Below are 57,671 nucleotides of genomic sequence, written 5' to 3'. Positions count from 1 at the left end.
GGAACTCGTTGACGTGCACCCGATCTTCGGCGGCTCGCAATCCGACTTCGTCGGTCGATCCGTAAGCCCGCCCGCCACTGATCCCGGCTCCGGCGATCCAACCGCAGTATCCCCACGGGTTATGATCGCGGCCCTTGCCCTGTTCGCTCATCGGCATCCGTCCGAATTCGCCGCACCACACGACCAGCGTCTCATCGAGCAAACCGGATCGCTTCAGATCGTTCAACAGCGCCGTGACCGGCTTGTCGGTCTTTGCACAGTATTCGCTGTGGTTCTTGTCGACGTCTTGATGGGCGTCCCAACCATTGGTGTCCCCCGAATAGACTTGAACCATGCGGACACCGCGTTCGATCATCCGCCGGGCCAACAAACAACGCTCGCCGAAATCGCGTGTGGTCTTGTCATCGATCCCGTACATCGAAAGCGTCGCGGCAGACTCCTGCGAAAAATCCACCGCTTCGGGCGCCGCCGACTGCATGCGAAACGCCAGTTCATAGGCATCGATTCTGGCCGCCAAGTCGTCATCGTCTTCACGACCGACCAGGTGGTTTTGGTTCAGTCGCTGAACGAAATCCAACGTTTCGCGTTGCCGAACGTCCGAGATTCCACGGGGCGGGGCCAGGTTCAGGATCGGCGTTTTTCCCGGCCGCATCGTCGTTCCCTGGTAGGTCGCCGGCAAGTAGCCGTTGCCCCAAGCCGAAGGTCCACCCTTGAGTCCACCGCCGGGATCGGGCAACACGACGAAGGCCGGCATGTCGGCGTTTTCGCTGCCCAGTCCATAGGCCAGCCAACTGCCAAAGCTGGGGTGCCCCATCAGAATGCTGCCGGTGTTCATTTGGTACACCGACTGTGGATGGTTCACGCTGTCACCGTGCAACGAGCGGATCACGCACAAGTCATCGGCGACGGTGGAAAGGTGCGGCAGAAAGTCGGAGATCGGCAATCCCGATTGGCCCCGTGGGCGGAATCGGCGGACCGGGCCGAGTAGCGGATTGTCAGCGACCTTTCGACGCGTCATCACCGATCCGAAACTTTCCGGCAGCGGTTTCCCGGCGTACTTGATCAGTTCGGGTTTCGGGTCAAACAAATCGACTTGGCTGGGACCGCCGTGCATGAACAGCCAGATCATCCGCTTGGCACGCGGTTGAAAGTGGGGCTGGCGAATCGCAGCGGATTGTCCCGACCCGGCCGCGTTCCCGGCCAGCGAGTCCCCAGCAAGCAGTGATGCCAGCGCGATCATCCCGGCACCGCCGCCGGCAGATCGCAGGAAGTCACGACGACGCGATCGATTGGATGGAGATTGGTTCATGGGGGGTATCTTAGCCGATGCCACCGGCGGTTGCTAATTTGTGTTCCCCCGTCGGTGTCCAGGCTCTAGCCGCCTGTTTTAACAAGTACGATGGCCCTTCCGGGCCGTCGACCGTGGGGGCTCTGCGGCGACGCTCCTCCAATGGACGTCGTACGGGCGCTTCACTGACCACCTCTCCCGGACTCGCTGCGAAGCAGCGAACGAGGAATCGCCTAAAGGCTAGACACCAACCAACCACACGCTCGTGCCGGTTCGGCTACACTAATGGGTCCCACCTCCTACCGATGCGTGTCCCCGTGCGCCCCAATCCCCACCCTCCTTTCGTTTCGCGGCTGTCGATCACACTGGCATTTGTCACGGCGTTGACTTTGCCCTCGGCAGGTGCCAATGACGACGTCGACTATCTGACGCAGATCAAACCGCTGTTGGCAGAAAAGTGTTACTCCTGTCACGGCGTGCTGAAACAAGAAGCCGACCTGCGGCTGGAAACACGCACGCTGATGATTCAGGGCGATGTCATCATTCCCGGTGATCCGGACGCCAGCGAGTTGTTGACTCGAATCACCGCGGATGCGGGCGAACGGATGCCGCCGGCCGAAGACGGCGCCCCACTGCAACCGGACCAGATCGAATTGCTGCGACGTTGGATCCGTCAAGGAGCCGAGGCGCCCGACGAAACGCCGCCACCGGCACCGACCCAGCACTGGGCGTTCCAGCCGATCACCATGCCGCTGCTGCCTGTGGTGCCCGGCCAACCGGATCATCCCGTCGACGCGTTCTTGGCGGCCAAACGCATTGATGGCAACGTTCACCCCGTCGGCCCGGCCGAGCGATCGATCATCATTCGACGTCTGTACCTGGATTTGATCGGATTGCCGCCGACGGCAGACCAGTTGCGTGACGACCGTCCCTGGGAACAAATCGTCGACGACCTCTTGGCCCGCTCCGAACATGGCGAACGTTGGGCACGGCACTGGATGGACGTTTGGCGTTACAGCGATTGGTACGGATTAGGACAACAACTTCGCTACAGCCAAAAACATCTCTGGCGCTGGCGCGATTGGATCATCCGGTCGCTGAACGACGACAAGGGCTACGACCGGATGATCTTGGAGATGTTGGCCGGTGATGAATTGGCTCCCTCCGATCCCGATGCGATCGCCGGAACGGGGTATCTGGCACGAAACTACTACCTGTTCAATCGAACGACCTGGTTGGACAGCACGATCGAACACACCGGCAAAGCGTTTCTGGGGCTGACGCTCAATTGCGCCAAGTGCCACGACCACAAGTACGACCCGATCTCGCAGCTGGATTACTACCGTTTTCGAGCGATCTTTGAACCACATCAGGTTCGATTGGATCCGATCCCCGGCGTGACGGATTTCGAACAAGACGGGCTGCCACGAGTGTTTGACGATTCGGTGGACCGACCGACGTTCGTGCACCTGCGAGGCGACCCGTCAAACCCCGACAAAGACAATCCGGTCAGCCCCGGCGTGCCCGAGATCCTGGCCGAGTTTGCAGACCCGGTCCGGCCGGTGCCGTTGCCGCCGTCCGCATTCGCCCCCGGCACGCGTTCTTACGTGCAGCAGCAAGCGATTCGCAATGCCGAATCAGCCGTCGCGAAAGCCGAACAGGAATTGGCCGCGGCAAAAACGCGCCTGGCCGAATCGCCGTCGAGCGAACCGACGGCCCCTTCCGCCGACGCAGCTTCGTTTGAGCTGACCGAGACCTTCGACGCCCCTTCGGACAAGCGTTGGCAATTGACCGGCGACGGCTGGCAGTACCGCGACGGCGCGCTGCATCAAACGCGTTCCACCCGCGAGCCACAGATGGCGCGTTTGACCGAAACGTTGCCACGCGATTTTCAAGTCGACTGTTTCTACACCACGACGGGCGGATCGACGTACAAATCGGTGACATTCCGATTCGACCAATCCGAAGATGCGGCGTACGCCAATTACGTCTACACCAGTGCCCATGCTCCCGGGCCCAAGGTCCAGGTTGCTTTCACACGCGAAGGCAACAACACGTACCCTGCCCAAGGCCGAAAGGCGATGCCGATCAATGTCTCACAGCGGTACCACCTGCGGTTCGCAGTCCGTGACACATTGGTCAACGTGTGGTTGGACGACCAGTTTGTGGTCGCCTACCGGCTTCCCGATCGGCGCGAGGGCTTCTTCAGCTTGAGCGGATTCGATGCGACGGTCGCCTTTGACGAGATCTCGATCAAGTCATTGCCGCCGGAGGTCGAACTGGCCGACGCAGGCGCCCCGTCCGCGCCCGCGGTCGATCCGCAACGCGCGGTGATCGTCGCCGAAACCAGATTGGCCTCGGCAACCGCCGCGCTGCAATCGGTCAAGGCAACCATCGCAGCCGACAACGCCCGATACGTCCGCTCCGGATCGACTGCGGAAATTCGCGAACTGGCCGGCGCCGCGGCGAGAAAACAGCTGCTGGCGAAAATCGCCGATGCTCAATACCGAGCGGTCGCCGACGCCGCTGATGAAAAGAAGTTGAAAGCGGCAAACGATCAAAAGTCCGCCGCCGAGAAACGCCTTTCAGAACTGGAGAAAGCGTCGCCGGATGAGCCGCCCAGCTATGCATCACTGCGCGGATCGAAAAAGGCACTCGAAACACCCGAACACAAGGGGCCCGATTACCCGGCGGTGTACCCGTCGACCAGTACCGGGCGACGGCTCACGCTGGCGAAATGGGTTGCGTCCGATCAGAATCCGTTGACGGCCCGCGTCGCCGTCAACCAGGTTTGGATGCGGCACTTCGGTACCCCGCTGGTCGAGTCGGTGTTTGATTTCGGGTTGCGTGCCGAGAAACCGCTGCACGCGGACTTGCTGGATTTTCTGGCCACCGAGTTCATCCAGTCCGGCTGGAGTTTCAAGCACCTGCACCGCATCATCGTGACCTCCGATGCGTACCAGTTGTCGTCCTCGACAGCCAAGGCCGAGGAACAAACGCGAACCAGCGACCCGACGAACCGATACTACTGGCGTGCCAATTCGAAGCGAATGGAATCACAACTCGTCCGCGACAGCCTGCTCTCGCTGGGTGGAAAGCTGGACCCGAAAATGGCTGGCCCCTCGGTCGATCCGGGCCCGGGCGCGACGCGCCGCAGTGTCTATTTAAAACACTCTCGCGACCAGCAAGACAAGTTCCTGTCGATGTTCGACGATGCGGACATCTTGCAGTGTTACCGGCGCAACGAAAGCATCGTTCCCCAACAGGCGCTCGCGCTTTCCAACAGCAAGCTGGCGATCGAGATGGCGTTTGAGATCGCATCACAAATCACGACCGGACTTGAAGACGATTCGCCGACGAACTTCATCAACGAACTGTTCTTTCGCCTGCTCTGTCGTGAACCGACCGAAGCCGAGCGGGCCGAATGCCACGCTTTTTGGGATGCCATGGCGAACCTCCCCGAGTTCCAAACACAGGACGCCGCAGCGCGGGCAACCGCCATCCGCGCGCGTCTGACCCAGGCCATTGTCAACCACAATGACTTCGTCACCATCCGATAAATCTGTGGCGTGCGAATCCTGCTTGCGATAGAGTGACCTGTCGGCAGGACGACGACACCACGACCGATCCCTTCCTTCACCTCAATCGACCATGCATCGTTTTTTACTGCTTCTCGCGTTCGGCCTGGCCACCCCGATCACCGCCCACGCCGAACTATCGGTCCCCCGTTTCTTCAGTGACCACATGGTGCTGCAACGCGAACGATCGGCGCCGATCTGGGGCACGGCAACGCCCGGCGCCGACATCGCAGTCGAATTGAACGGTACATCGGCGTCGACCAAAGCGGATGCCGATGGGAAATGGCGTGTCGGGATCGAGACGGGACAAGCGAACGCGTCAGGCGCGACACTGACCATCCGCAGCGGTGGTGAAACGATCTCGATCGACGATGTGCTGATTGGTGAAGTCTGGTTTGCGTCGGGACAATCCAACATGGCGTTCACGATGCGCGGTGCGGCCAGCTACGACGCCGCAGTCGCCCGGTCGGACGTGCCCGCGATCCGAATGTTCAATGCCGCGTCGACGACGGCGGTCGATCCCCAAGACGACATCGCCGGACAATGGAGCGTCTGTTCGCCCGAAACACTGTCCAGTTACTCCGCCGTCGCGTTCTTTTTTGCTCGAAAGCTGCATCAGGAACTCGGCGTACCGGTCGGCGTGATCAAGTCGGCTTGGGGCGGAAAACCCGTCGAAACCTTCACCAGCCGCGAAGCACTCGCCACATTACCGGGAACCCAAAAGCTGGTCGATGCCGCGATCGAAGCGGACAAGGCGTATGATCCCGCAAAAGCCAAGCTGGCATATCGGGCACGGCTGGACCAGTGGGAAGCCGCGATGGCCGATTGGCGAAAGAAGCCGGCAGACGAACGTGGCCGTGCGCCGCGAAAACCCGCCTCGCCCAAACGCCCCTTGAACACCGAAGGCAAACCCGGCGTGCTGTACAACGCCATGATTCACCCCTTCGTCGGTTATGCGATGCGCGGGGCGATTTGGTACCAGGGCGAAGCGAACGCGAAACCGGGACACGTTCCGTACGACCAGACGCTGCCGTTGATGATTCGCGATTGGCGTCAACGTTGGAACGACGATTTTTCATTCTACTTCGTCCAACTGGCAAACTTTCGCGCCCCGTCGACGCAACCCGGAACCCCGGATCCCTGGGCTTTGCTTCAAGATCGAATGCGATTGATCCTGGACACCACGCCAAAAACCGGAATGGCGATCATCAATGACGTCGGCGCCGCCAATGACATCCACCCCAAAAACAAGAAGGATCCCGGCGAGCGTTTGGCCCGCTGGGCACTGGCCAAGGATTACGGACGCGACATCGTCTATTCGGGACCGCTGTATCGCAGCAGCAAGGTCGAAGTCGACGCGATCCGCGTGACCTTTGATCAGGCCGGTGATGGGCTGGCGTCACGCGACGGCGAACCGCTGCAACGATTCGAGATCGCAGGAAAGGACCGGCAATGGCACTGGGCCGACGCCAAGACCGATGGCAAACAGAGCGTCCTGGTCGGCAGCACTGAAGTGCCCGATCCGGTCGCGGTGCGTTACGCCTGGGCGTCCAATCCCGAGGGCGCCAATCTGGTCAACAGCGAAGGATTGCCCGCGTCGGTGTTTCGTACTGACACCTGGGATGATGTCGAGGCGAATCCGCAAGTCCTTTCGAGGAGGAAGTGATGAATCGCACCGTCAATCGTCGAGCGATGCTGTCGGGCGGACTGGGCTTTGGCAGTCTGGCACTTGGCGCAATGCTCAGCCGTGACGGCTTCGCCGCCACACCGGGTGACACCGTGGGCAGCACAACCTGGTCGCCGCCGAACGGATTGCCGCACTTCGCCCCCAAAGCCAAAAGCGTGATCTGGTTGTTCATGCGCGGCGGTGTCAGCCACATGGAGAGCTTTGATCCCAAGCCGGCGCTGACGAAGTACGCGGGCAAAACGATCAACGAAACCCCGTTCGCGGATGTCCAAGACCCCGAAAAACTGAAACGCGTTCGGGTCGTCGTCGTCAACGATGCCAACGGACAACAACGCAACAAGATCTATCCCCTGCAAGTCGGCTATCGAAAACATGGCCAAAGCGGGATCGAATTCAGCGACTGGTTTCCACACCTGGGATCCTGTGCCGATGACTTGGCCGTGATCCGATCGATGTGGACGACCGACGACAATCACGGCGCTCAAGTCCAATTTCACTCCGGTCGCCACATGTTGGACCCGCGGGTGCCGACGATCGGTGCCTGGGTCAACTATGGTCTGGGAACGCTGAACGAAAACCTGCCGCAATTCATCGGTATGGGGCCGCGTTTTTTTGACAAACGCGACGGGCACTACTTGGGGCCGGCCTACGATAGCGTCGCGTTGAAGGTCGATCCCGAAAACCCGCTCGATTACGCAAGCCCCGAAGGTGATGTTTCGGGCGTTCAACAACGTCTGGGATTCGATCTGGTCCGTCGCTTGAACCATTTGGCGGCCGAGCAATACCCACATGACCCGGAATTGGAAGCGCGGATCAAGTCCTACGAACTGGCTTATCGCATGCAAACGGCCGTGCCGGACGTGATTCGATTCGATACCGAAACTGCAGCGACCAAAAAACTGTATGGATTTGACCAAAAGGAGACACGCCCATTCGGCGAGCAATTGCTGGCGGCGCGCCGATTTGCCGAGCAGGGCGTGCGTTTCATCCAAATCATGCATGGCGACGGCGCCGCGGGGGCTTGGGATCAACATTCGAAACTAAAGGCGAATCATTCCAAGCTGGCAATGCAGGTCGACCGGCCCGTCGCGGGGTTGATCCAGGATTTGAAACAACGCGGCATGTTGGACGAAACGCTGGTCGTGTTCGCGACCGAATTCGGACGCACGCCGGGGTCACAGAATTCCGACGGACGCGATCATCATCCCTTCGGCTTCAGTGTCTTGATGGCCGGCGGCGGCATCAAGGGCGGCATCGTGCATGGCGCCACCGACGAAATCGGATTCCATGCCGTCGAACATCCGCACTATGTGACCGATGTTCATGCGACTCTGTTGCACCAATTGGGGCTGCATTCGCACCGTTTGAATGTCCCGGGACATCAACGCCTGGAGCAAGATTACGGGCATGTGATCAAGGAAATTTTGGTTTAGCGGGCCACCGCCACGTTGACGTAGCTACGCTCGCCAGGGCGTGGAAACACTGGAATCCACCTTCTGGCGAAGGTAGCTACGTTCGACCGACAGTTCACGCTGGCTAACGTGCCATCGCCTGTGGCTGGGGCTGGCCCTCAATCTTACCGATCGCTCGTTGCCCCTTGCCGGGGCGTCCTTGATCGCCCAGGTCTTCGCGAGCCTGATCGGCGATCTGCATCAATCGCTGCACCACATCGGGATGCCGGACGGCAACGTTACGTTGACAAGACACGTCATCATACAGATGAAACAACAGCGTCTGCGGCGGGTCAGACTTGGCAAGATGCGGATGCCCGCCGGAAGTGTCGATGGGCAGGAACAACTTCCACGGGCCGGAGCGAACCGCTTGCAATTGGTCCCGATGATAGTAGTAAAACGCTTCGTACGGTGACGTCGCATCGGGGCGACTGTAGATCAGCGGCGCTATATCATGTCCATCGATCGTTCGGTCGTCCGGAACCTCACCGCCGGCCAGTTTGGTCAGCGTCGGCAACAGATCCATCGTCGTGACGAGTTCATCGCAGACCGTTCCCGCCCGCACGTGCCCCGGTTGCCACATCAGCGTAGGAACTCGAAACGCCCCTTCGCTGGTCGTGTAGCCGCGTCCGTGCAGCGGCCGATTCGAACCACGCGACAGGTCATTCAAATCGCGATTGATCGGAGCCCCATTGTCGCTGGTCCAAATCACGAGCGTCTTGCTGGCCAAGCCCAATTTCATCAATTGTTCCATCAGTTGTCCGATCGACCAGTCAAGCTCTTCGATCGAATCGCCCCAAGGCCCATTTTCGCTTTTGCCGCGAAAGGCGTCGCTGGAGAACGGCGCCCGGGTGCTGCCGGGCATCGCTTGGGGAAAATACAGAAAGAACGGTTCATCGCGATGTTCGTCAATCCACCGCATCGCCTGCTCGGTGTAGCGTTTGGTCAGTCCGTTTCGATCGCAGGGGGCTTCGACAACGACCTCGTTTTCCATCAACGGCAGCGGCGGCCAGTCGTTTCCGTCCAGTCGGTCGCCCAGACGCCTGCCGACCGCTTGCGTCATGTCGTCGCTGTAGGGCACACCGAAAAAGTAGTCGAATCCCTGGCGTGTCGGCAGGAATTCAGTTTGGTCGCCCAGGTGCCACTTGCCGATGATCGCCGTCGCGTAGCCTTGGGCTTTCAGCGATTCGGCGATCGTAATTTCATCGGGGCTCAATCCATAAGGTGAAATCGGACGCAGCACGTGCCCGTCGCGTGGGTTTTGATGCATGCCGACGCGCTGGGAGTAGCATCCGGTGATCAGGCTGGCGCGCGACGGCGTGCAGACACCGGCGGTGACACAAAAGTGTGTGAACTTTCGCCCCTGGGTTGCCATACGATTCAGATGCGGCGTGCGGTGCAGCGTGGACCCGAAGGGCTGGATGTCGCCGTAGCCCAAATTATCACAAAAGACGACGATGAAGTTCGGCTGTTCGGGCAGGTCGTCGGCGGTCAACGGCTGGGAGTAAACCGACAGGGCCGCAAGGGCGAAGACGGCAAAAGCAACGCGGCAGTTCAAGAGTTTTCTCCTGGACGGGGTTCGGGGGTGGTCATCGAACAGCGTCTCGCCGACGACCGTTGACAGCCTGTTGAATCAATTGGGTTTCGCTTGCCGAGCCGACCGCTAGGCATCAAATGCCAATTCCTCATCAAACGCCTGCTGGCCGAGTTCTTGTTGATAGCGAAACAATCTCTCTCCGGCGATCCGCAGCCGGCGGCTGACCTCACGTCCCAGGTTCATCATTACCATGGCATATTGTTCCATGTCGACTTGGCACAATTTCATCAGTGCGGTGTAGGGAACGCGGATCACGCTGCAATCGGTTTCCGCTTTGACGGCGGCGAAGCGGCGTTGCAGATCGATCAGCGACATCTCGCCAAAGCAGTCACCGGGCCCAATCCGCGCCAGCACGATCGGTTTACCCTGCCAGATTCGTTGGACAACGGCGGTTCCGGATTTGATCACGTACAGGCAGTCCCCGGCGTCGCCTTCGCGGAAAAAGAATTCCCCCGCGGGAACGTCCAACTCTTCCGATTGGCCGAGGATCAATCGCAGCGTCTCCCGGCGGAGGCCACCGCAAACCGGAGTTTTTTGGATGAGTTCTGTCTGATCGATTAACATGCCAAAGACCTTGTCTGCCGAAGTCTTGGTGCCGACATCTGCCGTGCCGAGATTTGAGAACAACGATTTGAGAACAACGAACGGCCCCGAACGTCGCGTCCGGCCCCCCAAGATGTCGCATGGGCGGGACGCTGTCAAAGTTTTTCCGCACGTTGTCCGGTCACGTCGACGTCCAGAGGCGCGTTCGGGATGGACGAGCTACAATAGGGCGAAGCCGGTACGCCACCGACCAATGAATTCCCCTCAAAGTTGCGTCGGGCCGTCCACATTCCCCTTCCCCCCTTCACAAACGACGTCGCATGTTTTGCAAACTTTCGCCCACCCTCTCACTGGTGGTCGCGTTGGCATTGACCACCCCCGGGAATCTCGCTGGTGCGGACAATTGGGCTCATTGGCGCGGTCCGACAGGCAACGGCGCGGCGACCAGCGGCAATCCGCCGACGCACTGGTCGGACACGGAGAACGTCAAATGGAAGGTGCCGATTCCCGGACGTGGATCCGGATCGCCCGTGATCTGGGACGACCGCGTGTTCGTGGTCACCGCCGTCACGGTTGGTGCGGGGACGCCGCCAGCGCCGCCGGCCCCCCAGAATCGCAATCAGTTTCAACGCGGTTCGGCGCCCGGAATCCCCAACCTGGACTTTCAAGTCCTTTGCTTCGACCGGCAAACCGGCCAGCAACTTTGGAAACAGACGGCCGTCACGGCAATCCCGCACCAAGAAACCCATGCGACCAACGGATTCGCCTCGGCGTCCCCCTGCACCGATAGCAGCCACGTCTACGCACACTTCGGATCCCGGGGCCTGTATTGCTACACGATGGACGGGGAACTGAAATGGAAACGCGACGATTTCGGAAAGATGATCACGCGGAGCGGGTTCGGCGAAGGCAGTTCGCCGACGCTGCACGGGGATATGATCCTGGTGCCGTGGGATCATGAGGGTGATTCGGCGCTCTATGCACTCGCCAAATCGACCGGCGAGACGATTTGGAAGACCGAACGTGACGAACCGTCCTGCTGGGCCACGCCGCTGGTGATCGACGTCGATGGCCAAAAACAAGTCGTCATGAATGGCCAAACCTGCGCGCGTAGTTATGATCTGAAATCAGGTGAAGAGCTTTGGCGTTGCGGCGGCCAGACGACGCGTCCGGTCGCTTCGGCGGTCGCCGGCGATGGGTTGGTGTTCGTCGGCAGCGGCTACCAGGGTTCGTTCCTGGGCGCGTTCCGGCCCGACGGCCGAGGCGACATCGAAGGCACCGATCGCGTCGTGTGGACGACCAACCGCGACACGCCGGATATCGCGTCACCGCTGCTGAGCGGCGGCCGCCTGTATTTTCACAAGGGTAAATCGGCCAACCTGACCTGCCTGGATGCGGCAACGGGAAAACCGTATTACCAAGCGGTCCGGTTGCCTGGAATCAGCCGAACCTATGCGTCACCGATGGCCGCCGGCGGGCACGTTTATTTGACCGGCCGCAGCGGTACCACGGTCGTGATCAAAGACGATCCGACGCTGCAGATCGTGGCGTCCAATTCGCTCGGCGAAACGGTCGATGCGACTCCCGCTCCGTCCGGCGATGAATTGTTCATCCGCGGAGAAAACCACTTGTTTTGCATCGCCAATTGAACGGAAGCCCGGTGAGCCCCGAACGCGAAAATCTTTGCCAAGTCGATCGCAACCGAAGATGAATCCAGACGAAAACACTCCCTTCATTCCCCCATCGTTCGTCATGGGGATCGATCTCGGTGGCACCTCCGTCAAGCTGGGGTTGCTGTACGGAGACGAAGTGGTCGCGCGCGACCAGATTTCCACCGCTCATTGCGAAGAACCGTCGGACGCTTTTCGCCAGGCGCGTGAGTTTGCGATCGACGCGTTGCGGCAGAACGATGCGACGTTTGACGATTTGGAGTCGGTCGGGCTGGCCATGGCCGGGGTGATCGACGAAGCGACGGCAACGTTGATGGAAACGGCCAACTTGCATTCTTGGCACGGTATCGGTTTCCATCAGGAATTGGCGCGCGTGTTTGAAAAACCGGTGGCCGTGATCAACGATGCCAACGCCGCGGCACTCGGTGAATCCAGCTTCGGCCAGCACCGGACGGATTCTTTGTCATTTTTGACGCTGGGAACAGGGATCGGCGGTGGCATCATCGTTTCCGGGCGGCCGATCAACGGCAGCCACGGCTGTGGCGGCGAAATCGGACACGTCACCATCGATCATGGTCCCGACGCGCGGCGATGTGGGTGCGGACGCGACGGACACCTGGAAGCCTATGCCGGCGCCGCGGGCATCGTCCAAACCGCAGTCGAGCTGCTCGAACAATCCGACCAACCGTCGTCGCTTCGCGAGGCGCGCCGCAGTGCGAGCCGCAGTGCGAGCCGCAGTGCGAGCCGTAGTGCCGCAGTCCTGACGCCGGAATGCATCTCGGATGCGGCCGAAGCCGGCGACGCGATCGCGATCGAAACCGTTCGCCGGACCGGCGTGCATTTGGGTCGGGCGATCGCCATGCTGGCCCACATCGCCGACCCCTCGGTCGTGTTGCTCGGCGGCGCGGTCAACTTTGGCGGCAACCGATCACGTACCGGTAGGCGATTTCTCAAAACGATCCATGACGAAATGGCACGTTTGTCACTGGTCCAAACCGGATCGACCGTAAAAATCGACTTTGCCTCCCTGGGCAACGACGCCGGGATGCTCGGCGCGGCCCAACATGCAAGACAACTGGCACGGCAACGAACACTGAACTGCATCAAAGTACGACAGCATGAGAAGAGATAGACGCAGATTGAAAGCGTATTCACACGCGGCCCCCGCATCATCGATTCCCTATCGAGTCTTCCCCGAAGCGAGCAACGCCAGCGAAGCGGCGGCGCTCGAAATCGCCACGCTCGTTCGCAGCCGTGCCGCCGAGGGACGCACGTGCGTGCTCGGGCTGGCGACCGGATCGAGCGTCGTGAACGTCTACTCCGCGATGGTCCGGATGCACCGCGAACAAGGCCTCTCGTTTGCCAACGTGGCCGTCTTTGTACTCGACGAGTTCCTGCCGATGGGGCCGGAATCGCTGCAGAGCCATGTGCGATTCATGAACGAACACCTGTTCGATCACATCGACCTGCCACGCGACCAGATCCATATCCCCGACGGCCTGACGCCCCAGGATGATCTGTCAGAGTATTGCCTGAAGTTCGAAAACGAGATCGCCGAATTGGGCGGCATCGACATGTTGATCCTGGGCATCGGACGCACCGGTCATATCGGTTTCAACGAACCCGGTTCGGGCACGGATTCGCGCACCCGGCCGATCACACTCGATGCGATGACGCGGATCGATGCGGCCAGCAACTTCTTTGGCGTCGAAAACGTGCCGCGACGTGCGATCACGATGGGCGTCGGGACCATCTTGGATGCGCGACGGATCATCTTGCTGGCCTTCGGCGAAGGCAAAGCGTCGATCGTCGCCCGATCGGTCGAAGGCGAAGTCGCACCTGCCGTTCCGGCAACGTTTCTTCAACAACACGACGACGTCGAGTTCTTTCTGGATTCGGCCGCCGCGGCGAATCTGACCGAAATCCGGTCGCCGTGGTTGGTCGGCGAAGTCTGCTGGGACGACGTGATGGTCCGCCGCGCCGTGATCGCGCTTTCACAATCGGTCCAAAAGCCCGTGCTGATGTTGACCGACGCCGATTACAACGCCAACGGATTACAGGGACTGCTGGCCGAATACGGAACGGCCTACGAAATCAACCTGAGCGTCTTTCGTCATTTGCAAAACACGATCACGGGCTGGCCGGCCGGCAAACCGGATCGCCCCGAGACGGTGTTCCCCAAACGCATCATCCTGTTTTCGCCGCACCCGGACGACGACGTGATCTCGATGGGAGGCACGCTGACGCGGTTGGCCGGCCAGGGCCATGAAATCCACGTCGCCTACCAGACCTCCGGTAATCTGGCCGTTTTCGACGGAGATGCGCTGCGGTTCGCGGAATTCGCCGCCGACTTCTGCCGCGAATTCGACGTGTTCAACGACGACATTCAACGGCTGACCGACATGATGATTCACGCCATCCGCGACAAGGCGTCCGGAAGCATCGACATCAACGAAGTCCAGCGACTGAAAGGACTGATCCGACGCGGCGAAGCGACCGCAGGGGCGCGCGTTTGTGGCGTTCGAGACGAACACCTGCATTACCTCGATCTGCCGTTTTACGAAACCGGAACGGTGCGTAAAAAGCCGATCGGCCAGCGAGACATTGAAATCACCGTTGACCTGTTGCGACACGTGCAGCCGCACCAGATTTATGCCGCCGGTGACCTGAGCGATCCGCACGGTACCCACCGCACCTGCCTGGACGTCATCTTTGCCGCCTGCGAAGAATGCCGCCACGATGACTGGTTCGCCTCAACCGCCGTCTGGCTCTACCGCGGTGCCTGGCAGGAATGGGCGCCGCACGAAATCGAAATGGCCGTGCCGCTCAGCCCCCAAGAGGTCGACCGCAAACGCGATGCGATCTTCAAACATGAATCGCAAAAAGACCGCGCCCTGTTCCCGGGGTCCGACGCGCGCGAGTTCTGGCAACGTGCCGAAGCGCGTAACGCGCAAACGGCACAGATCTATGACCGACTGGGATTGGCCCAGTACCAAGCCATCGAAGGCTTCGTCCGTTGGAAAGGGTTTGATGGGGGGGAGTAGAGAGGTGGGAGCTGGGAGTTGGGAGTTGGGAGTAAGATGGGGCATTGATCTCAATCGTTTTGCCCCCATCGTTTTGCCCCCATCGTTTTGCCCCCATCGTTTTGCCAGTTCACCCATGCATCGCCGCCGGCGGCAATCCTCCACTGGCATCATTCTGCCCCGAATCGTTCTGCCTTCCTTCCCCCGACACAGCCTCAAGCAAACAATCGCCCGCACTGGATCTCGACCCGACAGCCAGCATCAACGTCGAAAACCATCGATTCGCCGGCCCCGAACGATTGTTCTCCATGCTTCATCACAACTCGCACCGTTTGGTCGTCCGGGTCGACAATCAAATAGCGTGTGACGTCGCGTTCCAGGTAGATGGCTCGCTTCGCGGTCAAGTCGCGCTGCCGCGTTGCTGCGGAAAGCACTTCCACTACGACGGCGGGTGGCCGCTCCAGATGCCGGTCGGGCTGAATGCCACAAACGACCATTAAATCCGGTCGAACCACTGTATCATCGCTCACGATCCAATCGAGATTGGTGTAAACGCGGCAGTCGCACTCGTTCTCGATTAGCTGATTAAGCATTTGTCGCGACAGTTCGGCGACAATGCGCTCGTGCGGCCCTAACGGGGACGGACTCATCGACACCGGCACACCGTCGATCAACTCCCAATCGCCTTCCCAGCGACGGTAGTCGTCGATCGTGTAGTGCGGAACGTAACGGGGGGCTGTGCTCATCAAATCGGTTCCAGGGAATGACTCGATTGTAACTCGAAACTGTGGCGGTACTACCGCGGACGGAAACGGCCAGTTGTTTGATTTGCTTGGCCCAGTGGGGTACCGAAATGCCATTTTCGCTCGCCCAAAGTGAATAGACTAAGAGGGCAACCACCGTGTATCACTCCCCGGGACCGTTTTGATGTTAGAAGAAAGCCGCGCCTATTTTCGCCATGCCGCCAATGTCTTGGGACTTTCCGACCGGGTGCGTGACATCCTGCTTTGCCCGCTGCGGATCGTCAAAGTCGGCCTGGTCACCGAGAGTGACGAAGGCAAGCTGATCAAACACACCGGCTACCGTGTCCAACACAGTCGGGTCCGCGGGCCGATGAAGGGCGGGCTGCGCTACCATCCGTCGGTCGATGAAGACGAAGCGACGGCGCTGGCGAATCTGATGACCTGGAAAACGGCGGTGGTGGGTGTTCCGTATGGCGGCGCCAAAGGCGGCATCAATTGTGACCCGAGCGACTTGAGTGAGCGCGAGCTGAATGAGATCACGCGGACCTTCGTCGGCCAAATCAAGGAGGTTATCGGTCCGACCATCGACATCCCCGCCCCGGACGTCAACACGAACGCCAAGATCATGGGCTGGATCATGGACGAGTATTCGAAGTACGCCGGATTCTCGCCCGGAGTCGTGACCGGCAAACCGTTGCATTTGTTCGGATCCGAAGGCCGCGAAGAGGCGACCGGCCGCGGCGTGACGATCGTGCTGGAGGAAGTGCTCCGCTGGCAAGACAATTCGATCTCGGAGGTGACCGTCGCGCTGCAAGGCTTCGGGAACGTCGGCAGTCACGCGGCCCGGACGATGGCCGAACTGGGCGCCAAGATTGTCGCGGTCGGGGATCACGCCGGCGGGGTCGGTAACAAAGAAGGGCTGGACGTCGACCAGTTGGCCGCATGGACCGCCCAACACGGCAGCGTCGCTGGGTTTCCCGGCGGCGACGCCTTCAAGAGCGACGACGTGCTGACCTGGGAGGCGGACGTGTTGGTCCCCGCCGCACTCGGTGACGTGCTGACCAAAGACAACGCCGAAGACGTGCGGGCAAAGATCATTATCGAAGCGGCCAATTCACCGACCACGCCGGAAGCCGACGAGATCTTTCGCCGACGTGGCATCCTGGTTGTCCCCGATATCTTGGCCAACGCCGGCGGGGTGACGGTCAGCTATTTCGAATGGGCGCAAAACATTCAACAGTTCCAATGGGAACTGGGGCGGATCCGCCACGAGCTGTCCACCCACATGCGGAAGGCCTGCGAATCGGTCGCCGAAGTAGCAAAGCAACGCGACGTCGACCTGCGCACCGCCGCGTTCGTCTTGGCCATCCAACGCGTCGGTGAAGCAGCGCTCTCACGACGCCCCTACGCCGAAGCGAGAGACTTGCCACGTTAGCTGCCCGACAGTTTCTTATCTCCCATTTTCTTGTCGGTGTCTCCTGCCTTAGCCTCCATTTTCCTGCCCCCCTTCTTCTGTCCCCCAAGCTCTACCAACGGACCTGGAACCCGGAACGGATTGCCGTCCGCTTTCATCTCACGTCGCTGATCACCCCGGCCGCACAAAGCGAGCGTCAATTGGACGTCAGCCTTCGCACGCGCGACGCTCGCACACTTAGCGTGGGCTCGTCAACTCCGGGGAAATCAAAACCGATCACCCCGACGTCTGTATCGGAGGCATTGACCACGTCACTGTGCAATTTGCTATTGATCCAGACGCGGCAACGCCCATCGACCACGCGGATGCGATAACGATGCCACTGCCCGGAATCAAACGGGACCGCAGTGCCTTCCAAATTGGATTGCGTCGGCGGAACATTGGCGACCGTCCCGACGACGCGGTTGCCTTGCACGCGGGCGTGATAGCTGACCCGCATGCGTTGCGTGTTCGGCGACTTTGCCTCAAATTCCCATTCAAAGTCCTTGTACTTGGCGATCGTTGCCAAGTAGGACGACGAATGACCGCTGAACGTCAACGTTCCATCGTCGGAAACAACGCCTCCCTTTTGTGCCCCGTAGGTCCAGCGATGGAGATCGTCGAGCGATTGCCAAGCCGAACCGTCACGCAACGCGATCAATTGTTCCTTCAAATTCGCTTTGACCGAAGCGTATGCCGGATCGTCAGCGAGGTTCTTCCACTCGCGTGGATCGGATTCAAAATCGTAGAGTTCTTCGTCGCCACTGGAGCAAAGAGTGTAACGGTACTGTTTGCTGCGGACCGAAAAATGCGGGAACCACGTGCCGCCGTGTCGTTCGTGCTGGCTGTGGTCCTTGCCCGGCAATGCCGTGATCGCGACATCGGGACCGTTCCAATCACCTTCGGGAGACATCAACAGGGGAACCAGGCTGTGCCCTTCCAAATTGTAACCGCCTGAGGCCGCGTTGGGCTGTGGCGGCAGTCCGCACAACTGGTTTAAGGTCGGATACAGGTCGATCCAGGAAACCGGCCGATCACAGGTCACTCCCTTGGGCATTCCGTCGACACCGGCGATGATCAACGGAACGCGTGTCGCGCCGTCCCACAAACTCTGCTTGTACAGAAACTCCTTCTCACCCATGTGGAAACCGTGATCACTGGTGAAGATCACGATCGTGTTGTCCCGCTGGGGGCTCGCGTCAATTGCGTCCAGGATCTTGCCGACTTGATCATCGACGAAGGAGACACATGCCAGATAGGCTTGCAACCACTGCCGGTACAATTGGCGGTCTTTGTGGCGGACCAACATGTTGTAGCGACGAAAGCCGTACAGTGATCGATCCGCCAGGGCCGTTGCGCAATCGTCCAGGTCTCCGTCGATCGTTTCAGGCAATTCGATCGAATCGAGCGGAAAGCGATCGAAGTATTCCTGGGGCGCGTACAGCGGCGTGTGGGTCCGCACCAATCCGGTGAAGATGGCGAACGGCCGGTCATGATCTTTGGTGATCATGTCGGCCGACCACTCGGCGCACAATTCATCCGCCAACTTGTCCCGGTCATCATTACCGTTGTATCGAAACGGTTTTCCGCCTAATCGCCAGCCCTTGTATCCGGGGATGCCGGCTTGCGGGTCGGGTTTCCAATCGGGCACCATCGATAGCGGACCGAAGTGGTGTTCCCACTTGTAATCCATATCACCATCGGTGTCATACAGGTACATCATTGCCGGGTGCGGAAGATGACTTTGCTTTGACTTTCCGTCCCACGGCCAGGGGCCGACATCGGGACCGGGGCCTCGGCGATCGAAAGCCCCGTCGGACTGACCGCCGTGATAGATCTTGCCGGTTCCGAAGACCGAGTACCCGTGGTTTTGCAAGTGTCGATTGACTGAGACACATTGATTGAGCACACCATTTTTTCTCCAGTCCTCAAACCAGTACAGTGCGCTGGTTTGCGGATACAGCCCCAGCAGCATGCTGGCCCGTGACGGTGCGCAGATCGGATCGTTGCAGTGGGCGTTGGTGAACGTGACACCGCGCCGGGCGATCCGGTCGATGTTCGGCGTCTCGATCCGCGGCTTTCCGTCCGGAGACAGCGGCAAGTCGTTCAAGTCATCGACGATGATCATCACAACGTTGGGACGCCTGTCTTCGCCCGTTGCAACCGTGGTCATCAACGACGAAACCGAAGCGAATAAGAGGAGACAATGGATGACAAGTGGGAGAGGTCGTCGCAGCTTGAATGGCATGCTATTTCAAGAAAAATCGAGATGCTCGGGGTGCATTGCTGCGTTTCATTCTAGCCCCGACGACCGCCGGTGAGTGCCCCGAAACCAAAACCGCGAAACAGGCACTCTCCGGATGGATGGCACGGGAGCAGGTCTCACGCAACGGCGCAAAGGATGGGCAGGAAAGAAGAAAGACTCGAAGCCGCGCGTGCAAATGGCTTTTGGGTCAAGACTCGATTCAACCTGACCTCTTTGCGGCTTGGCCGCCTTGCGTTTTCGCGTGGCTTTCCTCCGGTCCGGGCCAGACGTCGATCGGATCGTTTGCAAACGAAATCGAGCCCAGAAAAATCAATGCCAGGGACATGAATCGGGCTGGACGGTGTAGCATATCCAAACCTTGAACTTAAAAGTGATTCTGGCGGCAATCGCAAGCCGACATCATGGCGTGACCTGCAGTTTACACGGCCCGGAGCCCCACCGTTTCAATGTTGATTTCGAAATACGCTGCCATCCTGATCGCCGTCGCGATGGTTCCTTTTGGTTTGCACGCCGCCGCGCAGGTCCCGGGATATCCCGAGGGGGTCCGCGAAACGACCTATCGATCCGATGGCGATGATTCGATGCAGCCGACGTTGATTTGGACTCCCCGGTCCGATCAGCCGGTCCCTCTGCTGGTCGCATTGCACACTTGGTCCAGTGACTACCGTCAAGCTGGCGGTGAAGCTCAGTATGCGAAATGGTGCCAGCAAGCCGGCTGGGCCTTCATCCATCCCAATTTTCGCGGCATCAATAAAACGCCGCCGGCGATGGGGTCGGACCTTGTCGTCGCCGATATCCGCAGCGCTGTCAAATTCGCTCAATCCGAGACATCGATCGACGCCAGCCGAATCTATTGTGTCGGTGTTTCTGGTGGCGGCCACGCATCGATGCTGATGGCGGCACGTGAGCCGGAGCTGTGGGCGGGGGTGTCGGCCTGGTGCGGCATCTCGGATATCGCGGCTTGGCACAGCCAATGCAAGGGTACACCGTTTGATCGCTACGCCACGATGATCGAATCCGTGCTCGGTAGCGCACCGGATGTTTCCGAGGAGTCTCGCGATGCCGCCTGGCATCGATCTCCGTTGAACTGGATCGGCAAAGCGAAACGTCTTCCTCCGCTGGACTTGAACCACGGCATCCATGATGGACGCGAGGGCAGCGTGCCTTTCACGCATTCGATGCACGCCTTCAATGCCGCCGTTCTAGCCGAGGCCAGGATCACCGTTGACGCGATCGACGCGATGTATCAAACACGCTCCGTGCCCGAATCGCTCCGCCCGATCAACGAGGCGATGCCGGATCCGTTGTACGGCGACCATGCTCCGATTTTCCGGCGAACTGCTGGAACAACGCGACTGACGATCTTTGATGGCGGACACGAAATCGTTCATCAGGCCGCACTGAATTGGCTAGCCGCGCAGCAAAAGGGCCGCTCCGTCAATTGGAATCCTGTCCAGTCGAATTCGATCACCGTGATTCCCGCCGACCAGCAGAGCGGAAAGTGACGCGATGCCGAAATTGGATGACCGTCTGAAAGCGGTGGCGGTGCAGATTCGCAGCTCAGTGCACGCCGACATCGGATCCGACCACGGGCATCTGATCAAAGCGTTGCTCACCGCGGGACGGATCCAGCGGGGCATCGCGATCGAAGTGAATCAACGTCCCTTTGAGAATTCGCGGTCGACGCTGACCGGATTAAACGCCGACGTTCGCCTGGCCGACGGACTGGCCGGTTTGAATCCGGGTGAAGCGGACAGCTTGAGCATCTGCGGCATGGGCGGGGAACTGATCGCACGAATCCTGCAATCGTATCCCGACCGGGTTCCGCCGGACCTGGTCTTGCAACCCAATCGATGTCCCGAGGCGGTCCGACGGTGGGCCCTGGGTAGCGGGTATCATCTGGTCGACGAGCAATTGGTGATCGGACGCCTCCGCTACCAGATCCTGCGGTTTCAACGCAACCATGCCTGCCCCGACCCGGCCTACGCATCGGTCGACCGCGACGCAGCACTGCTGTTTGGGCCGCTGTTGATCCGGCGCTGGGAGCCTCAATTCCGTGACGTGCTTCTTGATGAATATCGTTATTTAAACGATTTTGATCGTAGGACCAACGAATCTCAGCACCGACTCGATGCGTTGGCGAACCTGCTGCAATCAGAACCGCCACACAGCAACGGCCTCGACGGTTAGGTCAGAGATCCTGCTCCGCAGCGTCGAAATGCTCGACGACGATTGCGGTTGGCACACGACTTGCGGCGTTTCAGTCTGCCGATCAGCGTGTTGATCATCGCTATGCCGATTCAGGATACGAAAGTCCCACTCCCGGACATTTCGTTGCGTCAGTGGCTTGCGAAGATTCATTGCCCGAACGAGAGGAACGTGCCATGAAAAAGACCATCGAAGTGAAAACGGACGCGCATCTGCAGCGTGACGTGTTGGACGAACTGGAATGGGAACCGAGTGTCGATGCCGCACAGATCGGTGTGACCGCACGGGACTCAGTGGTGACGTTGACCGGTCACGTCCCGGTGTACTCGTTGAAACATACCGCCGAAGAAGTCGCCAAACGGGTCCACGGCGTGCGGGCGGTTGCCAACGAAATCGAAGTGCGGCCGTCGGACACGCAGGTTCGCGATGACGCGGAGATCGCCGCCGCGGCGGTTCATGCCCTGCAGTGGGACAGCGAAGTGCCCGAATCGGGGCTCCGACTGTCCGTCGAAGACGGCTGGATCAAGGTCTCCGGGGCGGTCGAGCATCGCTACCAAAAAGCAGCCGTCGATCGTGTCCTGCGACACCTCCGTGGCGTTCAGCGGATCACCAATGATGTTGGTGTCGCCCCGCCTCAAGCGACCAGCGGGATCAAAGAAACTATCGAATCGGCCTTCCGCCGCAGCGCCATGCTGAACGCCCGAGCCTTGACGGTGGAAGTCGAAGATTCGACCGTGACCATCACCGGCGACGTCCACTCCCTGAGCGAACTTGCGGAAGTCGAGCGGACGGCGTGGTCCGCCGGTGGTGTCCACACGGTGCAGAATTGCGTCACCATCACGCCCTGGGGAGCGGGACCTGCGGAAGAGTGGGGATACTGATCGACAGGCGATTTACAACGGTCAATCGTCGCTACCTTCGCCAGAAGGTGAATGCCGGGGGTTCCACGCTCTGACGAGCGTTGCCACGTCAAAGTGACGCGGTCCAGTTAGGCGGCCGGCTGCCAGCGTTCCAGCGCCGCATCGATCGCCTGGCCAACCTCTCGCATCGGAAAACCGGTCGCCACCAGTTTTGAGTTGTCCAGCACGCAACTGGACCGCGGGACACCCGTCGTCGCCTCCATGAACTCGGCTTCGTCACGAAAGAAACAAAATCGCCGATCGGTGATTCGTCGCTGGCGGATCAGATCGACGACGTCGCGGGTCGAGACGCTGCCAGAGTTGACGATGTTGTAGATTCCGAAGGGGACGCGATCGAGCCAGCAATGCAAACACGCGTCGACGAATTCATCGATATCGGCAAGCGAGTTGGTCACGTCGAGCAAGCGATCGTACCGCATCAACTTTGACAGGTAGTTGCGTGGGCCGTCGCGGTGGCTGAACGGGATTCGCAACCGCCACACGAACACGTCCTCCGCACCGGCCAGACGTTCCTCACCGAGTGCCTTGCTGCCAGAATAAAAACTGCACGGCGGCCCGCGAAAGCAAAAGTTGGGCGGATCGGTTTCGCAAAAACCGGATTCGTCAGCGCGCACGCCGTTGTAAATGCATCCCGACGAGACGTGCCCCCACGGGAGCCCTCGGATCTGGCAGGCCTCGCGGACGATTCCCGGAAGGACGGCGTTTCCGAGCAAACATTCCGCCTTGTGCTGTTCGCAGGCTTCCACATTCGGCTTGCCCGTGTAGCCGGCGGCATTGATCAAAAACGACGGTCGGGTGTCATCAATCAATGCGACCAGCTGATCGCGCCGCGTGTAGTCGCACTGTCGCCGCGACACCACGCGGTAAGCCATGCCCCGCTGCGTCAATCCTTTGGCAAACACCGATCCCACGTACCCGCTGCCACCGAGCAAGAGAATCATGGGCGCGCACCCGGGTTCGCGTCGACGCCCACCCCAACCTGGCGATAGAGATCCAGCATCTTGTCCAAACACCTGGGTAACGTGTAGGAATCCAAAATGGTTTGCCGAGCCGCTCGGCGCAGCGGATCAAATGCGGACGGATCCTCCAGCACTTCCAGCACACGTTCCACCCAGCGGTCGATCGCGAAAAAGTCGACCAACAGTCCGTTCTTCCCCTCCTCGATCAACTCTTGGACCGGTGCCGTCTCGCTACCGATCGCCAGCGCCCCACAACTCATCGCGTTGAGCAACGACCAGCTCAATGTAAACGGCACCGTCAGGTACAAATGAACATCCGAGAGGGAAAACACCTGCACCAGATCGGACGGACGAACACGCCCGAGGAAATGAATGCGTGACAGGTCGATCGCATGCCGGTCGAGAAACCATTGTTTGAATGTCTTGCCGCCGGTGAATCTGGCGTCTCCCCCGTAGGCGATGCGGTCCTCGCCGACGACCAGCACGGTCACATCCGATCGCGTCTGGCACACTCGGTCGGCGATTCGCATCATGATGTCGAACCCACGCATCGACTCCATACCGCGACTGACGTAGGTCAACACGTGATGGTCCGGCGGAATCTCGACCCCGCCGATCCGCCGTGACGGATTTTCCACAGGTTTCCAGAAATCTGTATCGATCCCGTCAAAGATCGTTCGCACCTTGGGCTGAAACTCCGCCGGCAATTGAGCCTTTTGAAACGCGGTGGGCGCATATCCGGCGTCACAGTTTTCCAGGTCCAGCAACAGCATCGCATTTCGCGTGCGCGCCCTCAGCAGCGTGCGTGTGTCGCAGGGCGGAAGATCCACTCGAAAGTCGATGTCACTGTTGTGCGTGCGATAGAAGAATTCAAAGTAGTTGATGATCGGCACGTCATACAGCTCACGCAGGTACAGTGTGGACACCATTCCGCTGTGCCCGACAATCAGATCGGGTTTAACATCGGGGCGGCGGCGCAGCGCGTCATACAGGGCCGTCGAATCCCAGACCTGATTCTCGAAGGTCCGACTGCAATAATTCGTCTCCGCACGAGCCCCGCTCTGCGGCTCGTACAGCACCCGGCCGATGCCTTCGATTTCGCCTCCGTGCCGCGATGCGAACGTGCATTGCCAGCCGTGCCGCTGCACCAAATGGTTCGCGATTTGACCGAATTGGGCGGGAAAGTTCTGATGGACGAATAGAACGTGCATGGTCGATTCGAGCGTATTGATTCATTCCCCGCGGCTTGGCACTACAACATAACCAGATCCACGGCGGCAAGCGAACCACGATCCTCTCGACGCCCTGCCGGCGAACTTTCTGCCACATCCGCGGCCCCATCAATCCGATCCGCCTGGACATCGCCTCGCCGGCGCCGAACAATACACGTCTCTTCTTTTCCCCGATCACTTTGTTGCCGACGTCTTCCACGTCCGCCCTCGCCGATGCTCCGATTCTCCAGCACTGCATTGACGCAACTGCCGACGGACGCGTTGGTGGTGGACATCCATTGCATCGCCGGGGAACCGACCGAGGCGATGCGTCGGTGTGCGGCGGCATTCGCGGATCTGATGCCGGCCTACCAGCATTTTTTCGATTCCGGCGACATTCGTCCGGGCGAGGTCTTGGTCGTGCCGCCGACGACCGAGCGTCCCACGGCCCTGTTCCTGGCCCCCTCGCGGGTCCATCCCCAGAGCGAGCTGCGGACCCGAGACTTCAAGACGCTCTCCAAGGCCATTCTGGACGAAACGCTGCGGCGCGGATTTCATTCGTTGGCCTTTTTGCCGTTTGAAGTCGGCCGCGGCATGGATGCGATCGAGATCCGCCGCGAGTTGCTTTACTCGTTCGCGCGGTCCCCCGAACTGGAACTCATCTACCTGCCCCAAAACAACGACAGCGACCCGACCGGCCGCGTGTCGATCTTTACCGATGGCGGTGCGGAAAAGGAAGGCGGAAAGGGGGGCTACGGCGTCGTGCTGCGATTCGGCGACCACCACAAAGAACTCAGCGGCGGGTTTCAGCAAACGACTGTCGATCGGATGGAATTGATGGCCGCTGTCGTCGGGCTCGAAGCACTCAAGCGCCCCTGTCGCGTTCGGCTGCATAGCGATTCACGCTACCTGGTCGACACCGTCAACACCGGACTGTTGTTCCGCCGCGCCTCGGCGAAATGGAAAGGAAAACGATCACGTGCCGTCGATCTGTGGGAACGGTTTCTCAAACAATACCTCAAGCACGACATCGAGGTGATTTGGATCAAGGGACATTCGGGGATCAAAGACAACGACCGCTGTGATCAGCTGGCCGGTGAAGCGCGACAATCGACCTCACTGGCGATCGACGACGGATTTCGATCGCAACAGGCGCGATCACAACAGGCCCGATCGCAGCAACCCCGGTCCCAACAAGCCCAACGGAAAACCGAACCCGTCGTGGCCACCGCCCGCGTCGCCCCGCCTCCGACGAACGCTGTTGCGACGTCGGTCGGTAAGCCCAAAAAGTCTGGCGATCCCTGCCGAGCCTGCGGGCACCCGTTGGAAAAACGCATCCCAAAGAAACACAAAGCGAACGCGGCGTACCACTTCGCCTGGTATCTGTTCTGCACCAACTGCAAGCGTTTTTACCACGTCGAAGAGGCGAAGATCGCGGCCGGCGAAGGCCACAAAACGCTATGATTCCCTCGCGGCGCGCCTGCCAGCCCATGCCAGCGGGAAGCGTCACGGCCTGTTGAGTTAGTCGACAAACCGTACCTCGCGCATTAATGCCAGCCCGAAGCGTGAGCGAGGGGCCCGCATTGCCCCTCGCTCACGCGTCGGGCTGGCATAGGTACCCTGATCAGGCTAAATCAACAGCTCGGTCAGCGAGCGGCCCCGCGGTCACACGCTCGGCGCCCCATTCACAGCCGCAACAACGGATGGTCCCGCTGTTGAAGCGGAAACGTCACCGCGGCGCCGTGCTGGCGGTGTGATTCGAACACGCCGCAGATCATTTCGACGGTCCATGCGGCTTCGGCGGCATTGCACAGGGGCTCCCGATCTTCTCGGATCGCTTGAATCAGATCCGACGCTGCGACGTCATGATGCTGAACGCGGTGGATCAATGCCGGGTTCGGTTCCGGGACATCGACGCCACCGCTGGTGATCGGCAACCAGCGCGAGGGCGAATCATGACGCTCGAAGGGATTGCCCGGGACCAGGTACGCCAGGGGAGTGCGATCGGCGTAGATGGCGATCGTCCCCTTGCTGCCGATGATCTGCAACCCAAACCCATGATTGGCGGTCCCGTCGTTGGCAATGGAATCGAAATAAACGGTCACCCCATGATCAAACAGAAACCGGGCGTGCAGTTCATTGCCCGCCAGCGGCCCCAGGCCCTCGGCGCCCTCGCGGACATCCTGCTTCGTCACCCGGCGACCGTCTTGCAGCAAAACCGCAGAGCACGATTGCGGTTTTCCGGCCAGGGCGGTGATCATGTTCAGCACGTGTGATCCGAGCACCCACAGGTCTTCGCCACCGCCGCGACGGTCACCTTTGCCCCTGCCGCGGATCTCCAACACACGACCGATCTGTTCCTGCCGGATCAAGTCGGCGATCACGTCCAGCACCGGGTGGTATCGATTGCGATGCGCGACGGCCACTTTCGCACCGTGTTTGGCACAGGCGGCCAAGATCTCGTCGGCTTCGCGTGGCGTTCGGACAAAGGGCTTTTCCACGTAGATGCCTTTCGCCCCTGCTTCGATCGACGCCAGGATCATGTCACGGTGCTGGTCGACGTGACGTGGACAGACGGCAACGATCGACGGTGACACCTTGGCCAACATCTCTCGGTAGTCGGCGTAGCCGGCGTGATCGTCCAGGGCGAGTTTTTTCAGCGCTTTGGCTCGCCCGCTCGCATTCGCATCGGCCACCGCAAGAATCGGGGTTTCCGGAATGCGTTTCCAAACGGTGTCCAGGCCGTGCCCGTAGTCGCCGCGACCGGTGTGTCCGATGACCGCGACCGGGAATGACACAGGCGAATCCTGGGCGGTTGCTGACTGCGCTGACGCGGCGGCCAACAGCGAGGCGGAGGTGACGGCAAACTGACGACGATCCATAACTGTACTCCTGAGGTAAAGAACAGCTGGATTGTAGCTCAGCCCGTCTTCAATATTTGCTGCCGCGATACGACATCTGCTCGGTTTTCTGAGCAGCGCGACGGGTGACGGCGGGAAGATCTTCTTTGTGCGACAGCACAATCAGCCGGTCGCCGGCGCCGACGACGTCTTCCATTTTCGGGTTGCGGATCACTTCGCCTTCGGCGCGATTGATCGCGACGACGACGTTCCCGCCATCGCCGGTCAGTTCGATGTCTTTGATGGTGCAACCGACCAACACCGACTGGGCGCCGATCGGGATCTCCATCATCCCCAACCCGAAGGCTTCCAGGTCCTGGTTCATCCGCGAAAACGCTTTGGCATCGCTGACGAGCGTCTCGACCGTCGGGCACGAGATCAGCTGTGCGATTTTGGAGGCCCCGATCATCGTCGGCAGGACGACCCGATCGGCACCGCTGCGGATCAACTTGCGTTCGGTCGCTTCGGATTCCCCACGCGCGATGATTTGGATCGTTTCGTTCAGCTCGCGCGCGGTCAACGTGACGAACACGTTCTCCGCGTCACCGGGCAGCACCGAGGCGAGCACGCTGGCACGGCTGATCCCTGCGCGTCGCAAGATATCTTCCTCGGACGCATCGCCGGAGACGACCAGGATGCCGTCTCGCTCCGCCTCGGCCAGCCGTTCGCTGTCGCGGTCGACGACGACCAGATCGATGCCGGCCTCGCGCAGCTCGGCGACCAGACTGCGTCCGACGCGTCCGTATCCGCAGATGATGGCATGATCCCGGGTCTGTTCGATACCACGGCTCATTCGTCTCGCTCCCAAAGCACGTTGGATCTCCCCCTCGGCAATCATCTGAACGAATCCGCCCAGGACATAGATGCCGCTGCTGCACCCGGCCACCACGACCACCAGCGTAAACAGTTTCAACCCCGGATCAACGACCGGGCGGACTTCGCCATAGCCGACGCCAAAGATGGTGATCGCCACCATGTACACCGCGTCCAACAGCGACCAACCGGCGATCACATAGCCCGTCACCGCGATCAGACAGGTGCCGGCCAGGACAGCCATGCCCAGTCGCATCTTGTTGATCGAGGTGGACCCATTCATGAAACGCCCGGCCGGTTCGCGTCAAGGAACGAAGTGGTTGCCTGAGCCTTGTCGCCTGAAACGTCCCCGTCAAGGTTTGCCGCCAACAAGGTCTCTCAGGGGCACGTTAGCCGTCCACAGAGGCGGCCGGCGTTCCCCCGTCAATTTACAACCAACCATCGGCATACCGATTCGCCGAGAGCGCCGGATTCGCCGGATTCGCCGGTAACAATGGCGACCAACGTCCGCTTGGATCCACGGCAATGCATGCCCGCCGCATGATACTTTTCCTCCACACCCCATTCGATCCGATGAAACGACGCCCCCTTCTCGCACTCCTGCTGCTCGCGTTTGCTGTTGTGACCGCTCCGGCTGCGGAACCGATCCGTCGGCTGGATTCGGTGGGAACAAAGGTTCCGACGGCGGAGATCAAGCTACCACCACCACCCACGCTGGAGCAAAAAATCGCCGCGTTGACGGAACTGGTCACCCAGCAACAATCGCAAATCGACGCCCTGCGGCAACAGCTGACCGACCAGGCCAATGCGATCGAAATGTTAACCACCGACACCGAATCGGTCTCCGACCGCGTGGCCGCGTTCGAGCAGGTGTTCACGTTTTCCGGCACAACACTGACCATCAACTTTGAAGCCATCGCGATCAGCACGGACGCTCTGTCAATCGATGCCGGGATGGTTCAAGTCGATTCGGACCTGAAATTGTTCGGGAACTTCTATGCCGATGAAATCGAAACGGATTTCATTGACGCCGAATCGTACGATCCCGGCGCGGGCAACGTCTGGTAGTGGATCGTCGTGCAAAGTTAGCTACCCTCGCCAGAAGGTGGATCCCGGGGGGGACCACGCTCTGGCGAGCGTAGCTACGTCGAGGTCGAGCAGACCAGCTGGGCCGAGACCACACGGAGATCAGCCGCCGCACAGGCACCAGCGCCGGGGGTTGACGGGTCCGGCGGCTTGGGGTGCAATTCTTCCTCTAGGCCGACTCCGATTCCTCGTCGCGTCTCCTTCGATCGGGGCGTCTCCCAATCATCCGGCGGCCGATTTGTCCCTACCGAACCCGATGTTTTTAATTATGGTCAATGGTTCAAACCGACAACCGGTTTGGTAAGCGACAACCCTGAATTCCCCCCGCAAACCGCTCGATGACACAAAACACCCAAGCGTTCGCCGTTGACGACTTACGGATCGGCGCGATCAAGCAACTGATGCCGCCGCAGGAATTGATGCAGGAGATCCCGGCGGACGAAAACATCGCGGAAACGGTGTTCAATGCCCGAACCGGTATCCAGCGGATCCTGGCCGAACAAGACGATCGCCTGGTGGTCGTGATCGGCCCCTGTTCGATCCATGATCCCGACGCGGCACTGGAATACGCGCGGCGTCTGGCCGTCGAACAGAAAAAGCACGAAGACCAGTTGCTGATCGTGATGCGGGTGTACTTCGAAAAACCACGCACGACGGTCGGCTGGAAAGGACTGATCAACGACCCGGGGCTGGACGACAGTTTTGAGATCAATCGCGGGCTGCGGACCGCACGGGGACTGCTTCGCGACATCAATGCGATGGGGCTGCCGACGGGAACCGAATTCCTGGACCTGATCAGCCCGCAGTACGTGGCCGACCTGGTGGGCTGGGGAGCGATCGGTGCCCGCACAACCGAAAGCCAAGGGCATCGCGAACTCGCCTCCGGCTTGTCCTGTCCGGTCGGGTTCAAAAACGGCACCTCGGGCAACGTCCAGATCGCCGTCGATGCGATTTGCAGTGCCCGACAACCGCACCACTTCCTGTCGGTGACCAAAGAGGGCACGTCGGCCATTTTCGCAACCGCGGGTAACAGCGATTGTCACATCATCATGCGTGGCGGCATCCACACCAACTACGACGCGGCCAGCGTGGACGAGGCATCCGCCTTGTTGACTCAAGCCGGGCTGCCGGCACGGATCATGATCGATTGCAGCCACGCCAACAGCCGCAAGATCACCAAACGCCAACGCTATGTCTGTCGTGACGTGTGCAGCCAGCTCAGTGACGGCGATCTGCGGATCATGGGCGTGATGATCGAAAGTAACTTGCTCGAAGGCAAACAGAGCCTGACCGACGGCGAGCTGGTGCCGGGATTGAGCATCACCGATGCCTGCATCGGCTGGGACGAAAGTGTGACCCTGCTGCAAGACCTCAGCGACGCCGTCGTCGCACGACGAAACGCCTAGGGGGGCGTTCCAAGACGTCCGTCTTTTTGCTCACGGAATTCTGACGGTTTCGATGCCGCGGAACTCTCATGAGATCCGCTGCCTGACTGCATCGTACCATCATTCTGGCCCGCATCATTCTGCCATCCTTTTCCCCGTTTTCGCCTGCCGCCCGCAAAGCAGCGCCGGCAACAACACCAGGTCGGCAACCAGCGCCGCCGACAGCAGCAAGAACATCATCCAAGCGAATCGACGCGTCGGTTCAAAATCGCTCCACGCGAATACCAGCAACCCCAAGCCACAAACGACCGTGGTTTGTGTGATCGCGTTTCCACAGTGCGTCATCGTCCTGGCGACCGCAACGGCCGGTGCGGTGTCGCCGGAAAGCTCTCGGCGCCAATAAAGCAGGAAATGGACCGTGTCATCCACCGCGATCCCCAACGCCACGCTGGCCGTCATCATCACGCCGATATCCAGCGGCCGGTCCATCCATCCCATCCCTCCGAACAGCACGAAAATCGGGAACACGTTGGGAATCATGGCAAGTAGCCCCAGACGAATACTGCGAAGCGCGATGATGATGACCGCGGCGATGACCAACATCGCGGTGAAAAAGCTGCCGATCAGATCCTTGAGCAACATCTGCTGAGCCCCTTCGATGACCGGCATCACGCCCGTCACCGTCACTGAGACATCGTCCCGGCGGGCCAATCCCCGATCAATGACCGCTTCGTGGGCGGCGGTCAAATCAGACAGGTAGGCCGAAGCGTCGACCTGTTCAAACGCGGGCACACGCGTGGTGATCCGCCACGATTGCGTCTCGGGCGTTTCACGCAAGTACCCTAGTTCTGCCAGGGAAACACGGTCCCTCTGGAACCGCTCGGCGATCACACTCCGCTGCATCGAAGCACGCACGCTGTTGGAGGTCGGCAACGATGGTAGAAACGTCAGCGCCGACGTCGCGCCACGAGCCGGCGGTTGGCTGGCCGCGGAGGCATGGATCTGGCGGACCAACCGCAGTCGATCAAACAGCGTCAACGGCGACGCGGCGTCAAATCGCACGACCGTTTCCACCGGGACCAACGGGACCACCTGTGATTCCAGCCAGCGATGGTCTTGGATGACCGGATGGTCGGCCGTCAGCAAATCGAACACCTGGACCGTGGTTCTCAATCGACCAAGACCGAGCGCCGCGACGGTCATGAGCGACAGGCCGACGAAGGCAATCAGCGACCGGCGACGGTTCACCACCGACGCCAACCGGGAAAGCCAATTCCCCGTCCATCCGGACCGGACACGCGTTCCAGGCGGCCAACGTTGCAGCACGCCGGGAAGCGTCAGCAACATCAACAAGGTGGTCAGCAACACACAACCGGCTGAGATCATCGCAAATTGCCGCACCGCCGTGATCTCGCTGACCAACAACGAAAGCAGCCCGGCGGCCGTCGTCGTCGCCGACAACAGGCACGGTTTCCAGCCGATGCGCAACATCCGCTCGGACGCCCCCGCGCGCCCGCGCGCGTCGACTTCGTCGCGGTAATAATTGCACAGATGAATGCCCGTCGACGCGGACAAGACGAACACCAGCGGCGACATCACCACGAACACGGCGTTCATGGTGTTGCCGGTCAGGTCGACCAGCGAGATCGCCAGCTGCTCCCCAAAGAACCCGACGCCCAAGACCAGCAAAATCATCCGCCACGAGCGGAGGAACAGACAGCACAGCAGCACGATCACGGCGGTCGACGGAAGCGAAAGCCAAAGCATCGAATGCACGCTCGCATCGTCAATCGCTTTGCCGATCACCGGCGCCCCCCCGATGTGGGACTGCTGGGCAGAGAGTCCGAGTTCGTCCTGCAACACGGACCGGATCATCGCAATGGCCTCGTCGCGGCGGACCGCCCCCTTGACCGTCAGCACCGCGATCGCGCAACTGACATCGCCGGGGCCGATCAGCGATCCGCGGAGTCGCTCGATCGCTTGTCGACGACTCAGTTCCAACGGCGGCGACTGAAGCGACTCGAGAGACGACCGGCCGGTCAACACTCGGTCAAACAGGGCTTCCGAATGGACACCGGCGTGCCCGCCGTCGGCGCGAGCGAGCGTCACAGCAAACCGATCCAACCGCTCGTCATCGACCGTACACCCCTGCCAGGAAACCAAAATCACATCGGGCGTACGGAAGTCGTTGACGAAGTCGAAAAACTGGCGTCGCTCCTCGCTCTCCGGCGGGATCCACATCACCGGCGAGTTGTACATCGATTCCAAGCTGCGGCCGGCTCCCACGACGACCAGTGGTGCGGCGACCAGGATGCATGCCAGCGCGATCAGACTGCGATGAAAAAGGGTCAAACGCATTGCGGGGGCAGGAAGGGGCTCGACGAGACGGTACCACAGCTGGTGTTTAGCCATGAGGCGATTCCCCTCGCTGCGAAGCAGCGACAAGAGGCGGCTAAAGCCTGAACACCAGCGCGCTCGCCCGTGATTCTAACGTCGCAGACTCGGCAGGGAGCGAGATGTGACCAGCGGGCGCGCACCTGCATTTTTGATTGACGCGACCTGCCCCCCCATTATTATGGAGGCCAAGATTGCTCGCAGCCCCATCGAGAGCCCATGCAGACCTCGTCGCCAAACAAGCAGATCGCGCTGGTCGGCATGGCCTGCCGCCTGCCCGGGGCCGATGACTTGCAGGGTTATTGGAAGATCATTCGCGATGGCGTCGCGACGGCCGGGCTGCTGCCGGAATCACGCTTCGACCGGTCCCTGTACTTTGACCCGCGCCAGGGGATCCCCAACCGTTCCTATTGCGACATCGGTTGCCTGGTCAATCAACGCGCCCGGGGGCGGCACTTTGATTCGCTTCCCGCCGCGGTTCACGAGTGCCCCGAAGCGGCCTACCGCAACTTGTGCGATGTGGCCGCGGAGGCATTGGACGATGCCGGAGTCGAGCTGTATCCCGCCCGGCGGCGATCCGGCGGGGTCTACCTGGGACACTCCCGCAGCAGCGGCTTAGCCGGCGACTTGGCCTACGGAACCTGCATCGCACAATCGGCGCGGCTGCTAGGCGAGGTGCAGGGCTTTCGAGAGTTGGACGTTGATCATCAAGGGGTGATCGACGAACTCGTCTCCCAGGTGCGATCGGAAATGCCGCATCGAGACCAACAGGGACGCCCCGCTTTGGGGCCGCACGTGGCCTCCGCGATGCTGGCCCAGACGTTCGCCATGGGCGGTCCGGCGATGACGTTCAATTCCGCCTGTGCGTCGTCATTGAGCGCCCTGCACCAAGCGGTGTTGGCATTGCAGCAAGGCCGCATCGACATGGCGATGGTCGCCGGAGCGTCGGTCTGTCACTTCGAAACCCTGGTGATGTTTTCCCAGGCCCAGTCGCTCAGCAGTGTGATGTCGCGGCCCTTCGACGACGATGCCGATGGCTTGGTCGTCGGTGAAGGATACGTCGTCGTGATTCTCAAAACACTCGAGCAAGCACTCCGCGACGGAGACAGGATTCACGGGGTAATTCGTGGCATCGGGGTCTCCTCTGACGGCAAGGGCAAGAGCCTGTGGGCACCGCGAAAGCAAGGACAAATGGTGGCCATCGGTCGTGCCTATGGCGAAGATCTAAAGTCAGCGAACCTGCAATACATCGAAGCGCACGCCACCTCCACCCAACTCGGTGACGCCACCGAAGTTGTGGCGCTGGCCGAAGCATTAAAACTGCCGCCCGGCCGTCGGATTCCGATCGGCAGCGTCAAAGCGAATATCGGCCACACGCTGGAGACCGCGGGGCTGGCCGGGCTGGTCAAAGCCGTGCTCTGCATGCGTCACCAGACCATCGCCCCGGCCGTCAATGTCAATCGCTTGAACACGTCGATCGACTGGGACTCGCTGCCGTTCTACGTCCCCTTGCAAGCCGAGCACTGGCCCGAGCCTGCCGGCGGATCGCCGCGCCGCGCGGCCGTCAATGCGTTCGGCATCGGCGGATTGAATGTCCACGTGGTGCTGGAAGAGTTCCCCGCCGGCACCGACCCAACGGCAGTGCATGCCGGCGTCGACGTGGTACAAACCAAGGGCCATCGGCAACGTGTCGGCCAAGTTCAATTGACCGACCGTTCCCCTGCCGACGCCGTCGCCGTGATCGGACGGGGGACGGTTTTGCCGGGCGCCTTGAACGTCGACGCATTCGCCCAGTTGCTGATCAGCGGAGACGATCCGAAAGGGCCGATTCCCGCGCATCGCACCAATCCCGACATCTACCTGGATCCCTCCGGGCCGAGACCTTGGCACTGCGTCAACAATCTTGCGGGGGTGGTCAAGGGATTTCAATACGATTGGCGGACGCACAAGATTCCGCCCAAGCAGATCGCCAACGCCAACCCGTTGCAGTTCATGATTCTGGATGCGGTCGACCAGGCGTTCCGCGAAGCCGGTTTGGACCGCGAGTCGACCAGCCGCATCGGCGTGGTGGTCGGTTCGCCGTTCGGCGGTGAGTTTGCAACCCAATTGCTGATGGGATTGCGATTGCCCGAATTTCAACGGCGTCTTGTTGGGCTGCTCGATCGGCTCGGCTGTGACCCCCGAGAGTGCGATGAGGTTAGCCGACAGTACGCCCAGGCGTTGATCCAGGCGATGCCCGCGTTGTTGGATGAAACCGGCAGCTTCACCAGCAGCAGCCTGGCGTCGCGGATCACCAAATCGTTCGACCTGATGGGCGGGGGTGTCGCGGTTGACGCCGGCAACTGCTCCTCGGCGGCCGCCTTGATGTGCTGCGTCGACCAATTGGCCACCGCTGCCTGCGACATGATGGTTTGCGTTGGCGGCCAAGAAGACCTGAGCGCGACGTTTCTGGAGCGGATGGGGTTGGCCGGTCTGCTCACCCAGGGGACGCCAAGATCGCCGTTGGACGCCGCGGCCGGCGGGATCGTCCCGGCGGAGGGCTGTGGGGCGTTGCTGTTGATGCGGCTGGCCGACGCGAAACAACAAAAACGCAAAATTTGGGGTATCATCCAAGGTGTGGGGGTCGCCACCGCCGACAGCCAATCCGAAGCCTCCCAGCGCGCCGTCGACGATGCGCTCCGGCGGACCGCCCGCCAGGACTGGCCGCTCGCCGCGGGCGACGTCGCTCGGATCGAAACCACCTCGGTCGCCTGCCAGCGGCGGACCGCCGAAGAACTCGATGGGATCTACCATGCCTACGCCCAGCGCACCCGGCAACGTCCCATTTCCCTCGATTGCCTGATGACCCAAACTGGTCACCTGGGCGCCGCGTCGGCGGTCGCCGCGTTGATCAAGTCGACGCTCGAGCTCGAGCACTTGAAAACAACGGCCACGTTCGGGCTGACCCGCCCGTTGCCGTTGATCGAATCCAACCCGTTGTTTGATGTCGCCCCCCAGCCCCAGCCGCTGGAAGCGGCCGACCGCAGCGGACGCCTTGTCACCGCCGTCCACAATTGCGAACGTCAAACCGCCTATCACATTCTTCTCCAGCGAGATGCAAAAGTGCATGCTCCCAGCAAACCCAAGGCCCCAGTGACCGCTCCCGTGACCGCCAAGGCCTCCTACGATTCCAGCCTCGTCGACGGCATCCAGGTCGTCGACGCCACGCGACGGCGAAAGGAAGCGATGCGGGACAAGGCGATGCGTCAGTCACGCTCCGCGACGGAATTGCCGTCGCAGGTTGCCCAATCGCCGTCGCAAGTTCCCGCTGCGGCCAGCGACGCCCGAGAGAGCCTGACCCTCCCGACAAACACGCCTGCGCCGACACAAACGCCCGCCCCGACTCGCAGCAACCACCTCCATGCCGCCCCGACTGACTCCGTCTCGACCGGTTTGTCCGACGACCAACTGAAAGAGTTCCTGAACCGGTTTGTCGTCGAACAAACCGGTTATCCGCCGGAGTTCGTCGAGATGGACGCTGACCTGGAAGCAGACCTGGGAATCGATTCGATCAAGAAAGCGCAGATGTTCGGCGAGCTCGGCGAACACTTCGCGATCACGCCCGACGAAACGCTCACGCTGGACGATTTCCCCACCCTGCAACATATCTTCGATTACCTTGCCGCATCGGACGCTACATCCGCTCCGCCGGTCGAACCCAGCCGCCGAACACCAGCCCCCGATCAGCCGCACGGCGCCAGCCTGCATGCCCCCGATCAGCCGCATGGCGCCAGCCTGCGGGCACCCGATCAGCCGCATGACGCCAGCCTGCGGGCACCCGATCAGCCGCATGCCGCCAGCGTGCGGGCACCCGATCAGCCGCATGGCGCTAGCCTGCGGTTTCCCGACGTGCCGGAACCCAACCAACCGCTCCATCACAACACCCCATCCCCCCACGACCGCCGCGCGGGCGATTCAATCACGACGACCGCAGATCGCCCGGATCGAAACCTCGATCTGATCCCCGACGCCAAGCGGATCAACCGCACGAAAGACTTGCTCGATTTTGCGGGGTTGTCGATTCCGTATTTCGCCGAACACGAAAGCGTCACCCAAGACACCACGCGCGTCGACGGCAAACAGGTCGTCACGTTCTGCAGTTCGAACTACCTGGGCATGTCCGGTGACCCGATCGTCTCGGCTGCCGCCAAAGAGGCGATCGATCGCTACGGCACCAGTGTTTCCGCCAGCCGTCTGATCGCGGGCAAACCGCTGCACCGCGAACTCGAAGACGAATTGGCCAGGTTCTTGGGCGTCGAAGCGACGTTGGTCTTCTCGTCGGGCTACGCCGCCAACGAATCGATCATCGGGCATCTGTTCGGCCCCGGTGATCTGGTCATTCACGACTCGCTCGCCCACAACTGCATCATCCAAGGCGCCGAGCTGTCGGGGGCACAGCGACTGAGTTTTCCGCACAACGACAGCGTGGCTTTGGATCGCCAACTGCAAAAAATCCGGCACAAGTACGGGCGCACGTTGATCGCCATCGAAGGTGCCTACAGCATGGACGGCGATCACCCGGACCTGCCGGCATTTCTGGACATCAAACGGCGACACGACGCGTTTCTGTTGGTCGATGACGCCCACGCCATCGGCACGATGGGAACCACCGGCCGCGGCAGCCCCGAGTTCTTTGGTCTCGATTCCGGCGAAATCGACTTGTGGGTCGGAACGCTCAGCAAAGCGTTCGGCAGCGGTGGAGGATTTGTCGCCGGCAGCCGCGAGCTGATCGAATACCTGAAGTACAGCACGCCGGGATTCATTTACACGGTCGCCCTGTCACCGGGCAGTGCCGGCGCCGCCCTGGCGTCGCTGCGACTGCTGCAACAACAACCCCAGCGGGTTGCCAAGCTGCAAAATAACGCCCGGCTGCTACTGGAACTGGCCAGACAGCGTGGGCTCGATACCGGTCCGGCCCGCGACACGCCGGTCGTCCCGATCATGGTCGGCAACTCGCACACTGCGTTGCTGCTGTCTCGTCGACTGCTTGACCGCGGCATCGACATTCAACCGATCGTTTATCCGGCGGTGGAAAACGACGCGGCACGACTGCGTTTCATGATCACCGCACGGCACAGCGAAGAACAAATCCGCACGACGATCGATGCCCTGGCCGAAGACCTGCACGCCGTCCAAGCCGAGAGCGTTCCGATCGCCCAGTGGCAATCGGTGTTGTCTGGCAAAAGCCCCATGCCATCGGACGCAAATCCAGCTGGAATCGCGGACGCTGGCATGATCCGGCCGATATCAAACGAATCTCAACCGATCGAGGCAAGCGTTCCATCACCATCTGAATCGAACGGGCCACAGGATTGGACGACAACGGACTTGCAGGAGTACCTGGTCAATTTCATCGTCGAACAGACCGGGTACCCGCCGGAGTTTGTCGAGATGGACGCCGACATGGAAGCCGACCTGGGGATCGATTCGATCAAGAAGGCACAACTGTTCGGCGAACTCGGACAGCACTTTCAGATCACGCCGGACGAATCATTAACGCTGGACGATTTCCCGACCTTGCAGGACGTCTTCGACTACATCGCCGATGCAATAGGAATCGGCGTATGAGGATCTCTTGCAGCGAATCGTGGATGACGGTGACCGCGCGACGGGGCACGACCGCGTCCACTCCCCCTTGGCCGATGACGCTCCGGTCGTGGCTGACACCGCCCGAGATCGACGAACTGGATTGCTTTCGGGCGCCGAATCGACGCCGGGACTGGATCGGCGGACGGTGGTGCGCGAAACAACTGCTCGTTGAGATGTTCTCCGATGCCGATGACTCGCCGCTGAAGTGGCAGATCCTTTCACGCGCATCGGCGCGACGCGGTCGCCGTCCGGTCGTCTATCGAAATGACGTCCGGCAACCGATCGATCTGTCGCTCGCCCACTGTGCGTCGATCACGGTTGCCGCGGTAGGCCACAACCATCATGACCTCGATCCCCCCGAGGGGTGTCGAATCGGCGTCGATGCGATCGATCGCACCGCCTTGCCCGACAGTTTCGCGCAAGCCTGGTTCTCGACCGCGGAACGTCACCGATTGGAGAACCGCCGATGGACGATCGCCGCGGGATGGGCGGCGAAGGAGGCAGCGTTCAAAGCATGCAATGACGGCGAACCGTTTCGCCCCCGCCACGTTCAGATTGCCCGAGTCACTGCCGAGGGCTGCACCGTTGACTACGAAACCCGACGCACGGCGGACGTGCGATTGAGGGTTTACGATGACGCGATCATCGCGATCGCACGAACGAGCTCGCTCGTTGGCAGCGTGTCCGTCGGGCCTCAGCGTCCACACAAATCACAGTGCTGGCCCTCTCATCTCCAGCCCTTCTCCCCCGCAAGGCCGGGGGAGAAGGGAGCCAGTGTGAAACGGGCAGCCGCCAATGTCTGCTACAAGGTTGAGAACACCGAGCACCACACTAAGAATCCATCATGATTGATCTGAAAGAGAAAGTCGCCCTCGTCACCGGAAGCTCGCGGGGGATCGGTCGCGCGGTGGCGATCACGTTGGCCGAAGCGGGGTGTGACGTGATCGTCAACTATGTCACGTCCCAGAATGAAGCGTTGGCGACCGCCAAAGAGATTCAGTCGCTGGGGCGACGCTGTTGGATCATCCGCGCCGACGTCAGCGAAGAAGACGATGTGCAGTCGATGTTCGAATTCATCGAGCAAGAAATCGGGCAACTGGACATCCTGGTCAGCAACGCCGCGACCGGCGGATTCCGCCCGCTGCTGGCCTCCAACCCCAGACACTTCGCCGCGGCGATGAACACCAACGTGCTCGCGCTGGTCCATCTGGTCAAAGCCGCCGTGCCGCTGCTGGAAAACGCGCGCGACCGTGGCAAAGTGATCGCGATTTCCAGCCACGGGTCACACCTGGCACTGCCGATGTACGGCTTGATCGGCGGCTCAAAGGCGGCCTTGGAAAGCATCACGCGACACTTGGCCTTGGAACTGGGGGATCGTCGCATCAACGTCAACGTGGTCAAATCCGGTCTGGTCGAAACCGATTCGACGCGTCGCATTCCGGATGCGGAAAAGATGTTTGCCGCCCGAACGGCCAAGACGATGATGGGACAACGGCAATTGGAAGCGTCCGACGTCGCCAACGCCGTCGCGTTTTTGTCCAGCCCGATCAGTGATCTGATTCAAGCGACGACCCTCACCGTCGATGGGGGAGCCGCTGCACACGTGTAGCCGCACACGTGTAGCTGCGCACGAGTAGCCAAACACGCACCGCCGCGTGCCTGTCGCAGCAGAACCGAATGATGAATTCCGCCCCCAACCATCCACCCTCGGAAAACCGATCCGCTGACACGCCCTTGGCCGTGATCGGGATGGCCTGCCGTTTGCCCGGCGCGAGCGATTTGGACGAATACTGGTCGCTGATGATCGAAGGCCGCAGCGCGATCGCGGAACTTCCCGCCGAGCGACTGGACCAGCGGCGGTATTACGATCCCGAACCGGGACAATTCGGAAAGACCTATTCCAAGATCGGCGGGATTGTCGGCGACCGCACGGCACCCATCGAACCGTTTCGTCTGACCGATCACGACATCGAAAACGCCGATCACTCGCATTTGGACTTGTGCCAGGTCGCCGGTCAAGCGATTCGCGATGCCGGACTGGATCCGCACGCTACCGAGTCGACACGAGGCGGTGTGTTCGTCGGCCATCAGCGCGGTTCCAACTTGATCGGCGAATTGACGCTCGGCGTCATGGCTGCCCAGGCGATGGATTGTCTTCGTCAAACGGACCACGTTTCCAGGCTGGCTCCTCGTGAGCAAGCAGCGTTGGTCGCCGAGACGACCGCTCGGGTGCGTCGTGATCTACCGAAGCGGAATCCCGGCGGCGGGCCGTTGCTGGAAAGCTCCGAAGCGGCGCGGCTGATCTCCAAAGCCTTCGGGCTGGACGGCCCTTGTCTGTCGATCAACGCCGCGTGCAGTTCTTCGCTGGTCGCGTTGGCCGCCGGCGCCCACGCGCTGCAAACGGGCGACATCGACTTGGCCGTGATCGGCGGCCTGTCCTATTGCAAGCTGGACGCTTTGATTCTGTTTTCGCAGGCGCAAACCGTCAGTGCCACCGGTTCACGTCCCTTTGATGCCGACGCCGACGGGCTGGTCGCCGCAGAAGGCTACGTCGTCGCGGTTGTGAAAACACTCGAGCGCGCCCTGGCGGACAAGGATCCGATCCGCGCGGTGATCCGCGGCATCGGCGTTTCCTCCGACGGCAAAGGGAAAAGCCTGTGGGCGCCGCGACGTGAAGGTCAAATCGCTGCCGTCCGCCGCGCCTATTCGGCCGACGTGACGCCGAGCTCGGTTCAGTATGTCGAAGCCCACGCGACGTCGACGCCGGTCGGTGATTCGACGGAGATCAATAGCTTGGCCGAGGCCTTCAACGAATCGTTCGGGCGACCGCCGGATCGCAAGATTCCCCTCGGCAGCGTCAAAGCCAACATCGGCCACACGCTGGAAGCCGCCGGACTGGCCGGGCTGGTCAAAACGGTGCTGGCGATGCAGCACCGCATGATCCCGCCGCTGATCAATCTGCGCCGGCCGAGCCCCAACGTGGATTGGGCGGCCGCGCCCTTTCAATTGCCGACCACCGCGATCCCCTGGCCGGATCCGCCGCCGGACGGACCACGGCGGGCCGGCGTCAACGCGTTCGGAATCGGCGGCTTGAATGTGCATGTCGTGTTGGAGGAATATTTGCCGGACACGTCCATCCGTTTACGATCTCGCCGCGACACGGCGCCCGAGGACCGATCGATTGCCGTGGTCGGTGCCGCACTGCTGGTGCCCGGAGCACGGACGATCGATCAGTTTTGGGACCTGATGTCATCGGGTCGAGATCCCAAGATCCCCGTCCCGGCCGACCGCTGGGATGTCACGCTGGATCATGGGGACGACGCCAAACATTGGGTCGGCGGGTTTATCCGCGATTACCAATACGATTGGCGACGGCATCGCGTTCCGCCGAAACAAGTCGCCAACGCCGATCCGCTCCAGTTCATGATCCTGGACACGGTCGCCGAGGCGCTCCAGGCATCCGGATACGAGTCCAAGCTGGACCGCGAGCACACCGCGGTCATCGTCGGCAATCTCGTCGGCGGCGAAGCCAGTTCCCAGCTCCTGGTCGGGCTGCGATTGCCGGTGCTGCGTGAAGTCATCGAAACGGTCTTGCGAGAGAAAGGCATCCCCGCGGCAGAGATCGCCCGGACCTCTCGGCGATTCGCCGAGGTGCTGCTCGAACGAATGCCGGCCTTGTTGGACGAAACGGGCGGCTTCAGCAACAGCTCACTGGCCTCGCGGATCACCAAGACCTATGACCTGATGGGCGGTGCGTTCGCTTTGGATAGCAGCGACAACTCCTCCATCATGGCGGTCAACACGGCGCGTGGATTCCTGCTGCGTGGTGACTGCAAGATGGTCATCGCCGCCGGAGCCCAACGCGACCTCGGCCCCCACGCGTTTGAATGTCTCCGCTTGTCCGGGCGGTTGAGTCCGTCGGGTCGTGTCCGATCGTTGGATCAGAATTCAGACGGCATGGCCCCGGCCGAAGGAGTCGCGGTCGTGCTGCTGAAAAAACTCCGTGACGCGAAAGCCGACGGCGACGAAATCCTGTCGGTGATCCGTGAAATCGGTGTCGCACGTCACGACGATCAACAAACCTCGCAACGAATCGCCATCGGCCGGGCCCTCGCAGGAGCCGGCGTGACTGCCGATCAAATCTCGGCCGTCGAGTTGTCGGCCGGTGGCGTTGCCGGCGACGACCGTGACGAATTCCAAGCGATCGCCCAAGCGTACGCGGCAGAGCGGGAGCAACCGTTGCATCTGCGTTCGCTCGCCGGACAACTCGGGCACACCGGCAGCGCGGCGGGAATGATCGCGTTGGTCAAATCGTCGTTGGCACTCTCGCACCTTCAATCGCCGGTCGGTCGGCCACCAGAACTGCCGATCGATTGCGTGTCTAATCAATCCTGGTGTGAGTTCCCCGCGACAAGCCGGGACCTGCCGGTCGTTGATCCCTCCGGCCGCGTCTATTCCACCCTCCATTGCCACGCCAGGGGAATGGCGTCTCATGTCGTGATCGAGCGTGGGCAACCCGTCCCAGCGGCGACCGCACAACCCGGTCGCGACCAAACGGCTCGCCCTGCGGTCGATCGCGATCACGCTTATCGAAGCTGGATTTGCCAAGCCGACTCACCGTCCGGTCTGATCGACATCGCGACACAGGTTGCCGCGGGCGGGGCAATCGACCCGATCCACCCATCGCGCGACATCGGCCCTCCCAGCGATCAACGACATTCACTGGCGATCGTCTACCGCACCGACGACGAGCTTCGCACGAAAGCGGAACTGTTTGTTTCATCACACGCGCATCCCAAACGCAAGGCACTGTTCCAAAGCCAAGGCATTTACTGCGTCGAGCGATCGCGGTGGCCGAAGGTGGCGTTTTTGTTTCCCGGACAAGGGTCACAGTACCCGTCCATGCTGACCGAATTGGTCCAAACGCATCCCGTCGCCTCCGCGGCCGCTGAACGAATCGATGCGATCCTGAAATCACTGCAGTTTCCCAGCTACCGAGATCTAGTCGTCGACCAAGCGGATCTTCTCGGTCAAGACGTCTGGCGCACGCAACTTTCCTTGTTGGTCGCCGATTCGATCTTGATGGAAGTGGTCGATGCGATGGGGATCCGTCCAGACCGGATCTCGGCCCACAGTTATGGGGAGTTTCCGGCCTTGGTCGCAGCCGGCGCATGGGATTTCACCACCGCGGCTGTGGCAACGTACCATCGTTGTCGGTTGATCACCGAGTCCAAGGAAATCGATGGCGCGATGCTGGCGGTCGACCTCGATCGACACGGCGCGCAGACCTACTGCAACGCTACTCCGGGCGAAGCCTTTGTCGCCAATTGCAACAGTGACCGACAAACCGTCATCGCCGGCAGCCGCACCGCGATTGAGAATCTGAAATCGCGGATGGTCGACGCCGGGGTCCACGCCAGAATCCTGAACGTGCCCCGCCCCTATCACACGCCGCTGATGGCGCCGATCCAAACGGCGTTTCGACAACAACTCGACCGTTTAGGAATCGCCCCGCCGCGCACCCCGTTGCTCAGCAGTGTCGACAACCGCTACGTCGCTGAACCCGACTCGATCCGTGAAAACCTGGTCCGGCAACTGGTGCAACCGGTGCTGTACACCGATCAGATTCGACGGCTGGTCGACGAGGGCGTCAATGTGCTGGTGGAAATTGGACCTAGCCCCGTCCTGACTCGGTTGCACGAGCAGATCGTTGGTGATGAATTGTTGTGGATCGCAACGGACAATAAGAAGCGACACCACGACGAATCCCTGGCCCGGCTGGATGCCGCATTGCGCGCCGCCGGTGTCCCGATCGGTCAATCGGACGACATGGAAACGCGGTTGAGGCTGACCGTATCGGATACAGCGACGCCCGTAGGCTCGCGCCAAACGGCTGATTTGCAAACGACATCAGCCGGTTCGCGCCAGCGTCCGGGCAGCACCAGTGACATCGAGCAAGCGGAGCCGACTCCCGACATGCCCGTAGGCTCGCGCCAAACGGCTGATCTGCAAACCACATCAGCCGGCTCGCGCCAGCGTCCGGGCAGCACCAGTGGCGGCCAGCAAGCGGAGCCGACTCCCGACACGCCCGTAGGCTCGCGCCAAACGGCTGATCTGCAAACCACATCAGCCGGTTCGCGCCAGCGTCCGGGCAGCACCAGTGGCATCGAGCAAGCGGAGCCGACTCCCGACACGCCCGTAGGCTCGCGCCAAACGGCTGATCTGCAAACCACATCAGCCGGTTCGCGCCAGCGTCCGGGCAGCACCAGTGGCATCGAGCAAGCGGAGCCGACTCCCGACACGCCCGTAGGCTCGCGCCAAACGGCTGATCTGCAAACCACATCAGCCGGTTCGCGCCAGCGTCCGGGCAGCACCAGTGGCATCGAGCAAGCGGAGCCGACTCCCGACACGCCCGTAGGCTCGCGCCAAACGACTGATCTGCAAACGACATCAGCCGGCTCGCGCCAGCGTCCGGGCTCCAGCATCAACGTCCAAGAATCGGCGGCGAATGCCGAGGCGGGACTTCCGCTGTTGTTCCTGGAAGGTTCACCCCGCCAGATGGGCGCCGCGCACGGTCAATCCATGACATCAGCGATTCATCGGATGCTGGATCGTTACAAGGAAATCGCCGCCGGCAAGTTCGGTCGAACCCTGCCCGAATTGTCACGGGCGAAATCGATGCTGGACACGCTGGTCGACGACTCGGCGTTGCAGGAAGTGCGTGGGATGGCCGACGGGGCGGGTGTCCCCGTCGAAGCGTTGCTGGAACACAATCTGTACGCCTATCCAGAAATCGGTGCCGGTTGCACGCAAGTACTCGCCGGCCGGCCATCATCCACATCGCATCCCGCCGCCCGACCGACAGAGACACAGTGGCTGCACGCGGCCAACGAAGACATGCCGCTGGGATTGTTTCTTCGTGACACGATGCGACGCTGCGTTCAAATCCGGCGACCGACCGCTGGGTTTCCGCACTTGCTGTTTTCCGCCGCCGGTCATGTTTTGGGGATCAATGGCGTTAACGCGGCCGGAGTGGTCGTCACCAGCTCGATGCTGTTGGACCGTCCCCGCCGCGCCGAAACGGCCGACGGACTACTCCACTCGATCGTCATCCGTCGCGTCCTGGAATCCTGCAAGTCGGTCGACGACGCCGTTAGTCTGCTGCGCCGCGAACGGACCACCGGCGGCTGGGGCATCTGCATCTCCGACGCCATTGGTACCGAACCGGCCTATGTCGAATACGATTGCGGAACGTTTCAATCCAAGCGGATTCATGACCGTCATCTGGTCAGCAATCATGCCCAGTTGCTGCCCGCGGTCGCTAAAACTCCGCGGCACTCGCTCCTGCGCCAACAACGGCTTGAGTCATTGTGGCGGCTGAAAGACGACCAGGATCCGTCAACCGCAATGCTGCAACGATGGATGAGGGATCAATACGACGAAGGCCGCGGCAGGGAAGTCCGTTTTGCGACCATGAACACCATCCGCCGTGTCGACAACCAAGTCAGCGTTCTCTTTGACGTGCGATCGGGACGGGCTTGGACGACGCCGGGCAATCATGAACCCTCGGCGGACGCGAACCAGTTTTTCGAACTCGACCTGGAGACATTGATCGGGTTCCAGCCGGCCCCGCAAACCCGACCTCGCGTCACCGCAACGAGAGCAACGGAGAACGCCCCCGCGCGGGCAAGCGACCGAGTGATCACCTGGCAAGAATTCTCACAACGTTCGCACGCGTTCGGCGGGCGAGCGGCGAATGTTGGTGCCGGGAAGGTCTGCGACCGATTCGTCCTGCGATGCATCCAAACGCCGCCTGCACCACAAGCCGACGTCGCTGCGACGCTGCAAGGTGGTGTTTTGCTGTTGGGCGACAACGCCGCCGCCGACGCGTTTGCCGAATCGCTGCAACGTGCTGGCGTGCGTTGTCTTCATCTGCGGCGGTTGGACGATGTCGACGCCGCCACTTCCTTTCTGGACGACTTTTGCCGAACCGGTGTGCCGACCAATGTCTTCTTGTTGACCGCGTGGGACAAAGACGCCGCCTTGGGCGCCTCGGTGGACGATTGGCAACGACGCCGTCAGAGCGGCCTGTTGGTGCCGTATCAACTCTGCCAACGCTGGATGACGCTGCTCGCTGAAAACGGGCTCGTCGGTGAAGGCAGAATCGTCGGCGGCGTCCGCCTGGGCGGGTTGCTGGGCTTTGATGATTCCCTGATCTCCCCCGAGGGTGGATTTGCGACCGGACTGGTCAAGGGTTTGTTGATCGAACTTGGGTTCGCCGCACAAACATCGTTCCGCGCCCGCGTCGTCGATTTTGACCAGGATGCTGATCCGCATTTTATCGCGGCTCGATTGATCGACGAAGCCGCATCGTCGGCCGGACGAACAGCGGAAGTCTCCTATCGTGGCGGGAAACGTCACGTCGTCGCGCCCCTCCATCAACCGGCCGATCAGCTCCCCAGCGTCAACCCTGACTTCGGTGAGGTTTGGATCATCACCGGCGGCGCCCGCGGGGTCACCGCCAAAATTGCCAAAGCGATCGGCGAGCAATTCGGCGTCAAACTGCACCTGATCGGATCGAGTCCCCTGCCGGAAATCGAAGACGGTTGGCGAAACTTGAGTTCCGATCAGCGAAAGCAACTCCGTGCCGAAGTCGTTCGCAAAGCCCTCCAGGCGGGCGAGGTCCCGATCGATGCCTGGTCGCGTGTGGAAAAGGCCTTGGAAATCGACGAAAACCTGCGTGCCTTTGCCAAATCGGGTTTGGATGTCACCTACCACGCATGCGACGTCAGCGACCACCGGGCACTGGCACGCTTGTTGGACCGAATCCGACAGACCGACGGCCGCATCGACGGCATCATCCACGGTGCGGGTTATGAAAAGGCGAGCAGTTTCGCCAAGAAGAAACTCGCGTCGGTCGAGCGTACGATCGCATCAAAAGTCGACGGTGCCGTCTCGCTGATGGAATTAACCCGACAAGACGACTTGAAGGTCTTCGCCGCGTTTGCATCCATCTCGGGGCGCTTCGGCGGTGTCGGCCAAACCGATTACTGCTTGGCCAACGAACTGCTGTGCAAGCTCGTCAGTTGGTTTCGCAAGACTCGCCCCGAGGTTCATGCGGTTGCCTTTGACTGGCCGTCGTGGGACGAAGTCGGGATGGCCGTCCGCCCCGAGTCGCGACTCGCCAAGACACTCGTCGACGCCAAGTACATGCCCGTCGATGAAGGCGTCGCGCACTTCATCGACGAACTGCAGCGCGGCTGTCCCGAAGGCGAGGTCTTGGTCACCGATTGGGAACGCTACAAACGCTACTACACCGACCATTACGTCTCTTCCCTAAGTCCCTATCCGATGATCGATCGCGTCCAGGACCTGGATGGTGCAAACGGCCACGGCATCACGACCGCGCGCGACGTCGATCCGGTCAACGACAACTTCTTATCCCAGCACCTGCTGCGCGGCCGACCGATCTTGCCCTTCGTCGCTGCCGCGGAAGCCTGTGCCGAGACGGCCAGCCTGCTGACCGGTGGGCTGGCAGTCAACGGGCTGGCGGTGACAACGATCGAGAACTTTCGCATTGTCGAATCGATGCGTTTCTTTACCGATCAACCGCAGGAGATTCGGGTCCGCGCCGAGCGATCGGGCGACCAGATCCGATGTTCCATGCTCAGCGATTTCAAAAACCGCAAAGGCCAAGTGCTTCGCAAGGACCGCGTGCATGCCGAATGTGTCATCCGATCCGACCAGCCCGATGGCGCTGCGATCGACACGGTTGAATTTCCCGATGTGCCCTATGTCCCGGTCCATTACTTGGATCACAAATTGTCGGTGTATCACGGCCCGATCTATCGCCAGTTGGAACAGTTCTACTATTCCCGGCAGGAATCGTGGGCGAAAATCAGGATCGCCGACCCGGCGGAGTTTCTATCGGCCGAAAGCGGCGATTCGGTCTTGCTGCCCTGTGTGTTGATCGACACCTGCGTGTTTTCGGCGGGGGTCCATGAATGGACGATCGACCGGACGTCGATCGCCTTGCCACATTCGATTCGACGATTGCGGACGTTCTCGCCCCCCGTCGTCGGCCAGCAGGTCACCGCCCGCATCACGCCGCTCGAATCGACCGACAAATATGCGACGTTCAACATCGATGTCTGGGACCAGCACAGACGTCCGGTGCTGCAGATCGAGAACTATCGCGCCAACGTCCTCGTCGCGACCATCCCGCTGGATCGGGCGCAATCGACGCATTAAGGTAGAACGATGCACCATCCAATCTTGCAACACCGACTTGGATGACTCGACTAAGGACAGGTCAACAGGCTGTCGACGGGTTCCGCTACCCTAGGAGTTGGTGTTGACCACGCATGAGCCTTCTCGCCGTTTGAGTATAAACCCGATGATCCGATCACTCCTTTGTTGTTTCACCTTCTTGGCAATGGCACCCTCCGCATTGGCAGGCGGAATCTCGATCGGCAACGACTCCGGAACCCAGGTGTTCACGTTGCGGCAGGGAACGACCGTCGTCAAATTCGCTCCGGCTGCCGGCGCCAACGCGTATTCGATTCGTGTCGACGACGTCGAATACCTGCGGCAACCCGAATCGCTGGACAAGCTGCCCGGCGTCGGCTTCGGAAACCCCGTTTTGTATCCGACGCCGAATCGCGTCAAGAACGCCGCGTTCGAATTCGACGGCAAAACGGTTCGCTTTCAACCCAACGCGGGCGCGAACTTCATTCACGGTCTGGTCAATCGACACACTTGGAAATTCGTGCGGTCCGGATCCGATTCCGACAGCGCCTCGGTCACGTGTGTGGCCGATTTTCGCGACGGCACCGAGTTACATTCGCAGTTCCCCTTTCCACATCAGTTGTTCTTGACCGTCACGGTGACCGACGCTGCGGTCCGCTGGACTTACACGGTGGACAATAGCGAAGGGAAGACCGCCGTGCCGTTCGGATTTGCCTTGCATCCGTACTTCGTCTACCAAGGCCGCCGCGAGAACACGTACCTGAAGATCCCGGCAACGCATTGGATGGAATCCGAAAACCAGTTGCCATCGGGAGCGCTGGTTCCGAAGGAAGCGTTAGACTATCCGCTTGGCGAATTTATGTCGCTAGAGGGAACTTCATTTGACGACGTGTTCTGGGGCCTGACGCCGGACCAGCCCACCGTCATCGAGTACCGCGACGTGAATCGTCGAATCACGATCAAGGCTTCCGAGGCATTCACGCACCTGGTGGTCTGGACACCGGACCGGCCGTACTTTGGCATCGAAAGCCAGACCTGCAGCACCGACGCCCACAACCTGCATGCCGCCGGCAAGACGGCCGAGTCGCACCTGCAAATCTGCCAACCCGGCCAAAGCCTTTCCGGATGGGTCGAATACCGATTCGGGGATTGAAAGTCGGGGCGATAGCGGCAGTGTTCAGGCTTTAGCCCAATACCACTTACTTTATGAGCCGACGGCGCTAGCCGCGGGCCTTGGATTGCCCTTCGAGACTTGTAGGGCCCGAGGCTAGCGCCTACGGCTCAGTTTGTGATCGAAACTAAGTGGCATTGGGCTTTAGCCGCCGGAGTCGCTGCGTTGCAGCGAGGGGAATCGCCTACAGGCTAGACACCAACCTATCCCCACCAACAAGCCACCGAAGACGGCGCCCGCCAGATGGGATTCGATCAAGGGCTTGAATCCATCGGCATCCACAAAGAGCACCGCGCCGGTCACGAATTCATACAGCAGCTTCGCGACCAGCAACGTTGCCATCGAGATCCAAAAGCCGGCGAACAGACGATCGCGACCGGCAAGACAGTGTCGAATCTGATCGCCGATGAACCAAACGAACAGCCCGGTGTCGATCCCGCTCAGGCCACGATATCCCGAAACATCCTTGCACACCAAGGCGACCGTCGCCGAGATCCCCAGCGCCATCACCAGCAGCGAGACCCCGAAAAGCTTGGGGTGCTGTCGTTCACAGGCCGCGCCCAACACGACAAACATCAACACGTCCCAAAACAAATGTTGGCTGTCATAATGCGTGAGGTGACCGGACAGGAGACGCCACCATTGTCCGGCGGCGGCGGACGCAAAATCCAACTGCAACACGGCGGCCAGGTTGGGGACGACATGCGCCAGAATCGCGATCGCCGAAACGGCCAGGGTCACGCGATGGTCCATGCACCATGAACGGCACCTGCGGCAGATGCGTTGATATCCGATCTCGCGTCGCCGGCGAAGCGTCGGAAACAGTGATTCGCCTGCGCTCATCGCGTCCGCTCCGTCGCGTTGCGTGCCTTTCGACGCCGCATCATCGCGGCCGCGCCCGCACCACCGATCGAGAAGATCGCGGTGACCGGTCCGATCGGACCGCCACCGCCACCGCCTGAAGCACCTGAGAAGTTGCTTCCGCCGCTGGGCGATTGGCGAGGCCGTGAGGAGGAAGACGACGGTCCCGACGGAGGCGGCATGCTGGGAGCCGCATTGTCGACCGCAACTGGCCGTTGCGGCGCTGTGCCCCCGGCGACCGCTGAGGCTGCCGGTGGAATGCTCCGGGCACTCCTCGCGACGGCCCGAGAGCGACCGACAGACTTTTCGGTCATCCCCTCAGGCATCATCACCGGGACGGACTCGCTGATCAGTGACCCCTGTGGCGTTTCGGAGAGTTCTTTCTCGACGGCAATGAACGATGTGTACTGAGTCATCAGTTGATGCCTCAGCCCCAGCGCGGTGATTTCTTCGCGGCCCTGCGGGGTTTCATGTCCGACGTCGCGGTTCCAGATCTGTCGGATTCGCTGGCGGGCCCAAATCGGACCGATGGAATCGTGGGCGACTTCTTGCGTCGGCAGGTCCAGTTCGAGTTCCATTTCAACGGCTTGCCCCAGCACGTTGCCCTGCAATCGCACGGTCCCCATTGCCGATGTTTCATACCGTCCCAAGACGACGAGCGGCTTTCCGGCATACAGATCCGGAAGTCGCGAAGGAACCTGATCTTTGATGACAAGTCCTCCCCAGTCGATTTGCAAGTCCGTCATGTAGGGCTGGCTGGTGCGTTCGTTAAAACGCCGAGCGATCTCGCCCGCGTTGTCCTGGTTGTTGACTTGCATCGAGAACCCCCGTCCCATCTCCGCGGCGCGATTGATCAGGTAGTCATTTGGTGCAGCCCCGAACCCGATCGGAAACACCCGAGCGTCCTGAAACTCCGGGTTCTGTAGATAGCGCAGAATGGAATGATCATTGCCAACAAGGGCGTCGGTCAGCAGAATCATGTAGCGGGGGCGAGCCTGTTCATCAGCGTTGCCCCCCAACGCCAACTGGAGTGCCGGCAGCAGTTTTGTTCCGCCGCTGGCGCGCAACCCACGCACGAATTGTTTTGCGGCTTGGACATTGGCGTCAGTTGCCACAACCGAATCCTGCCGAAACGCCGTGGCATGATTATTAAACGCGATCATCCGGAATTCATCCTGCGGATTCAAATGATCCAGCACATGTTGGGCAAACAATCGCAATTGGCTGATCGCCGGCCCGTTCATCGATCCGCTGGTGTCCAAGACCACAATCACCTCGCGCGGCGTGATCTCGGCCGGCTCGATGGACCATTTCGGTTGCAGCGCCAACATGACGTAACCTGCTTCGGATTCTGCCGGGCGGTGTACCAGCGACGCCAACGTGCTTTGCTCACCCGCCAAACGGTACTCGATGACAAAGTCTTTGTCGGCGATCGTCGACTGGTTCTTCAAGGTCGCGACCGTTTGAGTTTCCGACGTCCGTTGGATGTCCAGCTCGTGTGTGACCGGCACGATTTCCTGAATCGGCATGGCCGCATCAACATTCACGGTGACAAAGACATCGTTGCCGTTTCGCATCCCCTCGGGTAGAAAGTCCGGCGTGATTCGTGACGCATCCGGGACTTGGTCGGTGTCGGCTGCCCAACCGCGACCGACGCTGGGACGACTCAACGGTTCTCCTGGGATATAGCGCGGCCCAACAACCATCGGAAAACGAAAGACGTAGCGGTCTTCGTCGATCTCCAGCGGATGCACGTACTCGATGTTCACGGTCACTTCGCCGTCGGGAGGGATGTTGGCGACCGCCTGAGAGAACACGTTGGCCCGTTCTTGTTCCAACAACGCCGCCTTTCGTCCCTCGTCTCGGGCCTGCTCATATTCACGACGTGCGTCTTCCTTTCGTTTGACCTCTCCGACAATCAGACGTTCTCCGATCTGAAAGGAATAGGCGTCGACGGCGCAGTTTTCAGGCAGCGGAAAGACGTACAAGGCCTCCAGTCGCTCGGAATAGGGGTTTTTGAAAACCTGGGAAACTCGAACCCGTGCCAGGACGCCTGAGACATCGGCCTCCACACGCGTCTCTTTCAAAGTGAAGCATTGGCTTGGTGACGGCAACGTCGCTTTCAATTCGTCGAAGTCATCTTCGGCGACTCGCATTTGGCCCTGCGTGACCGGGGCCCCATCGAGCACCGTGTACCCCGCCTGTGCGACGGGGCAGAACAGGCAGACTGATGCCAGGACGACGAACGATCTGCCCACAGCCGACCAGATCGATCGACATCGGGTGTCTATTGAATGAGCGGTCATGATGAGAGTTGCTCCGGGGCGTAGGATTCGAAGTGACTCTCAATAAAGATCCTGGACCGTGGCCGGCGAAGCGCGGAATAAAGAGATTTCTCTCGTGGGACCACAGCTTTGACGTAGCTGCGCTCGATGCGAGCGTGGAAAGCGCCCAGGATCCACCTTCTGGCGAAGGTAGCCACGATTCAGCGAGTCGCTGAGGGGGTTTCGCCCGGCACGATGGTTTTCAGATCTTCCCGTGCCGCCCACTGAAAAATGTCCTCCCTACGCAGGGCCGATGCCATCAGGTCCGGGAATTGGTCGGGCGTGCAGGCGAAAACGGCGATCCCCATGGCGGCCACGGTGCTGGCCAGATTGGCGTCGTAGTAGGGACGCCCTTCGTCGCTGAGTGCCAGCAAGACGATCACGTTGACGCCGTCCGAAACGAGCCGGCCCAGTCGCGCAATCAGCTCGTCGGCGTTTCCTCCTTCGCACAAATCGGTGATCAGAATCAAATGCGATTTGCGAGGTTGTTGGATTTTTTCGGCACAGTAGCTGACCGCCTGGTTGATGTCGGTGCCGCCACCCAGCTGGATGCCGAACAGAACTTCGACGGGATCCGAAAGTTTTTCAGTCAAGTCCAGGATCACGGTGTCGAAGCAAACCAGTTGCGTTCGCACGACCGGCAACGAAGCCATCACCGCGGCGAAGATGGAGGAATAGATGACCGAGGGCGCCATCGATCCCGATTGATCGACGCACAAGATCACTTCGTCCAAATCCACCAGCCGACGTTGTTTCCTGGCGAATCCGATCAGCCGCTCGGGCACGACGGTTTTGTACTGGGGAAGGTACTGGTGCAAGTTCGCCCGGATGGTTCGCGGCCAATCGATGTCAGCTGCCCGAGGTCGCGTCGTCCGCTTGCTACGATCCAGCGCGCCGCGCAACGCTTCGGCCGTCCTTCGCTCCAGCCGCTGCATCAGTTCCGCGACGACTTTCTGGATCACCTCGCGAGCCGTCTGTTTCGTTTTCTCGGGCATCATGCCTCGCAGACTCATCAGGTCGGCGACCAGATTCACGTCGGCTTGCATCGCCGCCAAAAACTCGGGTTCCAACAGCATTTGTTGTAATCCCAGCCGAGAAAACGCGTCCTTTTGGATGATTTGGACGACCGGGGTTGGAAAGCACTCGCGGACGTCCCCCATCCACTTGGCAACGCGAGGCGCCGACCGCCCCAACCCGCCCCGACGCGAACCTCTTCCGCCGCCGGATCCGTCGCCCGGTTCGTACAACGCGTCGAGTGCCGCAGTGATACGCGCGTCGTTTTCGCCGAGCTCCTCGGTTTGACCACCGAGCATCATTTGCCATCGCCGCTGAAGTTCATCCATCGATTGCACCTCCGCTCAAGATCTCGTTGATCCGCCGCATGTGTTCGGACCAAAGCGGATCGACGGATTCGATGACCTGATAACCGGTCTGTGTGGTCTGTCGACCGAGTACGGCATCGAGCAATCGGCGGCGTTCCATTTTGTCCATGTTTGAAAAGACCCGTCGAAACAATGGCAGCGATTCGACAAACCTTTCTTCGTCCAGACTCATGATCCAATCGCTGACACAGTGGCGAAGATCCGCGTCGTGGATCAAACGATTCCCGGCTCCTTCAAGAAATCCTTCAAAGAAACACGCCGCATCTGCGGTGGTCGTACCGGGGGACAGTTTTCGACTCAACAGATCGACGGCATCATCGGAGTCCAGGTGTTCGCTTTCATACAGCAACCGGGCCGCTTGCCCCGCGACCAAGGCGGTCGCCTGGTCATCGTGGATCACTTCGCCGAGCGCATCGATCCACATCGAAAGGGCCGACGACTCGATCAGCTGGATCGAACGATCGGCCGCGGCAATCGAATCGCGCAGCAGCCCCGCGGCTTCTTCGTCTAATCCGCGCGCCGCGTGATGAAGGGCGATCGAGGCTTGGCCGGCAATGCGATCAAACAAGGCATTCATCTGGCCCGTGTCAACGTGCCGGGCTTTCCCGTAACGCAGGACGTCCGCGATCGGTGGCAATGCGGAGAGCATCTCCAGACAATCGGTGGCCTGTCCGGCACGATGCTCCAGCGCCGTGCTGACCTCGGCCGCGGCCTCGGGCAATTGTGCTGTCAGGGCTTCAAAGACCAGATCCGACAACTCGCCCAAACGATTGGATTGCCGCGAGCGAGCGATGATGCGTCCGGAGGCCGCCTGGGCGATCGTAGCACCGTAAACCAGGTTCTCGACCAGCGAGACCGAGTACTCGGGCTCCCAACGCAACACCCAGCGTTCGCGAAACGTCCCGCGGCTGCGTCCCGGATCGTCCAGTTTCCCCCACGGCACATCCAGGGCAGCCAGCCGATGCAGCAGCGTCGAACGAAACAGCCCGCTGTCGGATCGCAAGTCCACAGACAGTTCACGCTCCAGTGCCTCGGGCTTCAGCCGAGCCGTCTTCTGTTGTCGCTGCAAATCCTCCAATAACGGAGCCAGCGGAACGCCGCGAGGAATACGGCCCACTGCGCTGCCGATCAACACGTCCACGGCGATCGACTGCCACAGCTTGTGATTCCCAAAGCACATGCAGGCCACGGTGGCGTCGGTCAGTTCCTCAAACCCGACTTGCGGTCGTCCGCGAATGGCCGCCAAAGACACCGCCAAGCGTTCCGTTTCGATCAGCGATGCGGTTGAAACCACTTGTCCGTTTTCTCGCAAGCAACGAGCGATTCGCGCGATCCAGCGTGTCGCTTGTTCCCGGCGTGGCGTTTCCCACAGATGCCGATTCCAGCCGGGCGCACGGACGCCGGCACCATAGCCGCTGGACAGGGCCAAACGGGGCGCGGTCCACGGAGTCCACGTCGCCGAGACCTTGCGTTTGGCGACGCCCTTCAGCAGTGCCCGATCGTCCTTGGCCGTGTGTTTTTCGGTCAAAGCGGGGACATGCCAAGCACCACAGACGACCGCGACGGCCCCTTCGTCACGTTTCCGCGACTTGGCAATCTCCAGCCGCATGTGTGCCTCGCGGGCCGCTTCGTCGTCTTGCGGCGGCGCCACATCTTCGCGCAACGCCCGCATGGCATCGGCGACTGCGGCGAAAATCGGTCCCGGCTCGGGGTTTTCTTCGATCACATCCTGCCACCAACTTTCCCCGTCTTCGTAGCCGGCGGCAAATGCGAGTGCCCCGATCGGATCCCATCGAATCCTTGCCAATGGATTTTCCGCTACGTCATCGGATCCCTGCGTGTGTTCGTCACTCGTGTCTTCGCTTTCAGGTGCCGCGACGGGTTCGGCCGCCGGAGCCGAGACGCGCAACCGCCAATACACCGGCAAATCAATAAAGCGAGCCGGCACATCGTGCTTTGCCGCCCAAAGAATCGCCTGGTATTCGGGCGAGAACACCGAAAACGGCCAGAACACCGATCGCTCCGGTTCGCCCGCCGGGTAAGCCAGCAAGGCGACCGGCGGCACCATGTCCTGGTCCGCCAACATCGGAATCAATTCCGACAGATCCGCAGGCCCCTCGATCAACACCTCGGCGGGCCGCAAGGCGTCAAGCGACTCGACCAATCGCCGTGCCGACCCGGGGCCGTGATGTCGGATGCCGAAATACTCGACTTGCCCTTGCATCACACCAACTCGGTCAACGTGGTGTAGTAATCCGCAAAGTCACGGCGTTTCTTCAAAACCGTTTCCAAATACTCTTCCAAAACGGCTTTGTCCTGGACCGGATCTTTAACGATCGCACCGAGCACATTAGGCGCAAGTCCTTCGGCGTTCAGGATCCCGTCATTAAAGTAGGCCGCGTGGGAGAACCCGCTGACCATCACCGCGATCGCCTCGGCCGTCGAAAGCGTGGCCGACGGGCTTTTCAGCGTCGTTTTTCCATCGGCGGTTTCGCCACCTCGCAGCTCGCGAAAGATCGCCAGCACCCGCGTGACCTCTTCGACCACATTCTTCGGTGCGGGCAGATCCAGCGACCGGGCCATCTCGCCGACACGCCGGGTGACGATCTGGATTTCTTGATCTAAATCGTCTGGCAAAGGCAACACGACGACATTGAAGCGGCGTTTCAGCGCGGCCGATAATTCATTGACGCCCTTGTCCCGATCATTCGCGGTTGCGATCACATTGAAACCGCGTTGTGCGTAGACCGCATCGTTCAATTCAGGGATCGGCAGCATCTTCTCGGACAACACCGTGATCAGCGTGTCCTGCACGTCCGATCCCATTCTCGTCAGCTCTTCCAATCGACACAGACTGCCGCTTTCCATCGCACGAAACAGCG

General features: G+C 60.8%; 33 protein-coding genes (2 of these 33 cut by a window edge). 18 read left to right on the top strand and 15 right to left on the bottom strand.

Features of this window, described 5'->3' with window-relative positions:
• On the bottom strand, positions 1 to 1,309 hold the 5' portion of the coding sequence (locus Mal15_RS20975; protein ID WP_147869555.1) for a DUF1501 domain-containing protein. It extends 122 nt beyond the left edge of the window; 1,309 of the gene's 1,431 nt are visible here — the first part of the coding sequence; it begins with the start codon at positions 1,307 to 1,309; its stop codon lies beyond the left edge, outside the window.
• A gap of 284 nt (positions 1,310 to 1,593) precedes the next feature.
• Between Mal15_RS20975 and Mal15_RS20970 the strand changes: the two genes are divergently transcribed.
• The 3 genes from Mal15_RS20970 to Mal15_RS20960 all read left to right on the top strand — a co-directional run bounded on the left by Mal15_RS20970 (position 1,594) and on the right by Mal15_RS20960 (position 7,986).
• On the top strand, positions 1,594 to 4,848 hold the full coding sequence (locus Mal15_RS20970) for a PSD1 and planctomycete cytochrome C domain-containing protein (RefSeq protein WP_167546949.1): 3,255 nt from the start codon (positions 1,594 to 1,596) through the stop codon (positions 4,846 to 4,848).
• A gap of 91 nt (positions 4,849 to 4,939) precedes the next feature.
• Positions 4,940 to 6,532, top strand: a complete 1,593-nt coding sequence (locus Mal15_RS20965) for a sialate O-acetylesterase (protein ID WP_147869553.1) — start codon at positions 4,940 to 4,942, stop codon at positions 6,530 to 6,532.
• On the top strand, positions 6,532 to 7,986 hold the full coding sequence (locus tag Mal15_RS20960) for a DUF1501 domain-containing protein (RefSeq protein ID WP_147869552.1): 1,455 nt from the start codon (positions 6,532 to 6,534) through the stop codon (positions 7,984 to 7,986). Before Mal15_RS20965 ends, Mal15_RS20960 begins: the two co-directional genes overlap by 1 nt.
• Before the next feature lie 103 nt (positions 7,987 to 8,089).
• On the opposite strand, the gene Mal15_RS20955 is transcribed toward Mal15_RS20960, so the two are convergent.
• A complete protein-coding gene (locus Mal15_RS20955) occupies positions 8,090 to 9,562 on the bottom strand; it encodes a sulfatase family protein (RefSeq protein ID WP_147869551.1) in 1,473 nt (490 codons plus the stop codon).
• A gap of 105 nt (positions 9,563 to 9,667) precedes the next feature.
• Positions 9,668 to 10,165, bottom strand: coding sequence for a Crp/Fnr family transcriptional regulator (locus Mal15_RS20950; protein ID WP_147869550.1), 498 nt, complete (start codon positions 10,163 to 10,165; stop codon positions 9,668 to 9,670).
• 299 nt (positions 10,166 to 10,464) lie between these two features.
• Here Mal15_RS20950 and Mal15_RS20945 point away from each other — a divergent pair, with 299 nt between their 5' ends.
• The 3 genes from Mal15_RS20945 to Mal15_RS20935 are packed head-to-tail and all read left to right on the top strand — an operon-like array spanning position 10,465 to position 14,858.
• Positions 10,465 to 11,793, top strand: coding sequence for an outer membrane protein assembly factor BamB family protein (locus Mal15_RS20945; RefSeq protein ID WP_147869549.1), 1,329 nt, complete (start codon positions 10,465 to 10,467; stop codon positions 11,791 to 11,793).
• A gap of 58 nt (positions 11,794 to 11,851) precedes the next feature.
• Positions 11,852 to 12,946, top strand: coding sequence for an ROK family protein (locus Mal15_RS20940; RefSeq protein WP_147869548.1), 1,095 nt, complete (start codon positions 11,852 to 11,854; stop codon positions 12,944 to 12,946).
• A complete protein-coding gene (locus tag Mal15_RS20935; protein ID WP_147869547.1) occupies positions 12,933 to 14,858 on the top strand; it encodes a glucosamine-6-phosphate deaminase in 1,926 nt (641 codons plus the stop codon). Before Mal15_RS20940 ends, Mal15_RS20935 begins: the two co-directional genes overlap by 14 nt.
• Before the next feature lie 194 nt (positions 14,859 to 15,052).
• On the opposite strand, the gene Mal15_RS20930 is transcribed toward Mal15_RS20935, so the two are convergent.
• Positions 15,053 to 15,583 carry a Uma2 family endonuclease gene (locus tag Mal15_RS20930; RefSeq protein ID WP_167546948.1) on the bottom strand — a complete coding sequence of 177 codons (531 nt, stop codon included), beginning with the start codon at positions 15,581 to 15,583 and terminating at the stop codon, positions 15,053 to 15,055.
• 181 nt (positions 15,584 to 15,764) lie between these two features.
• Here Mal15_RS20930 and Mal15_RS20925 point away from each other — a divergent pair, with 181 nt between their 5' ends.
• Positions 15,765 to 17,015, top strand: coding sequence for a Glu/Leu/Phe/Val family dehydrogenase (locus tag Mal15_RS20925; protein ID WP_147869545.1), 1,251 nt, complete (start codon positions 15,765 to 15,767; stop codon positions 17,013 to 17,015).
• Positions 17,016 to 17,190: 175 nt separating this feature from the next.
• Here Mal15_RS20925 and Mal15_RS20920 read toward each other — a convergent pair whose 3' ends face one another.
• The gene (locus Mal15_RS20920; protein WP_167546947.1) at positions 17,191 to 19,206 is read right to left on the bottom strand and encodes a sulfatase-like hydrolase/transferase; all 2,016 of its coding nucleotides are present in this window, start codon (positions 19,204 to 19,206) and stop codon (positions 17,191 to 17,193) included.
• 539 nt (positions 19,207 to 19,745) lie between these two features.
• Between Mal15_RS20920 and Mal15_RS20915 the strand changes: the two genes are divergently transcribed.
• From Mal15_RS20915 to Mal15_RS20905, 3 genes are all read left to right on the top strand, one after another.
• Positions 19,746 to 20,804, top strand: coding sequence for an alpha/beta hydrolase family protein (locus tag Mal15_RS20915; RefSeq protein ID WP_147869543.1), 1,059 nt, complete (start codon positions 19,746 to 19,748; stop codon positions 20,802 to 20,804).
• A gap of 4 nt (positions 20,805 to 20,808) precedes the next feature.
• Positions 20,809 to 21,489 (top strand): tRNA (adenine(22)-N(1))-methyltransferase, encoded by a 681-nt coding sequence (locus Mal15_RS20910; protein WP_147869542.1) that lies wholly within the window; start codon positions 20,809 to 20,811, stop codon positions 21,487 to 21,489.
• A gap of 194 nt (positions 21,490 to 21,683) precedes the next feature.
• On the top strand, positions 21,684 to 22,388 hold the full coding sequence (locus Mal15_RS20905) for a BON domain-containing protein (RefSeq protein ID WP_147869541.1): 705 nt from the start codon (positions 21,684 to 21,686) through the stop codon (positions 22,386 to 22,388).
• 107 nt (positions 22,389 to 22,495) lie between these two features.
• On the opposite strand, the gene Mal15_RS20900 is transcribed toward Mal15_RS20905, so the two are convergent.
• Entirely contained in the window at positions 22,496 to 23,368 is an 873-nt protein-coding gene (locus tag Mal15_RS20900; protein ID WP_147869540.1) for a sugar nucleotide-binding protein, read from the bottom strand.
• Positions 23,365 to 24,597 carry a glycosyltransferase gene (locus Mal15_RS20895; RefSeq protein ID WP_147869539.1) on the bottom strand — a complete coding sequence of 411 codons (1,233 nt, stop codon included), beginning with the start codon at positions 24,595 to 24,597 and terminating at the stop codon, positions 23,365 to 23,367. The genes Mal15_RS20900 and Mal15_RS20895 overlap by 4 nt, the downstream gene beginning before the upstream one ends.
• 234 nt (positions 24,598 to 24,831) lie before the next feature.
• On the opposite strand from Mal15_RS20895, the gene Mal15_RS20890 reads away from it, so the two are divergent.
• The gene (locus tag Mal15_RS20890) at positions 24,832 to 26,061 is read left to right on the top strand and encodes an RNase H family protein (RefSeq protein WP_199773703.1); all 1,230 of its coding nucleotides are present in this window, start codon (positions 24,832 to 24,834) and stop codon (positions 26,059 to 26,061) included.
• A 221-nt stretch (positions 26,062 to 26,282) separates the two neighbouring features.
• Here Mal15_RS20890 and Mal15_RS20885 read toward each other — a convergent pair whose 3' ends face one another.
• Together Mal15_RS20885 and Mal15_RS20880 are read right to left on the bottom strand one after the other, a co-directional pair.
• Positions 26,283 to 27,479, bottom strand: a complete 1,197-nt coding sequence (locus Mal15_RS20885; RefSeq protein WP_147869538.1) for a Gfo/Idh/MocA family protein — start codon at positions 27,477 to 27,479, stop codon at positions 26,283 to 26,285.
• A gap of 49 nt (positions 27,480 to 27,528) precedes the next feature.
• Complete coding sequence (locus tag Mal15_RS20880) at positions 27,529 to 28,593, bottom strand: potassium channel family protein (RefSeq protein ID WP_147869537.1); 1,065 nt, start codon at positions 28,591 to 28,593, stop codon at positions 27,529 to 27,531.
• A gap of 290 nt (positions 28,594 to 28,883) precedes the next feature.
• Between Mal15_RS20880 and Mal15_RS20875 the strand changes: the two genes are divergently transcribed.
• Both Mal15_RS20875 and Mal15_RS20870 read left to right on the top strand, forming a co-directional pair.
• Positions 28,884 to 29,378, top strand: coding sequence for a hypothetical protein (locus tag Mal15_RS20875; RefSeq protein WP_147869536.1), 495 nt, complete (start codon positions 28,884 to 28,886; stop codon positions 29,376 to 29,378).
• 356 nt (positions 29,379 to 29,734) lie between these two features.
• Entirely contained in the window at positions 29,735 to 30,802 is a 1,068-nt protein-coding gene (locus Mal15_RS20870) for a 3-deoxy-7-phosphoheptulonate synthase (RefSeq protein WP_147869535.1), read from the top strand.
• A gap of 114 nt (positions 30,803 to 30,916) precedes the next feature.
• On the opposite strand, the gene Mal15_RS20865 is transcribed toward Mal15_RS20870, so the two are convergent.
• Positions 30,917 to 33,139 (bottom strand): efflux RND transporter permease subunit, encoded by a 2,223-nt coding sequence (locus tag Mal15_RS20865; protein WP_167546946.1) that lies wholly within the window; start codon positions 33,137 to 33,139, stop codon positions 30,917 to 30,919.
• Between the two features lie 255 nt (positions 33,140 to 33,394).
• On the opposite strand from Mal15_RS20865, the gene Mal15_RS20860 reads away from it, so the two are divergent.
• From Mal15_RS20860 to Mal15_RS20840, 5 genes are all read left to right on the top strand, one after another.
• Positions 33,395 to 38,782, top strand: coding sequence for an aminotransferase class I/II-fold pyridoxal phosphate-dependent enzyme (locus Mal15_RS20860; RefSeq protein ID WP_147869533.1), 5,388 nt, complete (start codon positions 33,395 to 33,397; stop codon positions 38,780 to 38,782).
• On the top strand, positions 38,779 to 39,651 hold the full coding sequence (locus Mal15_RS20855) for a 4'-phosphopantetheinyl transferase superfamily protein (RefSeq protein ID WP_147869532.1): 873 nt from the start codon (positions 38,779 to 38,781) through the stop codon (positions 39,649 to 39,651). The genes Mal15_RS20860 and Mal15_RS20855 overlap by 4 nt, the downstream gene beginning before the upstream one ends.
• Positions 39,648 to 40,412, top strand: a complete 765-nt coding sequence (locus Mal15_RS20850) for an SDR family oxidoreductase (protein WP_147869531.1) — start codon at positions 39,648 to 39,650, stop codon at positions 40,410 to 40,412. The genes Mal15_RS20855 and Mal15_RS20850 overlap by 4 nt, the downstream gene beginning before the upstream one ends.
• A 71-nt stretch (positions 40,413 to 40,483) precedes the next feature.
• Entirely contained in the window at positions 40,484 to 49,054 is an 8,571-nt protein-coding gene (locus Mal15_RS20845) for a type I polyketide synthase (protein WP_167546945.1), read from the top strand.
• Positions 49,055 to 49,199: 145 nt separating this feature from the next.
• Positions 49,200 to 50,204, top strand: coding sequence for an aldose 1-epimerase (locus Mal15_RS20840; protein WP_147869529.1), 1,005 nt, complete (start codon positions 49,200 to 49,202; stop codon positions 50,202 to 50,204).
• Positions 50,205 to 50,366: 162 nt separating this feature from the next.
• On the opposite strand, the gene rrtA is transcribed toward Mal15_RS20840, so the two are convergent.
• From rrtA to Mal15_RS20815, 5 genes are all read right to left on the bottom strand, one after another.
• A complete protein-coding gene (gene rrtA, locus Mal15_RS20835) occupies positions 50,367 to 51,065 on the bottom strand; it encodes a rhombosortase (protein ID WP_147869528.1) in 699 nt (232 codons plus the stop codon).
• Positions 51,062 to 53,389 (bottom strand): VIT domain-containing protein, encoded by a 2,328-nt coding sequence (locus Mal15_RS20830; RefSeq protein WP_147869527.1) that lies wholly within the window; start codon positions 53,387 to 53,389, stop codon positions 51,062 to 51,064. The genes rrtA and Mal15_RS20830 overlap by 4 nt, the downstream gene beginning before the upstream one ends.
• Positions 53,390 to 53,568: 179 nt before the next feature.
• Positions 53,569 to 54,750 carry a VWA domain-containing protein gene (locus Mal15_RS20825; RefSeq protein ID WP_147869526.1) on the bottom strand — a complete coding sequence of 394 codons (1,182 nt, stop codon included), beginning with the start codon at positions 54,748 to 54,750 and terminating at the stop codon, positions 53,569 to 53,571.
• Complete coding sequence (locus tag Mal15_RS20820; protein ID WP_147869525.1) at positions 54,743 to 57,013, bottom strand: DUF5682 family protein; 2,271 nt, start codon at positions 57,011 to 57,013, stop codon at positions 54,743 to 54,745. Before Mal15_RS20820 ends, Mal15_RS20825 begins: the two co-directional genes overlap by 8 nt.
• Positions 57,013 to 57,671, bottom strand: the 3' portion of a protein-coding gene (locus tag Mal15_RS20815) for an ATP-binding protein (RefSeq protein ID WP_147869524.1). Its footprint extends 418 nt past the window's final position; 659 of the gene's 1,077 nt are visible here — the last part of the coding sequence; its start codon lies beyond the right edge, outside the window; it ends in the stop codon at positions 57,013 to 57,015. The genes Mal15_RS20820 and Mal15_RS20815 overlap by 1 nt, the downstream gene beginning before the upstream one ends.

This window comes from Stieleria maiorica, from assembly GCF_008035925.1.
GTDB lineage: Bacteria > Planctomycetota > Planctomycetia > Pirellulales > Pirellulaceae > Stieleria > Stieleria maiorica.
This window is presented reverse-complemented; position numbering and strand designations above follow the sequence as displayed.

Coding starts and splice junctions, on each gene's coding strand:
- Mal15_RS20970 (WP_167546949.1), top strand. CDS start 1,594: ATGCGTGTCCCCGTGCGCCCCAATCCCCACCCTCCTTTCGTTTCGCGG.
- Mal15_RS20965 (WP_147869553.1), top strand. CDS start 4,940: ATGCATCGTTTTTTACTGCTTCTCGCGTTCGGCCTGGCCACCCCGATC.
- Mal15_RS20960 (WP_147869552.1), top strand. CDS start 6,532: ATGAATCGCACCGTCAATCGTCGAGCGATGCTGTCGGGCGGACTGGGC.
- Mal15_RS20950 (WP_147869550.1), bottom strand. CDS start 10,165: ATGTTAATCGATCAGACAGAACTCATCCAAAAAACTCCGGTTTGCGGT.
- Mal15_RS20945 (WP_147869549.1), top strand. CDS start 10,465: ATGTTTTGCAAACTTTCGCCCACCCTCTCACTGGTGGTCGCGTTGGCA.
- Mal15_RS20940 (WP_147869548.1), top strand. CDS start 11,852: ATGAATCCAGACGAAAACACTCCCTTCATTCCCCCATCGTTCGTCATG.
- Mal15_RS20935 (WP_147869547.1), top strand. CDS start 12,933: ATGAGAAGAGATAGACGCAGATTGAAAGCGTATTCACACGCGGCCCCC.
- Mal15_RS20930 (WP_167546948.1), bottom strand. CDS start 15,583: ATGAGCACAGCCCCCCGTTACGTTCCGCACTACACGATCGACGACTAC.
- Mal15_RS20925 (WP_147869545.1), top strand. CDS start 15,765: ATGTTAGAAGAAAGCCGCGCCTATTTTCGCCATGCCGCCAATGTCTTG.
- Mal15_RS20920 (WP_167546947.1), bottom strand. CDS start 19,206: ATGACCACGGTTGCAACGGGCGAAGACAGGCGTCCCAACGTTGTGATG.
- Mal15_RS20915 (WP_147869543.1), top strand. CDS start 19,746: ATGTTGATTTCGAAATACGCTGCCATCCTGATCGCCGTCGCGATGGTT.
- Mal15_RS20910 (WP_147869542.1), top strand. CDS start 20,809: ATGCCGAAATTGGATGACCGTCTGAAAGCGGTGGCGGTGCAGATTCGC.
- Mal15_RS20905 (WP_147869541.1), top strand. CDS start 21,684: ATGAAAAAGACCATCGAAGTGAAAACGGACGCGCATCTGCAGCGTGAC.
- Mal15_RS20900 (WP_147869540.1), bottom strand. CDS start 23,368: ATGATTCTCTTGCTCGGTGGCAGCGGGTACGTGGGATCGGTGTTTGCC.
- Mal15_RS20895 (WP_147869539.1), bottom strand. CDS start 24,597: ATGCACGTTCTATTCGTCCATCAGAACTTTCCCGCCCAATTCGGTCAA.
- Mal15_RS20890 (WP_199773703.1), top strand. CDS start 24,832: ATGCTCCGATTCTCCAGCACTGCATTGACGCAACTGCCGACGGACGCG.
- Mal15_RS20885 (WP_147869538.1), bottom strand. CDS start 27,479: ATGGATCGTCGTCAGTTTGCCGTCACCTCCGCCTCGCTGTTGGCCGCC.
- Mal15_RS20880 (WP_147869537.1), bottom strand. CDS start 28,593: ATGAATGGGTCCACCTCGATCAACAAGATGCGACTGGGCATGGCTGTC.
- Mal15_RS20875 (WP_147869536.1), top strand. CDS start 28,884: ATGAAACGACGCCCCCTTCTCGCACTCCTGCTGCTCGCGTTTGCTGTT.
- Mal15_RS20870 (WP_147869535.1), top strand. CDS start 29,735: ATGACACAAAACACCCAAGCGTTCGCCGTTGACGACTTACGGATCGGC.
- Mal15_RS20865 (WP_167546946.1), bottom strand. CDS start 33,139: ATGCGTTTGACCCTTTTTCATCGCAGTCTGATCGCGCTGGCATGCATC.
- Mal15_RS20860 (WP_147869533.1), top strand. CDS start 33,395: ATGCAGACCTCGTCGCCAAACAAGCAGATCGCGCTGGTCGGCATGGCC.
- Mal15_RS20855 (WP_147869532.1), top strand. CDS start 38,779: ATGAGGATCTCTTGCAGCGAATCGTGGATGACGGTGACCGCGCGACGG.
- Mal15_RS20850 (WP_147869531.1), top strand. CDS start 39,648: ATGATTGATCTGAAAGAGAAAGTCGCCCTCGTCACCGGAAGCTCGCGG.
- Mal15_RS20845 (WP_167546945.1), top strand. CDS start 40,484: ATGAATTCCGCCCCCAACCATCCACCCTCGGAAAACCGATCCGCTGAC.
- Mal15_RS20840 (WP_147869529.1), top strand. CDS start 49,200: ATGATCCGATCACTCCTTTGTTGTTTCACCTTCTTGGCAATGGCACCC.
- rrtA (WP_147869528.1), bottom strand. CDS start 51,065: ATGAGCGCAGGCGAATCACTGTTTCCGACGCTTCGCCGGCGACGCGAG.
- Mal15_RS20830 (WP_147869527.1), bottom strand. CDS start 53,389: ATGACCGCTCATTCAATAGACACCCGATGTCGATCGATCTGGTCGGCT.
- Mal15_RS20825 (WP_147869526.1), bottom strand. CDS start 54,750: ATGGATGAACTTCAGCGGCGATGGCAAATGATGCTCGGTGGTCAAACC.
- Mal15_RS20820 (WP_147869525.1), bottom strand. CDS start 57,013: ATGCAAGGGCAAGTCGAGTATTTCGGCATCCGACATCACGGCCCCGGG.